The sequence below is a fragment of the Mycobacteriales bacterium genome (genome assembly GCA_035533475.1).
Taxonomy (GTDB): Bacteria; Actinomycetota; Actinomycetes; order DATLTS01; family DATLTS01; genus DATLTS01.
Map to the genome: position 1 here is coordinate 1 of DATLTS010000056.1, position 43031 is coordinate 43031.

At 71.3% G+C, this 43031-nt stretch carries 45 protein-coding genes and 1 tRNA gene; 19 read left to right on the forward strand and 27 right to left on the reverse strand.

Annotation, left to right across the window (positions count from 1 at the left end; translation table 11 throughout):
• The 5 genes from VNG13_13815 to VNG13_13835 form a co-directional block, all read left to right on the forward strand.
• Positions 1-410, forward strand: a 410-nt coding sequence (locus VNG13_13815) for a hypothetical protein (GenBank protein ID HVA61593.1), incomplete at its 5' end; no start/stop codon positions are given.
• Positions 407-661 (forward strand): type II toxin-antitoxin system Phd/YefM family antitoxin, encoded by a 255-nt coding sequence (locus VNG13_13820; GenBank protein HVA61594.1) that lies wholly within the window; start codon positions 407-409, stop codon positions 659-661. The genes VNG13_13815 and VNG13_13820, both read left to right, overlap by 4 nt.
• Positions 658-933: a type II toxin-antitoxin system RelE/ParE family toxin gene (locus VNG13_13825; protein ID HVA61595.1), complete on the forward strand. Its 276-nt coding sequence runs from the start codon at positions 658-660 to the stop codon at positions 931-933. Before VNG13_13820 ends, VNG13_13825 begins: the two co-directional genes overlap by 4 nt.
• 289 nt (positions 934-1222) lie before the next feature.
• Positions 1223-1666, forward strand: a complete 444-nt coding sequence (locus VNG13_13830) for a nitroreductase family deazaflavin-dependent oxidoreductase (GenBank protein ID HVA61596.1) — start codon at positions 1223-1225, stop codon at positions 1664-1666.
• Positions 1667-1869: 203 nt separating this feature from the next.
• The gene (locus VNG13_13835; protein HVA61597.1) at positions 1870-2616 is read left to right on the forward strand and encodes a hypothetical protein; all 747 of its coding nucleotides are present in this window, start codon (positions 1870-1872) and stop codon (positions 2614-2616) included.
• Positions 2617-2804: 188 nt separating this feature from the next.
• Here VNG13_13835 and VNG13_13840 read toward each other — a convergent pair whose 3' ends face one another.
• Positions 2805-3548: a 3'(2'),5'-bisphosphate nucleotidase CysQ gene (locus tag VNG13_13840; GenBank protein HVA61598.1), complete on the reverse strand. Its 744-nt coding sequence runs from the start codon at positions 3546-3548 to the stop codon at positions 2805-2807.
• 258 nt (positions 3549-3806) lie between these two features.
• Between VNG13_13840 and VNG13_13845 the strand changes: the two genes are divergently transcribed.
• Together VNG13_13845 and VNG13_13850 are read left to right on the forward strand one after the other, a co-directional pair.
• Positions 3807-5297, forward strand: coding sequence for a S8 family peptidase (locus tag VNG13_13845; GenBank protein HVA61599.1), 1491 nt, complete (start codon positions 3807-3809; stop codon positions 5295-5297).
• A 10-nt stretch (positions 5298-5307) separates the two neighbouring features.
• Entirely contained in the window at positions 5308-8040 is a 2733-nt protein-coding gene (locus VNG13_13850) for an EAL domain-containing protein (protein ID HVA61600.1), read from the forward strand.
• 576 nt (positions 8041-8616) lie between these two features.
• On the opposite strand, the gene prcA is transcribed toward VNG13_13850, so the two are convergent.
• From prcA to arc, 6 genes are all read right to left on the reverse strand, one after another.
• Complete coding sequence (gene prcA, locus VNG13_13855) at positions 8617-9390, reverse strand: proteasome subunit alpha (GenBank protein ID HVA61601.1); 774 nt, start codon at positions 9388-9390, stop codon at positions 8617-8619.
• 29 nt (positions 9391-9419) lie between these two features.
• Positions 9420-10238 carry a proteasome subunit beta gene (prcB, locus tag VNG13_13860; GenBank protein HVA61602.1) on the reverse strand — a complete coding sequence of 273 codons (819 nt, stop codon included), beginning with the start codon at positions 10236-10238 and terminating at the stop codon, positions 9420-9422.
• A 26-nt stretch (positions 10239-10264) separates the two neighbouring features.
• Positions 10265-10480: a ubiquitin-like protein Pup gene (locus tag VNG13_13865; GenBank protein ID HVA61603.1), complete on the reverse strand. Its 216-nt coding sequence runs from the start codon at positions 10478-10480 to the stop codon at positions 10265-10267.
• A gap of 91 nt (positions 10481-10571) precedes the next feature.
• Positions 10572-11615, reverse strand: coding sequence for a class I SAM-dependent methyltransferase (locus VNG13_13870; GenBank protein ID HVA61604.1), 1044 nt, complete (start codon positions 11613-11615; stop codon positions 10572-10574).
• Between the two features lie 310 nt (positions 11616-11925).
• Positions 11926-13446, reverse strand: a complete 1521-nt coding sequence (gene dop, locus VNG13_13875; protein HVA61605.1) for a depupylase/deamidase Dop — start codon at positions 13444-13446, stop codon at positions 11926-11928.
• Between the two features lie 24 nt (positions 13447-13470).
• Positions 13471-15198, reverse strand: a complete 1728-nt coding sequence (arc, locus tag VNG13_13880; GenBank protein HVA61606.1) for a proteasome ATPase — start codon at positions 15196-15198, stop codon at positions 13471-13473.
• Positions 15199-15292: 94 nt separating this feature from the next.
• Here arc and VNG13_13885 point away from each other — a divergent pair, with 94 nt between their 5' ends.
• A complete protein-coding gene (locus VNG13_13885) occupies positions 15293-15562 on the forward strand; it encodes a ferredoxin (GenBank protein ID HVA61607.1) in 270 nt (89 codons plus the stop codon).
• On the opposite strand, the gene VNG13_13890 is transcribed toward VNG13_13885, so the two are convergent.
• A complete protein-coding gene (locus VNG13_13890) occupies positions 15559-16422 on the reverse strand; it encodes a tRNA (adenine-N1)-methyltransferase (GenBank protein HVA61608.1) in 864 nt (287 codons plus the stop codon). The genes VNG13_13885 and VNG13_13890 overlap by 4 nt on opposite strands.
• Before the next feature lie 6 nt (positions 16423-16428).
• The gene (locus VNG13_13895; GenBank protein HVA61609.1) at positions 16429-17574 is read right to left on the reverse strand and encodes a site-2 protease family protein; all 1146 of its coding nucleotides are present in this window, start codon (positions 17572-17574) and stop codon (positions 16429-16431) included.
• 76 nt (positions 17575-17650) lie between these two features.
• Between VNG13_13895 and VNG13_13900 the strand changes: the two genes are divergently transcribed.
• Both VNG13_13900 and VNG13_13905 read left to right on the forward strand, forming a co-directional pair.
• Positions 17651-18523, forward strand: a complete 873-nt coding sequence (locus tag VNG13_13900; GenBank protein ID HVA61610.1) for a PD-(D/E)XK nuclease family protein — start codon at positions 17651-17653, stop codon at positions 18521-18523.
• 17 nt (positions 18524-18540) lie between these two features.
• On the forward strand, positions 18541-18885 hold the full coding sequence (locus VNG13_13905) for a metallopeptidase family protein (GenBank protein ID HVA61611.1): 345 nt from the start codon (positions 18541-18543) through the stop codon (positions 18883-18885).
• Here the strand turns inward: VNG13_13905 and VNG13_13910 are convergent.
• The 4 genes from VNG13_13910 to metH are packed head-to-tail and all read right to left on the reverse strand — an operon-like array spanning position 18882 to position 23679.
• On the reverse strand, positions 18882-19256 hold the full coding sequence (locus VNG13_13910; protein HVA61612.1) for a hypothetical protein: 375 nt from the start codon (positions 19254-19256) through the stop codon (positions 18882-18884). The two genes, VNG13_13905 and VNG13_13910, sit on opposite strands and share 4 nt — an antisense overlap.
• A gap of 39 nt (positions 19257-19295) precedes the next feature.
• Entirely contained in the window at positions 19296-19550 is a 255-nt protein-coding gene (locus tag VNG13_13915; protein HVA61613.1) for a Smr/MutS family protein, read from the reverse strand.
• Positions 19547-20215: an HAD family phosphatase gene (locus tag VNG13_13920; protein ID HVA61614.1), complete on the reverse strand. Its 669-nt coding sequence runs from the start codon at positions 20213-20215 to the stop codon at positions 19547-19549. The genes VNG13_13915 and VNG13_13920 overlap by 4 nt, the downstream gene beginning before the upstream one ends.
• Positions 20212-23679 (reverse strand): methionine synthase, encoded by a 3468-nt coding sequence (gene metH / locus VNG13_13925; protein HVA61615.1) that lies wholly within the window; start codon positions 23677-23679, stop codon positions 20212-20214. Before metH ends, VNG13_13920 begins: the two co-directional genes overlap by 4 nt.
• Positions 23680-23830: 151 nt before the next feature.
• Here metH and VNG13_13930 point away from each other — a divergent pair, with 151 nt between their 5' ends.
• The 3 genes from VNG13_13930 to VNG13_13940 are packed head-to-tail and all read left to right on the forward strand — an operon-like array spanning position 23831 to position 26089.
• Positions 23831-24292 carry a universal stress protein gene (locus tag VNG13_13930; GenBank protein HVA61616.1) on the forward strand — a complete coding sequence of 154 codons (462 nt, stop codon included), beginning with the start codon at positions 23831-23833 and terminating at the stop codon, positions 24290-24292.
• 5 nt (positions 24293-24297) lie between these two features.
• A complete protein-coding gene (locus VNG13_13935; protein HVA61617.1) occupies positions 24298-25242 on the forward strand; it encodes an alpha/beta hydrolase in 945 nt (314 codons plus the stop codon).
• Between the two features lie 4 nt (positions 25243-25246).
• Entirely contained in the window at positions 25247-26089 is an 843-nt protein-coding gene (locus VNG13_13940; GenBank protein ID HVA61618.1) for a PAC2 family protein, read from the forward strand.
• Here the strand turns inward: VNG13_13940 and mshC are convergent.
• Genes mshC through VNG13_13970 form a run of 6 tightly spaced genes read right to left on the reverse strand, consistent with a single transcriptional unit; the run spans position 26086 to position 30898 of the window.
• Positions 26086-27318 carry a cysteine--1-D-myo-inosityl 2-amino-2-deoxy-alpha-D-glucopyranoside ligase gene (mshC, locus tag VNG13_13945; GenBank protein HVA61619.1) on the reverse strand — a complete coding sequence of 411 codons (1233 nt, stop codon included), beginning with the start codon at positions 27316-27318 and terminating at the stop codon, positions 26086-26088. The genes VNG13_13940 and mshC overlap by 4 nt on opposite strands.
• Positions 27319-27327: 9 nt before the next feature.
• Positions 27328-27873 carry a GNAT family N-acetyltransferase gene (locus VNG13_13950; protein ID HVA61620.1) on the reverse strand — a complete coding sequence of 182 codons (546 nt, stop codon included), beginning with the start codon at positions 27871-27873 and terminating at the stop codon, positions 27328-27330.
• A gap of 13 nt (positions 27874-27886) precedes the next feature.
• Complete coding sequence (locus VNG13_13955; protein ID HVA61621.1) at positions 27887-28633, reverse strand: SCO1664 family protein; 747 nt, start codon at positions 28631-28633, stop codon at positions 27887-27889.
• A complete protein-coding gene (locus VNG13_13960) occupies positions 28603-29139 on the reverse strand; it encodes a DUF3090 domain-containing protein (protein HVA61622.1) in 537 nt (178 codons plus the stop codon). Before VNG13_13960 ends, VNG13_13955 begins: the two co-directional genes overlap by 31 nt.
• Before the next feature lie 9 nt (positions 29140-29148).
• On the reverse strand, positions 29149-29844 hold the full coding sequence (locus VNG13_13965; protein ID HVA61623.1) for an MSMEG_4193 family putative phosphomutase: 696 nt from the start codon (positions 29842-29844) through the stop codon (positions 29149-29151).
• Positions 29845-29848: 4 nt separating this feature from the next.
• On the reverse strand, positions 29849-30898 hold the full coding sequence (locus VNG13_13970; protein HVA61624.1) for an LLM class F420-dependent oxidoreductase: 1050 nt from the start codon (positions 30896-30898) through the stop codon (positions 29849-29851).
• A 43-nt stretch (positions 30899-30941) separates the two neighbouring features.
• On the opposite strand from VNG13_13970, the gene VNG13_13975 reads away from it, so the two are divergent.
• Both VNG13_13975 and VNG13_13980 read left to right on the forward strand, forming a co-directional pair.
• A complete protein-coding gene (locus tag VNG13_13975) occupies positions 30942-31910 on the forward strand; it encodes an aldo/keto reductase (protein HVA61625.1) in 969 nt (322 codons plus the stop codon).
• Positions 31907-33637 (forward strand): AAA family ATPase, encoded by a 1731-nt coding sequence (locus VNG13_13980; GenBank protein HVA61626.1) that lies wholly within the window; start codon positions 31907-31909, stop codon positions 33635-33637. Before VNG13_13975 ends, VNG13_13980 begins: the two co-directional genes overlap by 4 nt.
• On the opposite strand, the gene VNG13_13985 is transcribed toward VNG13_13980, so the two are convergent.
• The 3 genes from VNG13_13985 to VNG13_13995 all read right to left on the reverse strand — a co-directional run bounded on the left by VNG13_13985 (position 33638) and on the right by VNG13_13995 (position 36617).
• Positions 33638-34930 carry a M20/M25/M40 family metallo-hydrolase gene (locus VNG13_13985; GenBank protein HVA61627.1) on the reverse strand — a complete coding sequence of 431 codons (1293 nt, stop codon included), beginning with the start codon at positions 34928-34930 and terminating at the stop codon, positions 33638-33640.
• Entirely contained in the window at positions 34927-36006 is a 1080-nt protein-coding gene (locus VNG13_13990; protein ID HVA61628.1) for a hypothetical protein, read from the reverse strand. Before VNG13_13990 ends, VNG13_13985 begins: the two co-directional genes overlap by 4 nt.
• 449 nt (positions 36007-36455) lie before the next feature.
• Positions 36456-36617 carry a hypothetical protein gene (locus VNG13_13995; GenBank protein HVA61629.1) on the reverse strand — a complete coding sequence of 54 codons (162 nt, stop codon included), beginning with the start codon at positions 36615-36617 and terminating at the stop codon, positions 36456-36458.
• 10 nt (positions 36618-36627) lie between these two features.
• Between VNG13_13995 and VNG13_14000 the strand changes: the two genes are divergently transcribed.
• The 4 genes from VNG13_14000 (at position 36628) to VNG13_14015 (ending at position 38141) form a co-directional block, all read left to right on the forward strand.
• The gene (locus tag VNG13_14000; protein ID HVA61630.1) at positions 36628-37002 is read left to right on the forward strand and encodes a GAF domain-containing protein; all 375 of its coding nucleotides are present in this window, start codon (positions 36628-36630) and stop codon (positions 37000-37002) included.
• Positions 37003-37062: 60 nt separating this feature from the next.
• On the forward strand, positions 37063-37578 hold the full coding sequence (locus tag VNG13_14005; GenBank protein HVA61631.1) for a PP2C family protein-serine/threonine phosphatase: 516 nt from the start codon (positions 37063-37065) through the stop codon (positions 37576-37578).
• Positions 37502-38008, forward strand: coding sequence for an ATP-binding protein (locus tag VNG13_14010; GenBank protein ID HVA61632.1), 507 nt, complete (start codon positions 37502-37504; stop codon positions 38006-38008). The genes VNG13_14005 and VNG13_14010 overlap by 77 nt, the downstream gene beginning before the upstream one ends.
• Positions 38009-38057: 49 nt before the next feature.
• Positions 38058-38141: transfer RNA gene (locus VNG13_14015), tRNA-Leu, on the forward strand.
• A 181-nt stretch (positions 38142-38322) separates the two neighbouring features.
• On the opposite strand, the gene VNG13_14020 is transcribed toward VNG13_14015, so the two are convergent.
• From VNG13_14020 to VNG13_14040, 5 genes are all read right to left on the reverse strand, one after another.
• Positions 38323-40176 carry a hypothetical protein gene (locus VNG13_14020; GenBank protein HVA61633.1) on the reverse strand — a complete coding sequence of 618 codons (1854 nt, stop codon included), beginning with the start codon at positions 40174-40176 and terminating at the stop codon, positions 38323-38325.
• A 687-nt stretch (positions 40177-40863) separates the two neighbouring features.
• Positions 40864-42255, reverse strand: coding sequence for a tyrosine-type recombinase/integrase (locus VNG13_14025; protein HVA61634.1), 1392 nt, complete (start codon positions 42253-42255; stop codon positions 40864-40866).
• Positions 42256-42322: 67 nt separating this feature from the next.
• A complete protein-coding gene (locus VNG13_14030) occupies positions 42323-42514 on the reverse strand; it encodes a helix-turn-helix domain-containing protein (protein ID HVA61635.1) in 192 nt (63 codons plus the stop codon).
• Between the two features lie 10 nt (positions 42515-42524).
• Complete coding sequence (locus tag VNG13_14035; GenBank protein ID HVA61636.1) at positions 42525-42791, reverse strand: hypothetical protein; 267 nt, start codon at positions 42789-42791, stop codon at positions 42525-42527.
• Positions 42788-43031 (reverse strand): antitoxin Xre/MbcA/ParS toxin-binding domain-containing protein (locus VNG13_14040; protein HVA61637.1); only part of this gene is annotated, 244 nt, incomplete at its 5' end. The genes VNG13_14040 and VNG13_14035, both read right to left, overlap by 4 nt.

Here is a 43031-nt window from a genome sequence, read left to right on the forward strand (position 1 = left end):
CTGGTCCGGCCGCGCTCGTCGACGACGATCTCCTTGGGCGTCACGCTCTGAAGATACCTAGAGCGACCGCTTACGACGCGCTTGCCCGGCTGGAGGCGACCCCGGAGGCAGCCCCGGTTCTGCAAGCCATCAATCGCAGCCGCGGCCGTCTGACCGAGGACCCGTTCAACCCGCGCCTCGGGACAACCGCCTTCCGCACCGACGAACTGGGCGGGGTCAGTGCCACCCCAGCCCGCATCGAGGACTGGTACATCTTCTGGCAGCGTGGCGTGGACAAGAACACGATCGAGATCGTTCTGATCCACCAGCTGCCGACAGCCTCGGGCCGAGATGCGAGCGCGATCAGCAACTATCTGATCCGTCCATGGCTTGCCCACTGGTTAGGATCAGGTCAGAATTGTGACCTATGAGTGAGACCCTGCCTTTCTCCGAGGCCAAGGCGCACCTGTCCGATCTGGCCGACAGAGTCGAGCGGCAACACGAACGCGTTCTGGTTACTCGGAACGGGCGGCCCTCGTTCGTGCTCATCAGTCCGGCCGACCTGGAATCGTTGGAGGAGACGCTCGAGATCGTTCGGGACCGAAAGCTGATGGCTTCGCTACGTCGCTCACGTGAGGAGGCGGCCCGCGGTGAGGTTGCGCCGCTTCCCGAGCAGGGGTGAGCGACGCGGCGTATGAGATCGCGATCACCCACGAGGGGCTGCCGCACCTGAACCGGTTGCCGGAGGCGGTGCGGGCGGCCGCCGTCGAGCTGATCACCGGTCCGTTGGCGGAGAATCCGGCCCGGCTGGGCAAGCCGCTGGTAGGGGAGCTGGCTGGGCTGTATTCGGCGCGCCGGGGAGACTATCGGGTGATCTACGAATTCGACGATCGGCGCCGCGCCGTCACCGTGCACCGCGTCGTGCATCGTCGGGCGGCCTACCGACGCCGATGATGCTGACCTCGTGGCGGCGAGGGTGGCCAATGGCGGCGCCGTGGCGCGTCGATCTTGGTGGCAGCGGTCGACCTGGAACGGCCGCTCTGAGCGATCTTGGAATCCGTCCTCCGGTGCCGCCCGGCGAGCGAACCTGCCGTCGATGGTGCCGTTGAGCGGACGCGGTGACTGGGCGGCATCGCAGATTGCTGACGCGAGGCGGGTCGATGTCCGACGCTTAGCCCCGGTGGCCTGACCGTATCGTTTCGACCACGGGCTGAATTGATCCCCCTCTCACCAGAGGTTCGCCATGCCACTTGAAGACGAGTACGAACCAAGCCCCCGGGAATGGGTGCGGGACCAGGTCGCCGAGTACGAAGCCTCGGGCGGCCTGCGTGCCAACACCTTGCGCGACACGGGGCTGCCCATCGTCATTTTCACCACCAGGGGGGCGAAGAGCGGCAAGATCCGCAAGGTCCCGGTCATGAGGGTTGAGCACGATGGCGAGTACGCCCTTGTGGCCTCCATGGGCGGGGCGCCGCAGAACCCGGTCTGGTACCACAACCTGCTCGCCCACCCCGACGACGTCATGCTCCAGGACGGCCCCGAGCCCTTCGACGTCGCAGTCCGACAGGTGAGCGGGGAAGAGCGGGCGCTGTGGTGGGAACGCGCCGTGCAGGCCTACCCTCCCTACGCCGAGTACCAGGAGAAGACGACACGCGCGATCCCCGTCTTCGTGGCCCGGGCCCGATGAACGCCGTGCCGGCGCCAGCCGAGCCATCGCCGCACTGACCTTGCTGGCGTAGCCCGAAGGCACCGCCATCCGTCCACCCGCGAACGCCACGCACCCGAACGCCCGCCGCACGGTGGGGAGGGCGCTGTAGCCGATCTTCTCGGCTGCGCCACCACGCCAGCAGGAGGGGTGCGGTCGACGGGAGCCGCTGGCACCATGTGGGGATGACCGAGTCGGGGCTGTCTGAAAGCGTCGCACGGATCATGCGCGAGCAGCACGGGCTGCGGGCTGACTTGGACCGTCTGACCGGCTGGGGTGAGGCTCACCCGGACGTGTTCGCAGGGGTCTGGTTCGACAACGCCGCCGCCGAGGCCGGTACCGGCCCGGTCCGGATCGGAGTCGGGGTCGTGGGCGACCCGGCCGCGTTCCGTGCAGCGCTCGAGCCGACCTTGGAGCACCCGAACCTGTTGATGCTCGTGGCCAAGCGCTACCCGCTCGAGGAGCTGAACGCGCTCTCCGGCCGTATCGTGGAAACGTTCATGGGGGGCTCCCGGTTAGCCGGCGAGCCGTACGTCAGCCAGGTCGGCGCGAAGGTACACCTCAACCGGGTCACGGTCTCGATCAGTCAGGACGATCCGGCCGCGCTCGCCCTCGCGTCGCAGATCGAGGCGCGGTTCGGCCCGGACATGATCCAGATCAGCCTCGGCCACGTCGAGCCTCCCGAACCACCGGTCCCTCCGCGGCCCCCCGGTGTCGACAACGACTGGTTCAGCGGCGAGACACTCATCGGGCTCCCCGTCGAAGCCGCTCGGGAGCGGGCCGCCGAAGCCGGCTGCTCACTGCGGGTGAGGACCGCCGGCCCGGTCCACGCGGACTTGGTCCGAAACCGCATCGATGCCTGGCTCGTCGACAAGAAGATCGCTGCCGTACGACGGCCGGGCCCCCGACCCAGCGGGCCCGCCCGAGCCTGACGCTCGAGGGCGCCGGCTATGCGCGCGTGCTCGCCGACGGCGAAACGAAAAGGGCCGTCACTACCGCCCGGGAGGGAGCGAGCGAGCTTGCCAACCGGCGGACTCGATAGCCGCCTGACCGGCGCGTTTCTCCCCGTACTCGTTCTCCGGTCCGAAGATCCGCTCGTCCACGTTCGGGCGCTACAGGACTAGGCCCGGGCCGCGACTGCGTCGAGCAACCGGCCGGCCAGCGCCGGTAGGCAGACGAGCAGGTCCGGCAGCCAGGGGTCCGGCTGGTTGTAACGGAGCGGCGAGCCGTCCAGGCGGCTCGCGTGCAGCCCGGCCGCGCGGGCGACGGCGACCGGCGCGGCCGAGTCCCACTCGTACTGACCGCCGCCGTGCAGGTAGGCCTCGGCCCGACCCTCGATCACGGCGGCAATCTTCGCGCCGGCCGAGCCCAGCTCGCACAGCTCCGCGCCGAGATCCGCCGCGACGCCGGCCACGAAGTCCGGCGGGCGGGTGCGGCTGACGACGATCCGGATCGGTGTAGCGGGTGGCGGCGGCGGCGGTGCGGGCGTGCCGGTGGTCAGGGTGCGGGCGACAGCGGGCAGCGCGAGCGCGCCCGCCACCAGGTCCCCGGCCTGCCAGAGGGCGACGTGCACCGCCCAGTCGGCGCGCCCGGGCTCGCCGAACTCCCGCGTGCCGTCCAGCGGATCGACGATCCAGACCCGGTCGGCGGCCAGCCGGGAGCGATCGTCACGACCCTCTTCGGACAGGATCGCGTCCCCGGGCCGGGCCCGGGCCAACGCCTCGGCAAGGAAGCGGTGCGACGCCTCGTCCCCGGCCCGGCGCAGCTCGGCCGCGGGCAGCGAACCGCCGCGCAGCCGGATCAGCAGCTCGCCGGCTTCGGTCGCCAGCCGGCCGGCGAGCCGGTGATCGGACTCTTCACGCACTGCGCTCACCCGCGTTCGCGCCCTCGGGCGGGGCGCCCCGGAAAGCCCACCACACCGGCGCGTCGAACCGTCGACCCCCCCGCAGGGCCCGATAGATCGCACAAGTCGGTCATCGTTAGGCCATTCGGGTCCGTCCGGCTAGCCCGTGGCGGCGGGCCGGGTAGCCACTCCTGACCAAATGTGACCGAAAGTATTCACACGGTCGCCTGACGTCACCATTATTGGCCTCGATCACCATCACCTGCCTGGGGGTACGACGTGTCGAGGATCCTCACCACACTGCGCGGTCGGCTGCTCGTTGCGATCGCGGTGACCGGAAGCCTGCTGGCCAGCACCTCGTGGGCGACCGCGGACACCAGCAGCTCCGCGAGCGAGCAGGTCATCGTCACCTCCGACTCCGCGACGGACGCCGCCTGGCTGGCGAACCTGGCCGGCGGTCAGGCCGGGAACTCGCTCCCGCTGGTCAACGCCGTCGCCGCGCAGCTCACCGCGAGCCAGGTCGGCTACCTGACCAGCCTCGGCGTCACCGTGACACCGGACGTTTCGGTGCCGGTGACCATGGCTGAGGACAACCCGCCGCACGCGCCGTCGGACGTCTTCCCGCAGGTCACCGGGGCCAGCCAGCTGACCGCGAACGGCACCACCGGTGCCGGGGTCGGCGTCGCCGTTCTCGACACCGGGATCGATGCGCTTCCCGACTTCAGCGGTCGCCTGGTCGACGGGGTCGACTTCACCGGAGAAGGCAACCCGTTCCAGGACGACTACGGGCACGGCACGTTCGTCGCCGGCCTGATCGCCGGCAACGGGGCGTCCTCCGGCGGCGCCTACGTCGGGGAGGCGCCTGGCGCCAACCTGATCTCGATCAAGGTTGCCGGCGCCTCTGGGGTCGCCCACGCGTCGACGATCATCCGCGGGATCGACTGGGCCATCAAGCATGCTGACTCGGACAACATCCGGGTCCTCAACCTCTCGCTGGGCGCGATCCCCACCGGCCCGACCGCCACCGAGCCGATGGACCAGGCCGTCGAGCGGGCCTGGCAGGCCGGGATCGTCGTCGTCGCGTCCGCCGGCAACTCCGGACCGAACCTCGGCACCATCCTCTCCCCGGGCGACGACCCCATGGTCATGACGGTCGGGGCGAACGACGACAACGCGACGGTCACCCCCACCGACGACGCGATCCCGTCGTTCAGCAGCGAGGGCCCAACGCAGTTCGACGGCTGGCTCAAGCCGGATCTCGTCGCCCCGGGCCGCTCGGTCATCAGCCTGGCCGCCCCCGGGTCGACCATCTACAACACCTACCCGTCGGCGATGGTCGGCAGCGCCAACTTCGTCGGCTCCGGGACGTCGTTCTCTACGGCGATCACCAGCGGCGCGACCGCACTGCTGCTCCAGGCCCACCCCTACGCCACGCCGAACCGGGTGAAGGCGAGGCTGCTCACGGCGGCCGATCCGGCGGCGTCGGCCAACCCCGTCGTGGCCGGGCACGGCGAGTTGGATGTCGCGGCCGCCACCGCCATGCCGGCGATCACGCTCAGTCAAAGCAGCGGGCAGTCCGTGGCAAAGACGTCCAGCGGGGTAATCCCGATGTCGGCGTCGTGGACGCTGTCGACCTGGAACCCGGCTAACTACAGCGGTCCGGAGACGACGGTCACCGGGACCACCTGGAACGGCTCCACCTGGAACGGGACGACGTGGAACGGGACCACCTGGAACGGGACCACCTGGAACGGGTCAACGTGGAACTAGGGCCCACCCGATGAACCTGCCATGGCGGGCGCGGTTGGTCATCGGGGCCCAGGTGCTGGCTGCGGTCGTCGCGGCGGCCACGGTGCTCGCCCTGCCGCATGCGCCGGGCTTCGGACCGGCCTGGGCGACCACCGTCATCGGCGCCCTGTTCGTCGTCGCCTGGGCCCGCCCGCTGCTGGTGTTCCGGGGCTCTTCGTCCGAGGCGGTCCAGTTCGACGAGGGCCTGCTGATCGTGGCGCTCATCGTGCTCCCTCCCGGTGGCGTGCTGTTCGTGGTCGGCGTCGGCACGATCGTCGGGATGACGGTCCGCCGCCGCCCGATGATCAAGCGCTTGTTCAACCTGGCACACACGGTGTTCTCGGCCGCGCTGGCCATCCTGGTCAGTTCGACCTTGGCCCAGTTGCCCACCCACACGCTCGGCCCCCGGCGGCTGACCGCGGCGGTGGTCGGCGCCGCGGTGTTCTTCCTCGCCACGAACCTGACGACCACGTTGATCCTGGTCGCGACCGGCGGCGGCCGCGCCCGGGACTTGAGTCGCAAGCACATCGACCTCCGGCTGGCGATGCTCGGCGCCGGAGTGGTGCTCGGCTCGACCTGCGCGGCGGCATTGTCCGTGCATCCGTGGACGGTCGTCCTGCTTCCCCTTCCCTTCCTCACTCTGCGTTTCGCCATGGCCGGTCACTTCGCCGCCCGCCACGACCGGGACCGGCTGCTCGGCCTGTTCGACGCCACCTTGTCGGTCCACCGGCCGATCGACGCACATGAGGTCGGCCAGCAGCTCACAGCCACCGCGTCCGAACTGCTGCGCTGCTCGTCGGCCCGGCTGTCCAGCACGCCGCCGGTACCGGGTGAGATCGCCACGTCGATCGTCGCCGAGAACGGAACCAGCTGGCTCGCGCTATCCGGCCGGTCGCGGAGCGAACCGTTCGACGCCGCCGACGAGCAGCTTCTGGCCGCGCTGGCGGCCGTCGGGTCGAGCGCGCTGCGGCATGCCGCCATCCACGCGACCGTGAGCCGCCAGCAGGAGCGGCTCGCCGCGATCATGGGCAGCCTCGCCGAGGGGGTCATCGCCTTCGACCCGACCGGCTACCCGGTGTTCGTCAACCCGGCGGGCGAGGGGCTGCTCGGCATGGCGGCCGACGAGCTGACCGCACGGGTGCACAGCCTGGCCGCGGCCGAGGTCGTGGCGCCACTGAGCGCGATCGCCCGGCGCTGCCTGCACGAGGCGCACTCGGTCACCGACGATTCGACCATGTTCACCAGCGCCGCGCGCCTGCCGATCGCGGTGAGCTACACCTGCTCCCCCATCTACGAAGGTGACGAGCTGGCTGGTGCGGTTCTCGCATTCCGCGACATCACCGAGCGGGTCGCCGCGGAGCGGGAACTCGCCTACCACGCCTTCCACGATCAGCTGACGGGGCTGCCCAACCGGCGCCTTTTCCTCGACCGGCTGGAGCAGGCGCTGCGGCGCAGCGACCGGACCGGCGCTTCGCATGCGGTGCTGTTCGCCGACGTCGACCGCTTCAAGCTGATCAACGACAACCTCGGCCACACCGCCGGGGACGAGTTGCTGTGCGAGATCGCGCAACGGTTGGCGGTCGTGTTGCGGCCGACCGACACCATCGCCCGCTTCGGCGGTGACGAGTTCACCGTCCTGCTCGAGGACGTCGACCACGGTCCCGGGGCCGAACTGCTGGCCGCTCGGGTCCGCTCCGCGTTGCGCGAGCCGATCCGTCTGGCCAGCGGGCGAGAGGTCATCGCCAGCGTGAGCATCGGGATCGCTTCGACGCGCGGAATCTCGACGCCGGACGACGTACTGCACAACGCCGACGTCGCCATGTACCAGGCGAAGACCGAGGGCACCGGTGGCGTGCACCACTACGACGCCGCGGCCATGCGGGCCCGGTCCGCCCAGCGGCTGGACGTCGAGGCGGACCTGCGCCGAGCTGTCGACGAGGGCCAGCTCGACGTGCATTACCAGCCGCTCGTCGACGTCCGCACCGAGGCGATCGTCGAACTCGAGGCCCTGGTCCGCTGGCGCCACCCGCAGCACGGCCTGCGGATGCCGGCGGAGTTCATCCCGATCGCCGAGGAGTCGGGCCTGATCTTCCCGCTCGGCCGCGCCGTGCTCGCCGCGAGCTGCCGGCAGGCCCGCGAATGGCTCGGCGCGGGCGCCGACATCGGCGTTGCCGTCAACCTCTCGGCCCGCCAGTTCCAGGACCCGAACCTGGTGTCCCTCATTGGGCACTGCCTGGAGGGCAGCGACCTCCCCGCGCACCGGCTGTGCCTGGAAATCACCGAGAGCCTGGCCATGCACGACGTCGACGACACGATCCGTACCCTCGGCCGGCTCAAGGAACTCGGGGTCCGGCTGGCTATCGACGACTTCGGCACGGGGTACTCCTCGTTGAGCTACCTCAAGCGTTTCCCGGTCGATGTGGTGAAGATCGATCGCAGCTTCGTCCGTGATCTCGACCGTTCGGACGTGGACCGGGCCATCGTCGCCGCGATCGTGGGGCTCACCGACGCACTGGGGATCGTGACCGTGGCCGAGGGCGTCGAGGACAAGAACCAGCTGGCCCGGCTCCGGACGATCGGTTGCGGCCTCGCCCAGGGATACCACCTTGCCCGGCCCGCGTCGGCAGCCGAGATCAGCCGGCTGCTCGGGACCCCCTGGCCGGCGCTGCCCGCACAGCGCCCCTCGACCGAGGTCGCGCACCTGCGGCTTGCGCCGAGCGCCTGATCCGCGGGGCGACACCCAACCAGATAACCCCCGCGTCGAACCGGACGCCGCGCGCGACCGTGCAAGTCCGCATGAGGTCCCCACGCCCGTCCATAGGAACGCTCGCCGCGACGGCCGGCCTGCTCGGCGCCCTGTCGGGTTGCGGCGGAGCCGGCGCACCCGGGCTGCACGTTGGTAACCCGACGGCTCGACCCTCCGGAACGGCACCCGCCCCGCGACTTGCAACGCCGGCCCCGACGGCCCGCCCCAGCGTGGCGGCGAGCCCGGGCGCGCTGACCCGGGCGCCCACCGCCAGCCCGCCGCCGCTGGGTTCGCCGAGCCCCGCGGCGCGCACCACCGCGCCCACCGCGGCGCGCACCACCGCGCCCACCGCGGAACCGACGCGTTCCGCGTCGCCGTCACCGCGCGCGTCGACCGCCAGCCCAACCCGGTCCCCGACCCCAAGCACGTCCCCGCGGCCGACCGCGACCGCTTCCGGATCGTGCATACCGCAGGGTGGCGGCGACGGCGACGGTGACAACGGCGGGGGTCCGAGCGACGGGGACGGCTGCACGTGAGTCGACCCGAGCGCCATCGCTAGCCGGCCGCCGGCTTCCCGGGTTTGCGGGGTGCCGCCGCCTTCGGCGCCTCGTCCGGGGGGACCGGCGGAACGCCGAGCAGCCGGCCCAACTGGGGGCCGAGGATTCGCTTGAACTTGCGCCGCGGCCGGTTGCGGTCGAGCACCGCGACCTCCAGCTGCTCCGGGGTGAGGGTGCGGGGTTCGCCGTTGTCCGCCGCCGGGTCGGCCCGCAGCGCGGCCACCGCGATCGCGAGCGCGGCCGCGAGGTCGAGGTCGGGCCGGTGGCTTTCCCGGAGCCGGCTGCTGATCGCCTCGGCGGACCCGCCCATAACGACGAAGTTCTGTTCGTCACCTACCGAACCGTCGTAGGTGAGTCGGTACATCTGGTCCTCGTCGGCCCGGTCCCCGATCTCGGCGACGACGAGCTCCACCTCGAACGGCTTGTCCCCGGGCCCGGAAAAGATCGTGCCGAGGGTCTGCGCATACGCGTTGGCGAGTCCGCGCCCGGTGACGTCGCGCCGGTCGTAGGAGTAGCCGCGCAGGTCGGCGAGCCGGACCCCGGCCTGCCGGAGGTTCTCGAACTCGTTGTACTTACCAACCGCGGCGAAGGCGATCCGGTCGTAGATCTCGCTGATCTTGTGCAGCGCGTTCGACGGGTTCTCCGCGACCAGGACGATGCCGTCGACGTACTGCATGACGAGCACGCTTCGGCCGCGCGCGATGCCCTTGCGGGCGTAGTCGGCCCGGTCCTTCATCAGCTGCTCGGGCGAGACGTAGAACGGGGTCGCCAACGGTGCGTCCTCCTGTGGTCGGGTGGTGCCTAGGCCGGCCGGAGCGGGGCGGGCAGGCCGCCCGGGTTGGCCATCCGCTCCTCGACGACAGCTTGCGTGATGCCCGCCACGTCGCCCTCCGCGAGCTTGCGGACACCCTCGGCGGTGACCGCAAGCACCACCGGGAAGATCCCCCGGGTGAGGTCGGGTCCGCCGGTGGCCGAGTCGTCGTCGGCGGCGTCGTAGAGGGCGTTGATGCTGGCGAGCACCGCGTCGGCTTCGGTGAAGCTTTCGCGATAGGTCTTCTTCAGCGCGCCCCGGGCGAAAACCGAGCCCGACCCGACCGAGTGAAACGAGTGCTCCTCGTACCGGCCGCCGGTGACGTCGTAGGAGAAGATCCGGCCGGCCCGTGCCGGGTCGTCGGCGTCGAGGTCGTAGCCCGCGAACAGGGGAACGACGGCGAGGCCCTGCATGGCCATTGCCAGGTTGTTGCGGATGAGCATGGAGAGCCGGTTTGCTTTCCCGTCGAGGGAAAGCACGGTGCCCTCGATCTTCTCGTAGTGCTCGAGCTCCACCTGGAACAGTCGGACCAGTTCGATGGCGATCCCCGCCGAGCCGGCGATGCCGACGGTGGAGTAGTCGTCGGCCTGGAAGACCTTCTCGATGTCGCGCTGGGCGATGTAGCTGCCCATCGTGGCCCGCCGGTCCCCCGCCATGACCACACCGCCGGCGTGCGCGACCGCAACGATTGTGGTGCCGTGCGGTGCCTCCGGGACCGGCAGGGCGGCGTTGGTCGGACGGCGGCTCGGCAACAGGTCGGGAGCCTGCTCGGCGAGGAAATCCGCGAACGACGACGTGCCGGGTCTCATGAACCCGGCGGGAAACCGGAGGTCGGTCACTCTCCGCCCTTCTGGATGTAGCCGCGCACGAAGTCCTCCGCGTTCTCCTCCAACACCGAATCGATCTCGTCGAGCATCGCGTCGACGTCTTCGGTCAGCTTCTCGTGCCGCTCGGCGAGGCTTTCGGTGTCTGCCGCTTCCGGCGCGACGTCCTCGACGTCCTCGCTCTTTCTCGAGGCCCGTTGCTGCCCGCCGGGCTCTTTCGTGGCCATGGCGCCCTCTCCTCGGGTTATCCCGCGGGCTCCGAGCCTATCTGCGGCTCCGCTCGGCCCGGCACGAACGCGGCCCCCAACACCGCCGAAATCAGCGTGGCCGTCCCGCCCGGTAGATCGTGTAGCCGGAGGAGGCCCGGTACGGCGGTTCGACGGTCAGGCCGGCTCCGGCGAGCAGCCGGTCGACCTCGGGGGCCGGAATGGCCACCCCGTAGCCTGGCCCCCCGGCGGCGAGCGAGTCCTGCATGCAGTAGACCAGCGCGCCGGCATACCCGACGACCGATGCCGGATCGGCGGTATCCACGTCGAGGTCACCGCTCTGCGTGGGCTCGACGACGACCAGCCGGCCGCCGGGACGCATGACCCGCGCGGCTTCGTCCAGGACGGCGGCCGGATCTCCGAAATGGTGCAGCGAGTCGAGCACCAGGACCAGGTCGTAGCGTCGGGGCCCGGGAAGGGCGCGGACGTCGGCTTCGATCAGGTCGACGTTCGTCACCAGTGCGGCGTCGATCTCCTTGCGACCTCGGTCGAACGACTCCCCGTCGATGTCGAACCCGGTGATCCGCGAGCGCGGGAAGGTGCGCCCCACGAGCAGGCAGGCATGCCCGCGGCCGCACCCGAACTCGGCCACCTCGATGCCGTCCTCGAGTGCCTCGAGCAGGCCCGGGACGCTGGCCAGCCATTCGGGCACGAGCAGCGCGTCGTAGACGGGGGCGTTGAACCGCTCGAGCAGGTCCCCGGCCACCTCGTGGAAACGTTCCGGACGGATCCCCGCGCCGGTGCGGATCGCCGTGGCGACGTCCGGCAGCAACTCGGGCAACCGCCGAGCGAACTCGAAAACCACCCCGGGGTCCAGGCCGAGCGCCCCGCTGAAGGTCGCCCGGGTTTCCTCGGTCGGCCGGAACCGGCCGCCGCGGTGCGTGAGGTATCCGGCGGCGGTCATCCCGGACAGCCAGCCCAGGGCACACCGTGCGTCGAGGCCCGCGTGCCGCGCGACCGCCTCCGGGGTGTCCGCGCCGTCCAGGACGGCGGCCAGGGCGCCGGTCCGCCGACCCAGGTCGACCAGGACTACGGAGTAGTAACCGGCGAGATGGCGCGCGGCGAGCGGCTCGCTGCGGCCCTCGGGCGGCTCCATGCCTCGACGCTAACCCGGCCCGCCGCGCGGGTCCACCGGAATCCCCCGTTCCACGCCGGGGGCGGGCTTCGGTGCGGCCCCGGGCATCGCCCAGTGGGCGGTTGTGCACTACCGCCACGCTCCGACTGGGCGGTTCGCCCCGGGCAGGACGCCCACTCGCGGAAGGGGTTCGCGCCGGACAGGACGCCCACTCGCGGAAGGGGTTGCGGCCCCGGGCATCGCCCAGTGGGCGGTTGAGCACTACCGCCACGCTCCGACTGGGCGGTTCGCCCCGGGCAGGACGCCCACTCGCGGAAGGGGCTCGCCCCGGTCAGGCCGGGTGGCCGCCGGAGAGCTGGTCGACGAGGTCCACCGCGGTCGGGCACCGGGCGAGCAGGTCCCCGACGTGGGCCTTGGTGCCGCGCAGCGGCTCGAGCATCGGCACCCGTTGCAGGGAGTCCCGGCCGACGTCGAAGATGACCGAATCCCAGGATGCCGCCGCGACCGCCTCCGGGTAGAGCTCCAGGCACCGGCCGCGGAAGTACGCCCGGGTGTCCTCGGGTGGCGAGGTCATGGCCCGGAGCACCTCCGGCTCGGCGACCAGGGTCCGCATCCGCCCGCGGGCCACCAGGCGGTTGTACAGCCCCCGGTCGGGCCGGACGTCGGAGTACTGAAGGTCGACCAGCTGAAGCCTCGACGCCCCCCAGTCCAGACCGTCCCGGGCCCGGAACCCTTCCAGCAGCTCGAGCTTAGCCACCCAGTCGAGCTCCTGGGAGAGCGACATCGGCTCCTCGGCCAGCCGGGCGAGCACCGACTCCCAGCGGTCGAGGACATCGGTGGTCTGCTCGTCCACGTCGGCACCGAACCGGTCCTCGACGTACTTGCGAGCCTGTTCCAGGTATTCGAGCTGGAGTTGGATCGCGGTCATCTTCCGGCCGTCGCGCATGGTCAGCTGGTAGCGCAACGTCGGGTCGTGGGAGACCGCACGAAGGGTCGGCACCGGGCTCTCGACCCCGAGGTCTACGCCGTTGTCGCCCAACCAGCGGTCCTCGATCATCGCCAGCACCAGGCAGGTGGTGCCGAGCTTGAGATAGGTCGACACCTCGCTCATGTTGGCATCGCCGATGATCACGTGCAGCCGGCGGTACCGCTCCGGGTCGGCATGCGGCTCGTCCCGGGTATTGATGATCGGCCGCTTGAGCGTCGTCTCCAGCCCGACCTCGACCTCGAAGAAGTCGGCCCGCTGGGAGATCTGGAAGCCGTCCCCGCGCCCGTCGGCGCCGATCCCGACCCGCCCCGCCCCGCAGACCACCTGCCGGGAGACGAAGAACGGGGTCAGGTGGCGGACGATCTCGGCGAAGGCGGTGGCCCGCGCCATCAGGTAATTCTCGTGGCAGCCGTAGGAGGCGCCCTTGTTGTCGGTGTTGTTCTTGTAGAGCTGGATCTTCCCAGCACCGGGAATCTCGGCGGCGCGCAGCGCGGCGGCCGCCATCACCCGCTCCCCCGCCTTGTCCCAGAGCACCCCGTCCAGCGGGTTGGTCACCTCGGGCGTCGAGTACTCCGGATGGGCGTGGTCGACGTAGAGCCGCGCCCCGTTGGTGAGGATGACGTTGGCCAGTCCGAGCTCGTCCTCGGACAGGTTCTCGTCGCCCCTGCTCAAACCGGTGGTCAGGTCGAACCCGCGCGCGTCCCGCAGCGGGGACTCCTCCTCGAAGTCCCAGCGGGGCCGGCGGTCCCGCGCCGCCGCCGACGTGGCGGCCAGGTACCCGTTGACCACCTGCGACGAGGCGAGCATGTGGTTCGCGCCCGACTGGCCGGGAACGGCGATGCCGTACTCGGTTTCGGTGCCCATGACCCGGCGAACCGTCACGGTGGCCTACAGGTACTGCCCGGTGTTCGCCACCGTGTCGATGGCCCGCCCGGTCTCGTTGCCCTTGCCGGAGATCAAGGTGCGGATGTAGACGATCCGCTCGCCCTTCTTGCCGGAGATCCGCGCCCAGTCGTCCGGGTTGGTCGTGTTCGGCAGGTCCTCGTTCTCCTTGAACTCGTCGATGCACGCGGCGAGCAGGTGGGCCATGCGCAGGCCCTTCTGGCCCAGCTCGAGGAAGTCTTTGATCGCCATCTTCTTCGCCCGCGCGACGATGTTCTCGATCATGGCACCGGAGTTGAAGTCCTTGAAGTAGAGGACTTCCTTGTCCCCGTTCGCGTAGGTGACCTCGAGGAACCGGTTCTCCTCGGTCTCGGTGTACATCCGCTCGACGACCCGCTGGATCATCGCCGCCACGGTGCCCTCGCGGGATCCGCCGTTCTCGGCCAGGTCCTCCGCGTGCAGCGGCAGCTCCGGAACGATGTACTTCGAGAAGATGTCCCGGGCGGCCTCGGCGTCCGGTCGCTGGATCTTGATCTTCACGTCCAGCCGGCCCGGGCGGAGGATGGCCGGGTCGATCATGTCCTCGCGGTTCGATGCGCCGATGACGATGACGTTCTCCAGGCCCTCGACCCCGTCGATCTCGCTGAGCAACTGCGGGACGATGGTGTTCTCGACATCGCTCGAAACGCCGGACCCTCGGGTGCGGAAGATCGAGTCCATCTCGTCGAAGAACACGATCACCGGAGTGCCTTCGCTGGCCTTCTCCCGGGCCCGCTGGAAGACCAACCGGATGTGCCGTTCGGTCTCGCCGACGTACTTGTTGAGCAGCTCCGGGCCCTTGATGTTGAGGAAGTAGGACCGGCCCTCGCCACCGCCGACCGACGCCACCTGCTTGGCGAGGGAGTTGGCGACCGCCTTCGCGATCAGCGTCTTCCCACATCCCGGTGGCCCGTACAACAGGATCCCCTTCGGCGGCCGGAGCTGGTGCTCGCGGAACAGGTCGCCGTGCAGGAACGGCAGTTCCACCGCGTCGCGGATCTGCTCGATCTGGTCGCGCAGGCCGCCGATCGACTCGTAGTCGATGTCCGGTACCTCTTCGAGGACCAGCTCCTCGACCTCCGACTTCGGGATCCGCTCGTAGACGTATCCGGACCGGGTCTCGAGAAGCAGGGAGTCGCCCGGGCGCAGCGGACCGTCGAGCAGCGTGTCGGCGAGCATGACGATGCGCTCTTCATCGGTGTGTCCGACGACGAGCGCCCGGTCGCCGCCCTCGAGCACTTCCTTGAGCTGGACGACCTCGCCGAGCCGCTCGAACTCCAACGCGCGAACGACGTTCAACGCCTCGTTGAGCATGACCTCCTGACCCTTGCGCAGCTGCGAGACGTCGATCGCCGGGCTCACCGTGACCCGCAACTTCCGGCCGCCGGTGAACACGTCGACGGTCCCCTCGTCCTGCGCGGTGAGGAAGATGCCGTAGCCGCTCGGCGGCTGGGCCAGCCGGTCGACCTCTTCCTTGAGCGCGACGATCTGGTCCCTGGCCTCTTTGAGCGCACCGGCCAGCCGATCGTTCTGCCCGACCACCGCCGCGAGGTTCGCCTGTGCGTCGGTGACCCGGTCCTCGAGCGCCTTCGCCGTGCGCGGCGACTCGGCAAGCTTGCGGCGGAGCAGGGCCACTTCCTCCTCGAGGAAGGTCACCTGGGTCGAGAGGTCGTCGGCGTCGCCCGCAGTCGCCATGCTGGATCTCCTCCCGCTTGCCCGCAGCCTACCTTCGGCCCAGGGGGACCGGTTCCGAATCGCCGACCGATGCCCGGCTTGTTATGGTCAAGCCATGTCGGAGTTGCGGGTCTGGATCGACCAGAGTCTGTGCACCGGCGACGGGCTGTGCGTCCAGATGGCCCCCGAGATCTTCGAGTTCGACGTCGACGGCCTCGCCTACGTGAAGGACACCGACGGCGAGCTGCAAAGCGCCGCAGGTGCGACGGTTGCTGTTCCCATTCTCTTCAACGACGGTGTCATCGGGGCGGCCGATGACTGCCCGGGAACGTGCATCCATGTCGCCGACAGCACCGGACGCAAGGTCGCGGGTCCCGGCAGCTAGTCACGGGGCGGCCCCGTCGCAGTGGGTCGGCGACGGCGCGGCGGTGGCGCGACGCCCGGTGCAAGCCGCCGGGACATGACCAGGAAACCCGTGTGCGCGATCATCCGGTGGTCCGGCCGGACCGCGAGCCCGTCGACGTGCCAGGGTCGTTCGAGGGACTCCCAGGCGCTCGGCTCGGTGAACGAACCATGGTCGCGTAGCGACTCGACGATGCTGGAGAGCTGGGTGGTCGTCGCCACGTACACGACGAGCACGCCCCCCGGGGCGAGCGCGCTCGCCACCGGGCCGAGCACCTCCCACGGGGCGAGCATGTCGAGCGCCGCGCGGTCGAAATCGGCGGTGCCCAGATCCTCGGCGCCGGCCAGGTCCGCGACCTCGAGGCGCCAGGCCGGGTGCGCACCGCCGAAGAACCGCTCGACGTTGTCGCGGGCGACGGCGGCGAACTCCGGGCGCCGTTCGTAGGAGACGACGAGACCGGAGTCCCCGACCGCGCGCAGCAACGCGCAGCTCAGGGCGCCGGATCCCGCGCCCGCCTCCAGCACCCGGGCGCCGGGGAAGATGTCGCCGCGGTGCACGATCTGGGCGGCGTCCTTCGGGTAGACGACGGTCGCGCCACGCGGCATGGCGAGGGTGAAGTCCGCGAGCAGCGGCCGGAGGGCCAGGTAGGTCATGCCCTTCGTCGACGTGACGACGCTGCCCTCCGGTACGCCGATCAGGCTGTCGTGCGCGATCGCGCCGGAGTGGGTGTGGAACTCCTTGCCCGGGCTGAGGATCACCGTGTGCCGGCGGCCCTTGGCGTCGGTCAGCTGCACCCGGTCCCCGGTTTGGAGCAGCCCGCGCCGGGCGTGGATGGGGAGCACGACTCGCTACGCCGGGCCGCGGAGCGCGGCGAGCACGTCGGCCTGCGCGAGCACGCCGTAGACCTGACCGCTCGCCTCGACGACCAGGTACTCGCTGGCCGGCGCCGCCTGGAGCGCGGCCATCAGGTCCTGACCCGAGAGATCCGCCGCGATCCGCAGCTCGGGGGCGATGTGCCGGGACAGGCTTCCGACGTTGATCCACGGCCGCCGCTCGACCGGGACCGCGGTGACCGACGCCTCCGGGACGATCCCGTCCGGGACCCCGCGGCCGTCGACCACGACCAGGGCCCGCGACTGGGTCTCATGCGCCCGCCGGATCGCCTCGGCGAGCGGCAGGTCGGCGGCGACCGGGAGCGCCCGGCGGGTAAGCGTGCGGGCGACGAGGGACGGCACCACGCTGGAGAGCCGGAGCTGGGCCAGGGACTGGCCGGCGCTCTGCCAGAGGAACATCGCGAGCAGCAGCAGATAGAGGAAGTTCAACGTGCCGTGCCCCTGCGGGCCGAAGGTGCTGACGACCGCGAAGAAGGCGACCGCGGCGGCGATCCCGCGGCCGGTGTAGGCCGAGACCCGGGTGGCCGAAAGCTTGCTCTTGAGCCCCCACCACAGGCCGGCGCGGAGCACCCGGCCGCCGTCGAGCGGGAGGCCGGGCAGCAGGTTGAAGACGGCGACCAGCGCGTTGAGTCGGGCGAGCGCCCAGGCGAGGACCCAGGCGACACTGTGCGCCGGAAGGTTCCGCTCCGTGGCGAAGCCGACCCCGGCGAGCAGCAGCGAGGTCATCGGCCCGGACACCGCGACCAGGTACTCGATGCCCGGGGTGGGCGCCTCGCCGGTGATCTCGGACAGACCCCCGAGCAGCTGTAGGACGATCCGCCGGACCGGCAGGCCGAGGGCCCGCGCGACGACCGAGTGGGTCAGCTCGTGCAGCAGGACCGAGCCGTAGAGGGTGAGCACGCAGGCCGTGGTCACCAGGTAGGCCGTGCCGAGGGTCTGCTGGGGCAGTTGGGCGTGCACGGCCGGCCCGAACAGGTAGACGCCGAGCAACGCCACGACGAACCAGGAGGGGGCGACCACGATCGGGATCCCGAGGATCCGGCCCAGGTGCAGGACGTTCGTCGCCCGCCTCGGCGGAGGTGCGGGCGCCGGGGCGGTCATTCCCCGATGGTACGGGCGGACCGCCCGTCGGCGTGGACCACGGAAATTGTCGGTGCCCGGCCCTAACCTGACCCACATGACAGCGATCGACGAGGTGCTCCGCCCGGGCGGACCCGGGCGGGTCCTGTCGCTCTCCCCGTCCCGGGCCAGCGACTTCATGAGCTGCCCCCTGCTCTACCGGTTCCGGGCGATCGACCGTCTGCCGGAGAAGCCGAGCTCGGCGGCCACCAGGGGCACTCTCGTCCACACCGTGCTCGAGCGGCTGTTCGAGCTGCCGGCGAGCCAGCGCTCGCCGGAGCAGGCGGCCGCGCTGGTCGAGCCGGCCTGGGCCGAGCTCCTCGACTCCGAGCCAGAGGTGGCCGACCTGTTCGCCGACAGCCGCGAGCTGCTCGACTGGCTCGGCTCGGCCCGGGAGCTGGTGGCGGCCTACTTCTCCCTCGAAGACCCGACCCGGCTCGAACCGGCCGCCCGGGAGCAGCTGATCGAGACGACCCTGCCGTCCGGGCTGCGGCTGCGCGGTTTCGTCGACCGGCTGGACGAGGCGTCCACCGGGGCGCTGCGGATCGTCGACTACAAGACCGGCCGCGCGCCGGATCCGATGTTCGAAGCGCGGGCGCTGTTCCAGATGAAGTTCTACGCCCTGGTCATCTGGCGGACCCGGGGGGTGGTGCCCGCGGTGCTCCAGCTCATGTATCTCGGGGACCGGGAGGTGCTGCGGTACAGCCCCGACGAGGTGGAGCTGCTGGCGACCGAGCGGAAGCTCGAGGCGTTGTGGGCGGCGATCGGCAGATCGATCGAGAAGGGCGAGTTCCGGGCCAGCCCGAGCCGGCTCTGCGACTGGTGCGACCACCAGGCGCTCTGCCCGGCTTGGGGCGGGACCGCGCCGCCGATGCCGGCGCTGGCCGAACAGCGAGTGGAGGAGGAGCCGGCCGTCGCCGTGGACGTCTGAGCGGCATGATCGACGGCATGATCGAGGTGAGCCGGCAGCGGTTCGAGGAGCTGGTAGGCGACGCCCTCGACGGCCTGCCCCCGGAACTGGGGCGGCAGATGCGCAACGTCGGGGTTTTCGTCGAGGACGTCGCGCCGGCACCGAACCTGCTCGGGCTCTACCGCGGCGTCCCGCTGACCAGCCGGGACACCCACTACGCCGGCGTCCTCCCCGATCAGATCACGATCTTCCGGGACACCATCAGCGCCCGCTGCGCGACCGAGCAGCAGCTGGTCGAGGCGGTGCGGGTCACCGTGGTACACGAGGTCGCCCATCATTTCGGCATCGACGACGAGCGGCTCCGGGAGCTGGGCTGGGCCTAACCGAGCGCGCCTGCCAACCCTTCGAGGTCCTCGACCGTCACGGTCATCCCGGGGTGGCGGAGCCGGCCGGACGGTTCGAGCGCGGGAACCGGGCGGTGGAACTTCACGCACAACCCGGCCCGGGTGTTCGTTCCGAAGGTGACCCCATGGTCGGTGAAGGACAGCCGCGGGCCGATCGCCCGGTAGGCGCGGTACGGACCGGACCGTTCCACCCCCGCCACGTTGTCCAACCCGGTGCGCAATCGCCACAGCCCGAACCGCACGACGAGCACCGTCTCGCTCACGGTGACCGACGTGGTTCTCGGTAGCACACCGAGCGCGGCGAGCGGCAGGGCAAAGCGCGGATCGAAGCGGAACTCGAAGGTGGCCATCCCGCTATCCTGCCGCCCGGGCGGGCGATCCGGAGCCGGCTACTTCCAGCGGAAATGGACGAAGACCCGGCCGAAGTTGTCCGAGTCCTTCTCCACCCGGTGGTACAGGGCCTTGATCTCCTTCTGCTCGAGGAAACGCAACACCCGCTTCTTCAGGGCGCCGGAGCCCTTTCCCGGGATGATCTCGACCAGCGGCGCCTTCCTGGCCACCGCCTCGTCGATGATCGCGCGCAGCGCCCGGTCGATGTCGTCGCCCCGGTTGTAGATGTCGTGCAGGTCGAGTTTGAGCTTCACCGCAGCGTCCAGGGAAGGCCGAGCAGCCAGTCGAGGTCGATGCCGGCGAGCGTGGCCACGACCGGGCGCAGTGGGGTGGGCGCGATCGGGACGACGTCGGGGACCGCCACGACGATCGCACCGGCCGCCTCCCCCGAGGCGACCCCGGCGGGTGCGTCCTCGAGCACCACGCAGTCCCCGGCCCGGACCCCGAGCCCGGCGGCCGCCCGCAGGTAAGGCTCGGGGTCGGGCTTGCCGTGGGTCACCTCGTCACCGGCCACGGTGACGTCGAAGCGATGCTCGCCGAGACCGGCGAGCGCGGCGTCGACGAGGCGCCGGTAGGAGGAGGACACCAGCGCGATCGGGACGCCGGCGGCGCGGATCGCGTCCGCGAGCTGAACCGCCCCCGGCCGGGTCGGCAGGTCGGTCGCGAACAGCTCGGCCATCCGGGCGAGCAGGAACTCGCTGGCCGCGGAGACGGTGTCGGCGTCCGGCTCGATGCCGTAGTGGGTGAGGATCGTCGGTACCGCGAGCTCCAGCCGGGTGCCGGCGATGGCCGCCTTGAGCGCCGGATCCCAGACATGGCCGAGGCTCGCGGCGAGCTCCACCTCGGCCCGGGTCCACAGCGGCTCGGAGTCGACCAGCAGCCCGTCCAGGTCGAACAGGACGGCCGCGGCCGACCTCATCGGGCGTTGAAGTACTTCGCCTCGGGATGGTGCACGACGATCGCGTCGGTGGACTGCTCGGGATGCAGCTGGAACTCCTCGGACAGGGTCACCCCGATCCGGTCCGGCCGGAGCATCTCGACGATGATCGCCCGGTCCTCCAGATTCGGGCAGGCCGGGTAGCCGAACGAGTAGCGCGATCCGCGATACCCCTGGTGCGCCAGCACCTGGTCGAGCGAATCGGCGTCCCCGGCCCGGATCCCGAGCTCCTCGCGGACCCGCGAATGCCAGTATTCGGCGAGCGCCTCGGTGAGCTGCACCGACAGGCCGTGCAGCTCGAGGTAGTCCCGGTAGGCATTGCGCTCGAACAACTCCTTGGTCGCCTCGGCGATCCGCCCTCCGACGGTGACCAGCTGGAAAGCGACCACATCGATCTGCCCCGACTCCTCCGGCCGGAAGAAGTCGGCGAGACACAGCCGCCGGTCCCGGCGCTGGCGGGGGAAGGTGAACCGGGCGCGCTCGGACCCGTCCTCGTGCAGCACGATCAGGTCCTCGCCCTTGCTGACGCACGGGTAGTACCCGTAGACGACGCCGGCCTCGAGCCACTGCTCGGCCTGCATCCGCTCGAGCCACATCCGCAGGCGCGGGCGACCCTCGGTCTCGACCAGCTCCTCGTAAGAGGGACCCTCCCCGCGGGCGCCGCGCAGCCCCCACTGGCCCATGAACGTCGCCCGCTCGTCGAGCATCGACGCGTACTCCGCCAGCCCGATTCCCTTGACCACGCGGTCGCCCCAGAACGGCGGGGTCGGGACGGCCACGTCGGTGGCCACGTCGGAGCGCCCGGGCGGTTCGACCGGCTCGTCGATCTCGGTCCGCACGGTGCGGGCGACCCGGGGCGCCCTGGGCGCGGGCAATCCGGCCCCCGGCTCTCCGCGCTTGATCGCGGCCACCGCGTCCATCAACCGCAGCCCCTCGAACGCGTCCCTCGCGTAGCGGACCTCGCCCCGGTACACCGCCGCCAGGTCCCGCTCGACGTAGGCGCGGGTCAGGGCGGCGCCCCCGAGCAACACCGGCCAGCGGGCGGCGACCCCCCGGGAGTTCATCTCCTCGAGGTTCTCCTTCATCACCACGGTGGACTTGACGAGCAGACCGGACATCCCGATCGCGTCCGCCGAGGCCTCCGTCGCGGCGTCGAGGATCGCCGAGATCGGCTGCTTGATGCCGAGGTTGACGACCGTGTACCCGTTGTTCGACAAGATGATGTCGACGAGGTTCTTGCCGATGTCGTGCACGTCCCCGCGCACCGTCGCCAGCACGATCGTGCCTTTGCCCGCGGTGTCCGCCTTCTCCATGTGCGGCTCGAGATGGGCCACCGCGGCCTTCATGACCTCGGCCGACTGGAGGACGAACGGCAGCTGCATCTGCCCGGACCCGAACAGCTCACCGACGACCTTCATGCCCTCGAGCAGCGTGTCGTTGATGATCTCCAGTGCGGGCCGGACGGTCAGCGCCTCGTCCAGGTCGGCCTCCAGCCCGATCCGCTCGCCGTCGACGATCCGCCGGGCGAGCCGCTCGGACAGCGGCAGCCCGGCCAGCTCCTCGGCCCGGGTCGCGCGGTTGTCCGCCGCGCTCACGCCCTCGAACAGGTCGAGGAAGGCCGTCAGCGGGTCGTAGCCATCGCGGCGGCGGTCGTAGACCAGGTCGAGCGCGACCTCGCGCTGCTCGTCCGAGATCCGGGCGATCGGCAGGATCTTCGAGGCGTGCACGATCGCCGAATCCAGCCCGGCGTTGACGCACTCGTGCAGGAACACGGAGTTGAGCACCATCCGGGCGGCCGGGTTGAGGCCGAACGACACGTTGGACAGGCCCAGCGTGGTCTGCACATCGGGATACGCGCGCTTGAGCCCACGGATCGCCTCGATGGTCTCCAGGCCGTCCCGACGGGACTCCTCCAACCCGGCCGCCAGGGTGAAGGTCAGGCAGTCCACCAGGATGTCCGAAACGTGCATCCCCCAGTTCGCGGTCAGGTCCTCGATGGTGCGCCGGGCGATCGCAACCTTGCGCTCGGCGGTCCGGGCCTGGCCCTGCTCGTCGATGCACATGACGACGACCGCCGCCCCGTGCTCGGCGACCATCGCCATCTTGCGCGCGAAATTGCTCTCCGGGCCGTCCCCGTCCTCGTAGTTCACCGAGTTGACGACGCTGCGCCCACCGAGGCACTCGAGCCCGGCCTCGATCACGTCGGGTTCGGTCGAGTCGATCATCAGCGGCAGGGTCGAGGCGGTGGCGTACCGGGAAGCCACCTCGTGCATGTCGAGGGCGCCATTGCGGCCGACGTAGTCGACACACACGTCGAGCAGGTGCGCGCCGTCGCGGGTCTGCTCGCGGGCGATGCCGACACAGTCGTCCCATCGGCCCTCGATCATCGCCTCGCGGAACGCCTTGGACCCGTTGGTGTTCGTCCGCTCGCCGATGGTCAGGTAGGTCGTGTCCTGGCGGAACCCGATGCTCTGGTAAAGCGAGGCGCACGCCGCCTCCGGATGGACCCGGCGTGCGCTCACGGGGCGGCCGCCCACCCGCTCGACCACGGCGGCCAGATGCTCGGGGGTGGTGCCGCAACAACCACCGACGAGGGCCAGCCCATAGTCCCGGGTGAACGTCTCGTGCGCGTCGGCCAGCTCGGTCGGGGTCAGTGGGTAGGACGCCCCGTCCGTGCCGAGCACCGGCAGGCCGGCGTTGGGCATGCAGGACAACCCCACCCGCGCCTGCCGGGACAGGTACCGAAGGTGCTCGCTCATCTCGGCCGGGCCGGTCGCGCAGTTCAGGCCGATCAGGTCGATCTCCAACGGCTCGAGCGCGGTGAGCGCCGCCCCGATCTCCGAGCCGAGCAGCATGGTCCCGGTGGTCTCCATGGTGATCTGCACGAATAGGGGCAGCCGTGTTCCCGCCGCGCGGAAGGCGCGGCGGGCGCCGTTAAGGGCGGATTTGGCTTGGAGGAGATCCTGCGCCGTTTCTACGAGAATCGCGTGCGCGCCGCCGGCGATCAGCCCGGCGACCTCGGCCTGGTAGGCGTCGCGCAGGTCGGCGTACCGGGCATGGCCCAGGGTCGGCAGCTTGGTTCCGGGACCGACCGAGCCGATCACCCAACGCGGCCGGTCCGGGGTGCTGTAACCGTCGGCGACCTCTCGGGCGAGCCGCGCTCCGGCCTCGGACAGCTCGTAGATCCGATCGGCTATCCCGTACTCGGCGAGATTGGCGAGGTTGGCGCCGAAGGTGTTGGTCTCGACCGCGTCGCAGCCGACGACGAAGTAGGCGTCGTGCACCCCGCGGACGACATCGGGCCGGGTGACGTTGAGGATCTCGTTACAGCCTTCGTGCCCCTCGAAGTCGTCGAGGTCGAGACCGGCGGCTTGCAGCATCGTGCCCATCGCGCCATCCGCGACAACGACCCGCTCGGCGAGCGCGCGGATGAGGTCGGCGGGCATGACCGGCGGCTCCAGAGCAGGTGGATAGCGAAAACCGAGTCTACCGGGGGCGGGCCACCGGTTTGTCCGACGGCGCGGCCGGGATACGGTGCGACGGAGCAGCGTCGGACCAGCGGCGGACCGGCGGCGGACCGCAGCCGAGGAGGTTCCCGTGGGCAGTTATCGCACGATCGTCGTCGGCACGGACGGGTCGGAGTCGTCGTTCGTCGCGGTCGACCGAGCCGCCGCCGTGGCCCAGGCCACCGGCGCGAAACTGCTGATCGCCTGCGCCTACACCCCCATCGACGAGCGCACCCGCAACCGGGCGTCCCGGGAACTCGGCGAGGAAACCTACAAGGTCACCGGGTCGCACCCGGCCGAGGACCTGCTCCGCGACGCCGACGCGCGGGCCCGCAAGGCGGGTGCGACCGACGTCACCACCCGCAGCGAGCAGGGCGACCCGGTGGAGACCCTGGTCCGGGTCATCAAGGACGCGGGGGCCGATCTGGTGGTGGTCGGAAACCGCGGACTGAACAGCCTGGCCGGCCGGCTGCTCGGCTCGGTGCCGGCGAACATCTCCCATCGCGCGTCCTGCGACGTGCTGATCGTCCACACGACCGACGGCGGGCGCTAGCGCGGATGGGTGAGCCCGACCTGGAGCCGCTCGGGTCGCGCACGCCGGTCGCCGGTGGCATCGATCTCGACCTGCCCGGGGACGGGGTCCGGCTGGCCGCCACCCGCTGGCCGGTGCGCCACGCGGGCAGCGGCCCGCCCGTGGTGCTGCTGCACGGCCTGGCGAGTCAGCGCCGGTTCTGGAACCTTGTCGTCCCGGAGCTGTCCGGGTTCCCGCTGCTCGCCCTGGACGCCCGCGGCCACGGCGACTCCGAGCGGCCGGCCTCGGGGTACGACACCGAGCAGGTGGTCGCCGATGTCGCCACCGCCCTCGACGCGCTGGGCATCGACCGGGCGGTCGTCGTCGGGCACTCGTGGGGGGCCGCGATCGCCCTGACCTTCGCCGCGAAGCACCCGGAACGGACCCTGGCCGCGGTCGCCCTCGACGGGGGCCTGTCCGCTCCGGGCGGTGTGTCCCCGGCCGACCGGGGCGCGATCCGGGAGCGGATGGCCCCGCCGCGGGTGGCGTTGCCGCCGACGGAGCTGGCCGGGCTGCTCGCCCACGGGCCGCTCGCACCGTGGTGGTCACCGGAGCTGGAAGCCGCGATCCTGCCGGTGTTCGGGGTCGGCCCGGACGGCCTGGCCAGAGCCCGCTTCCCGTGGGACGCGCACATGCAGGTCGTCGACGCGCTGCTCGACTACGACGCCGCAGCCGTCTTCGCGGGGATCCGCTGCCCGGCCTGGTTGGTGTCGTGTGAGGCCGTCGCCGGCGACGAGGAGATCCGGGGCGGAACCGCCACGGACTGGGCGGTCCAGAAGAACGCCGGCCTCGAGATCGCGGCGACCGCCCTGGCGCAACCTCGGCTGTTCCGCTGGGGCGGGGCGCTGCACGACGTACCCTTGCAGTGGCCGGCGCTGGTCGCCGGGCTCGTCCGGGCGGCCGCCGCGGACACGGCCGTCGGACGGGGGTGACGCGATGGGCCTCCCCGCGCTCCGCTCGCCGATACTCCTCGCCGCCTTCGAGGGCTGGAACGACGCGGCCGACGCGGCCACCGGGGCGATCGAGCATCTGGAGAGCGCCTGGTCCGGACTGCCGCTCGCCGCGATCGACCCGGACGACTACTACGACTTCCAGGTCAACCGCCCGATGGTGTCCCTCATCGACGGGGTGACCCGTCGCATCGATTGGCCCACCACCCGGCTGGCCCATGCGTCCACCGCCCCCGGTGAGCGGGACATCGTGTTGCTCCGCGGGCTGGAGCCGAACATGCGCTGGCGCGCCTTCTGCAACGAGATCATCGAACTGGCCCGCCAACTCGGCGTCACCAGCGTCGTCACCCTGGGCGCGCTGCTCTCCGACTCGCCGCACACCCGCCCGGTGCCGGTCAGCGGCACCGCCTCGGATCCGCGGACCGCGACCCGGCTCGGGCTCGAAGGCTCGCGGTACGAGGGCCCGACCGGGATCGCCGGGGTCTTCGCGGACGCCTGCGCCCGGGCCGGCCTCGCCTCGGCGTCGTTCTGGGCCGCGGTTCCGCACTACGCCGCGCAACCGCCCTGCCCGAAGGCGACCCTCGCCCTGCTGCGCCGGGTCGAGGACATGCTCGATGCGGTCGTGCCGCTCGGCGACCTCGCCGACTCGGCCCGGGTCTGGGAGCTCGGGGTCGACGAGCTGGCCCGGGAGGACGCGGAGATCGGCGAGTACGTCCGCTCGCTCGAGGCCCGCGAGCCGGAGGCGGAGCTCCCCGAGGCCAGTGGCGATGCGATCGCGCGCGAATTCGAGCGTTACCTGCGCCGCCGCGGGGACGGTCCGGAGCGCTAGACGCCGAGCAGCGCGTCGACCAGGTCGGCGACCGCCTGCGGCTCCCCGGGTTCGGCGCTGCCGGTCCCCGCCAGGCAGGCGGCGACCCAGGCGTCGACGGCGGCGATCGCAGCCGGGCTGTCCAGGTCCTCGGCGAGCGCCACCCGGACTTCGTGCCGGACCGCGGCGGCGGGTGGGCCGTCCGGGCGCCCGAGCGCCGACCGCCACCGCTCGAGCCGGCCGGCCGCGGCGTCCAGCTGCGCGTGGGTCCAGTCCCAGTCCTCCCGGTAGTGGTGGGCCAGCAGCGCCAGCCGAATCGCGGTGGGGTCGGCCCCTTCGGCGCGCAGCCGGGAGACGAACACCAGGTTGCCGCGGGATTTCGACATCTTCTCCCCGGCGAGGCCGACCATCCCGGCGTGCACGAACGCCCGGGCGAACGGGAAGACGCCCGAGGCGACCGTCCCTTCGGCCGCGGACAACTCGTGGTGCGGGAAGCGCAGATCGCTGCCGCCGCCCTGCACGTCGATCGTCGGGCCGAGGTGGGCGAGGGCCATCGCCGCGCATTCGATGTGCCAGCCGGGTCGTCCCGGGCCGAACGGGGATTCCCACGCCGGTTCACCGGGCCGGGCGGCCTGCCAGAGCAGCGCGTCGAGTGGGTCCTTCTTCCCCGGCCGGTCCGGGTCGCCGCCCCGCTCGGCGCTGAGCCCGAGCATCGTCGTCCGGTCGAGATGGGCGACCCCACCGAAACGGGTGGCGGCGGCCACCGGGAAGTAGATGTCGCCGTCGAGTTCGTAGCCGGCCCCACGCTCGAGCAGGGTGGCGATGAAACCGACCACCAGGTCGATCGACTCGACGACGCCGGGATAGACGTCCGGTGGCAGCAGCCGGAGGGCCGACATGTCCGAACGGAACCGGTCGATCTCGCGCCCGGCCAGGGCGGTCCAGTCCTCGCCGGTCCGCGCCGCCCGCACGAGCAGGGGGTCGTCGACGTCGGTGACGTTCTGGACGTAGCGCACGTCCAGCCCGGCGTCCCGCCAGACCCGCTGGAGGGTGTCGAAGGCGACGTAGGTGGCGGCGTGGCCGAGATGGGCCGCGTCGTACGGGGTGATCCCGCAGACGTAGAGCAGTGCCGGGCGGCCCCGGGCAACTGGGACGAGGGTGGCGCTGGCGCTGTCGTAGACGCGCGGCCACGGCCGGTCCGGCCCGGCAGGCGCCAGCCGCGGCAGGACCGGCGCCGCCCAGGACTGCATGCCCGGAGCTTACGGGGACTCGACTAGCTCCCCGGGGAGCAGCGAGGCGACCCAGCCGTCGACCCGGTCGCCCCGGTGGAGCAGGAACTTGCGGAGCAGGCCCTCCACCGAGAACCCGAGCTTCTCGGCGACCCGCCGGGACGAGGTGTTGCCGACCTCGGCGTACCACTCGAGGCGTTGCACCCCCAGGTCCTCGAACGCCCAGCGGGCGATCTCCCGGACCGCTTCGGTGACATAGCCCTGTCCCCGGCTCTCGGCGGCGCACCAGAACCCGACCTCGGCGATCCCGGGGTCGCGGCCACGGCGGTGCAGCCCGGCCGCGCCGAGCAGGGCGCCGTCCCTCGTAACCGCGAAGGGCATGTCCTCCCCGGTCGACCAGCCGCGCGGGGCGATGTCGGTGACGAACGACTCGGCGTCCGCCAGCCGGTAGGGCGACGGCACGGTGGTCCAGCGCTGGATCGCCGGGTCCTGGCAGGCGGCGTGCACCGCGGCGATGTCGGCGCGGGTGAAACCGCGGAGCACCAGCCGTTCGGTGTGCAGCACGATCGGGTGCACGTCCGGCCTCCGCTCAGAACGGGGGCCACGGTACCGCCGGCCACTCCTCGCTGGGCATCGGATATCGGCGGCCGGCGATGAGCCGGTCCAGCCGGGCGACCGTCCGGGTCACCTCCCGGCGGGTGAGCAGCTCGAGCAGGTCCGCGCGCAGCCCCCCGTCGAGCGCGGACCGGACCGCGGACAGCACGTCGATCGCGTCCGCGGTCAGCGGCTGCCCACGCCAGCGCCAGAGCAGCGTCCGCAGCTTGTCCTCCGGGGAGAAGCACACGCCGTGGTCGACGCCGAAGACGTGCCCGTCGACGGTCGGCAGCAGATGGCCCCCCTTGCGGTCGGCGTTGTTGACGACCGCGTCGAAGACGGCCATCCGACGCAGCTGCGGGTGGTCGGAGCGGGCCAGCGCCACCAGGTCCACGGTCTGGTCGGTCTCGATCCAGAGCTGGCACATGCCGGGGCCGAACGGTCCGTCCCGCATGACCGTCGGGGGGACGATCTCCCAACCGGTGGCCACGCTGACCCGGTACGCGGCGACCTCGCGGGCGGCCAACGTCCCGTCCGGGAAGTCCCAGAGCGGCCGCTCACCGGCCACCGGCTTGTACACGCAGGCCGCCTCCACCCCGGCGGCCGTGACGGTGGCGTACAGCGTGGCGTTCGACGCGTCGACCAGCCGGCCCACCAGCTCGAGCCGGCCGCGGGCCAGCAGTTCCAGCGCCTCGTCGACGTCGAGCCGACTCAGCCCCGGTGCCCGTTCTGGCGGGGGCACACGTGCCCGGTGGCGTCGAGCGGGAGGCCGCACAGCGGGCAGGGCGGCCGGCCGGCCGAGACGACCCGGAGGGCGCGCTGCACGAAGGCCCTCGCCGGGCCCGGGCCGATCCGCACCCGGAGCACGTCGGGGTCCGCCGGCACCTCCCCCGAGGCGTCGAGCGAGGACGCCTCGATGACCACCCGCCGATCCTCGGGATCCCAGGTCAACCCCAGCGTGCCGACCCGGAACTCCTCGGCGATCGGGACCTCCAGCGGCGCGACATCGGTGAGTTCGCGGGCGGCGACCGCCGGGATGTCCGAGCCGGCGCCCTCCCGGCGGAGCAGCTCGTCGAGCAGCTGGTCGAGCCGTTCGGCGAGCGCCGCGACCTGGACCTTCTCGAGCGACACCGAGATGGTCCGCCCCGCGCCGCTGGCCTGAAGGTAGAAGGTGCGCTCCCCCGGCTCGCCGACCGTGCCGGCGACGAACCGGTCCGGCGGGTCGAAGGAATGTTCCTGTCCGGCCACGAGTCGACCCTACGTGGCGGCCGCGCCGCCGGCCCCACCACCGACGGGAGCGTCACTCGACGCGCGCCGGCGGCCGCGCTTGGCCGGTCGCAGGTCGTCGACGGCGCCGCCGGTGTCGTTGAGCCGGAGCACGAACGGCCGGAGCTCGGTGTAGCGGATCGCGGTGAGCGACCCCGGATCGACGCTGATCCGCTGGAACAGATCCAGGTGCAGCCCGAGCGCGTCCGCGACGACGGCCTTGATCACGTCCCCGTGGGACACCGCGATCCAGGTGGCGTTCGGGCCGAGCCGTTCGTTCCAGTCCCGCACCGCGGCGACCGCCCGGCGCTGGGTGTCGGCCAGCGCCTCGCCCGCCGGGCCGGGGAAGGTGACCGCGGAGGGATGCGCCTGGACGACCCGCCAGAGCGGGTTCTTGGCGAGCTTCGCGAGCTCCTGCCCGGTCCAGTCGCCGTAGCGGGCCTCACCGAGCCGGTCGTCGACCGCAACGTCGAGCCCGCGCCCGGCGACCAGGGCCTGCGCGGTTTCCCGGCAGCGATCGAGCGGGCTGGAGACGACGGCGAGCACCGGGACGGGCCGCAGCCGCCCGGCGAGCGCGGCGGCCTGGGCGGCGCCCCGCTCGTCCAGCGAGATCCCCGGCGTCCAGCCGCTGAGGACGGGGCCGGTCTGGGCGGTGAGGCCGTGCCGGACGAGCAGAACCGTGGCCAACTGATCAGTCGCCGACGCCGGCGCGGTCCAACGCCTCGGCGACCGTGCGCAGCGTATCGACCCGCTCGGCGAGGGTCGCCCCGTGCGGGCTCACGGTCAACGTGGTCACCCCGGACTTGGCGTACTCGCCGAGCCGGTCCGCGATCCGGGGCGGCGGACCGAGCAGGCTGGTCCGGTCGATGAACTCGACCGGGACCGCGGCGCCGGCCCCGGCGTAGTCGCGTTCGAGGTAGCGGTCCTGGATCACCGTGGCCGCCTCGTCGAAGCCCATCCGGCGGGCCAGCGCGTTGTAGAAGTTGCGATCGCGGCTGCCCATGCCCCCGACGTAGAGCGCCGCGTACCCGCGAACCGGCTCGGCGCACTCCGCGACGTCGGCCCCGACGACGACCGGGACGGTCGGGACCACATCGAACGCCTGACCCGAACGGCCGGCCCGGTCCTGCCCGGCCCGGACCAGCGCGAGCTGCTCGGCCGCGTACTCCGGGGAGAAGAAGACGGCCAGCCAGCCGTCGGCGATCTCCCCGGCCAGCTCGAGGTTCCTCGGCCCGATCGCCGCCAGGTAGATCGGGATGTTGTCCCGGACCGGGTGCACCGTGAGCTTGAGCGCCTTGCCGGGGCCATCCGGCAACGGCAGCGTGTAGTGCCGGCCCTGATAGGCCACCCGTTCCCGGGACAGGGCGAGCCGGATGATGTCCACGTACTCCCGGGTCCGCCCGAGGGGCGAGTCGAAGCGCACCCCGTGCCAGCCCTCGGATACCTGCGGACCGGATACCCCGAGTCCGAGCCGGAACCGGCCGCCGGAGAGGGTATCGAGGGTCGCCGCGGTCATCGCGGTCATCGCCGGGGTCCGGGCCGGGATCTGGAACACGGCGCTGCCGATGTCGATCCGCTCGGTGTGCGCGGCGACCCAGGCGAGGATCGTGGCGGTGTCCGAGCCGTAGGCCTCGGCGGCCCAGGCCACCGCGTATCCGAGCCGCTCCGCGGCCCGGGCGAGCTCGAGGTTCTCCGCGTCGTTGCCGGCGCCCCAGTAGCCGAGGTTGATCCCGAGTCGCATGGATCGGGAGCGTATCGGACCTCGCGGGATAGCCTCGTCGCTCATGGAACAGCGACCCCTCGGCCACACCGGCCTCACCGTTTCCCGGCTGGGACTGGGCACCATGACCTGGGGCCGCGACACCGACGCCGACGACGCCGCCGCCCAGCTCACCGCATTCGTCGATGCGGGTGGCACCCTGGTCGACACGGCGGACGTCTACGTCGAGGGCGAGAGCGAGCGGGTGCTCGGCCGGCTGCTGGCCCGCGGTGACGTCGACCGCCGGGACATCGTGGTCGCCACGAAGGCGGCGTCCCGTCGCGGTGAACCCAGGGCCCGGGACGCGTCCCGACGGCACCTGCTCGATGCCCTCGACGCGTCGTTGGAGCGGCTGGGGCTCGACCATGTCGACCTTTGGCAGATGCACGCCTTCGACCCGGCGACACCGATCGAAGAGACCCTGGCCGCGCTGGATACGGCGGTGAGCTCGGGCCGCACCCGCTACGTCGGGGTCTCGAACTACAGCGGCTGGCAGACCGCGAAGGCGGCTACCTGGCAGCGGGCCTGGCCCGGCCGTAGTCCGCTGGTCTCGACACAGGTGGAGTACTCGCTGCTCCAGCGCGCGATCGAGCACGAGGTCATGCCGGCGGCGATCGACCTCGGCCTCGCCATCCTGCCCTGGTCACCGCTCGGCCGCGGCGTGCTCACCGGGAAGTACCGGGGCGGCACGCCGGCCGACTCGCGCGGGGCGTCCCCCGCGTTCGCCGACTTCGTCCAGCCCTACCTCGACGAACGGTCCGCCCGGATCGTCGGCGCCGTACTCACCGCGGCCGACGGGCTCGGGGTCTCCCCGGTCGCCGTCGCACTCGCCTGGGTGCGTGATCGGCCCGGCGTGACCGCGCCGATCGTCGGGGCCCGGACCGTCGCCCAGCTCAAGGGCTCACTCGACGCCGAGCACGTCGTACTGCCCGATGAGATTCGCGAGGCCCTCGACGACGTTTCGGCGCCGACGTCGGGACACCCCACCGCGTGAGCGCCCCGGGCAGCCGGGCCACCGCCCGCGACGAGGCTCGGGCCGAGGTCGCCGCGCTGCTCAGCCGTGGTGGCCTGCCGGAGCGGCTGGCCACGGCGGCGGTGACCTTGCTCGGCGAGCGGGCGGCCGGACGGATCGTCGAGGACCCGTGGCTGGTTCTGGACCTACCCGGGGTCCGGCCGGATGCCGCGGATCGCTTCGCCCTGGAGGTCGCCGACCCCCGCCCGGAGCGCGACGACGGGAGGCGCGGCCGGGCCTTCGTGGTCCACGCCCTGAGCCGGGCGGCTCGGGACGGGCACACCGTCGTCGCCGAGTCCGTGGTCGACCGTGCGGTCGCCGGCCTCGGATTCCCGCAGCCACGAGCCGCGATCGAGGCGGCGATCGAGGACGACCGGGTACTCGGTTTCGAGCCGGAGCTGCTGGCCCTCGCCCGCTACGCCATGGCGGAGGACTCGGTCGCCGACGGGCTGCCGCGGCTGGCCGCCACCGCGGAGCCGCTGTCCGACCCTGACGAGGCGGAGGCCGCCGCCGCTGGACTCGACGACGCGCAACGCGCGGCGGTCGCCGCCGCCGCGGCGCACGGCGTCAGCCTGCTCACCGGCGGCCCGGGCACCGGGAAGAGCCGGACGGTGGCCGCCCTGGTCAAGCTCGCCCACGAGCACGACCATCGGCTGGCCCTGGCCGCGCCCACCGGGCGGGCGGCCAAACGACTCGAGGAGCTCACCGGTGAGCCGGCCGGCACCCTGCACCGGCTGCTCGGCGCCCAGGGGCGCACCGGCAACTTCGTTCGTGGCGAGAGCTGGCCGTTGGACGCGGACGTCGTCGTGGTCGACGAGACGTCGATGCTCGACGTCGAGCTCGCCGCCGCGCTGCTGGACGCGTGCGCGGACGGCACCCACCTGGTGCTGGTCGGGGACCCGGCACAGCTGCCCTCGATCGGTCCCGGCCGCGTGCTCGGCGACATCGTCGATTCGGCCGTCACGCCGGTCACCGAGCTGACGACCCTGCACCGCCAGGCCATCGGCGGCGCGATCGCCAGGCTGGCCAGCTCGGTGCGAACCGGCGAGCTGCCGGCGATCGACCCGCCAGGCCCGCAACCGGAGGTGGTCGTCGTCCCCGCAGGAGGCGCCGAGGCGGCTGCCCGTCGCACGGTGCAACTGGTCACCGACTCGATACCGCGGGCCCTCGGCATCCCCACCGAGGACATCCAGGTGTGCACGCCAGTCCACCGCGGGCCGGCGGGCACGGTCGCGCTGAACCAAGCGTTGAAGAGCATTCTCAACGAGGGCCCCGGTGCCCGGGGCGGGTTCGACCCAGGGGACCGCGTCGTCGCCACCGCGAACCATCTCGACCTCGGTTTCGCCAACGGCGAGGTCGGCGTGGTGGTCGCGCTCTCCGACGGCGGCGGCCTGGAGGTGGTTTTCGGGACCGGCCTCGTCGAGGTGCCCGCCGCCGTGCTCGGGGACCTGGCGCACGGGTGGGCGATCACGGTGCACCGGGCACAGGGCTCGGAGTGGCCGGCCGTCGTCGCGGTGCTGCCGGCGGAAGCCGGTGGCCTGCTGTCCCGGCCGCTGGTCTACACGGCATTCACCCGTGCCGAGCGCCACCTGTCGATCGTGCACGCCTGCGGACCGGCCCTGGCGCACGCGGTCCGCGCGGTGGGCGCCCGCCCGCGTCGGACGCGTCTTGCCGCACTGCTCCGGGAATCGAGCCCCCGCCCGGTTTGACTAGCAGGCGGTGAGGAAGCGGTCGAGAACCCGGGTGCCGAATGCCAGGGCATCGAGCGGCACCCGCTCGTCGACGCCGTGGAACATCCCGGAGAAGTCGAGGTCGGCGGGTAGCTGGAGCGGAGAGAACCCGAAGCAGCGGATCCCCAGCCGGCTGAACGACTTCGCGTCGGTTCCACCGGACAGGCAGTACGGAACCGGCTTCGCTTCCGGGTCCTCCGCGACCAGCGCGGCCATCATCGCCTCCAGCAGGTCACCGTCGAACGTCGTCTCGTAGGCGATGTCACGGTGAATGGTCTCCCGGGTCACGCCCGGACCGAGGAGCCCGTCGATGGCCGCGAAGAAGTCGTCCTCGTGGCCGGGCAGGAACCGACCGTCGATGTTGGCGTGCGCCATCTGCGGTATGACGTTCACCTTGTAGCCGGCGTCGAGCATGGACGGGTTGGCGGTGTGCCGCAGGGTCGCGCCAACGATCTTGCCGGCGGCGCCGAGGCCGGGCAGCAGATCCTCCGGGGACGCCGGATCGAACGGTTGACCGAGCGCGGCCGCGACCTCGACGAGAAAGGACTCGACGGCGGGGGTGAGCACGGTCGGGAAGCGGTGCGCGCCGATCCGCGCGACCGTCTGCGCAAGTGCTGTGACGGGATTCGCCTCGTTGAGCATCGAACCGTGTCCGGCGCGACCGCGGGCCGTCAATCGCAACCAGGCGATCCCCTTTTCCGCGGTCTCGATCGGATAGAGCCGGGTTTGCCCGACCGTGAGGCTGAACCCGCCGACCTCGCTGATCGCCTCGGTGCATCCCTCGAAGAGCTCGGCATGCTGGTCGACGAGATAGCGGGAGCCGAACGTACCGCCGGCTTCCTCGTCGGCGACGAACGCGAGCACGATGTCGCGCGGGGGTAGCCGCCCCTCCCGCGCACGGGCCCGCACGACCGCGAGGGTCATCGCGTCCATGTCCTTCATGTCGACGGCGCCACGACCCCAGAGGCAGCCGTCGCGGATCTCTCCGGCGAACGGGTCAACCGACCAGTCCGCGGCGTCGGCGGGGACCACGTCGAGATGCCCGTGGATGAGCAACGCGGGCCGGCTCGGGTCGGTCCCTTCGAACCGGGCGACGACGTTCGCCCGGCCCGGCGCGGATTCGATCACCTTCGGGTCGAGGCCGACCTCGGAGAGCCGGGCAGCCACGTACTCGGCGGCGACCCGCTCGTTGCTCGTCGGATTCGAGCTGTCGATTCGAATCAGGTCCCGGCAGAGCTCGACGACATCGTCGGCGGCCGGCGCTCCGGTCATCCGGAAGAGGATGAAGGCTGGCTCGAGCTGCTCCGGCCCAGGTTACCGAGCAGGCTGAAGATCTGCGACAGGTCGATCGGTGTGGCGGACGGAGCCTGGACGGCGGCCGCGCTCTGGCTGAAGTCCACCTCGATCGGGATGCCCTGTCCGTGCAGCTTCGCCTGATCCGTGGCCGAGAGCGTCTGCGCGGCATTGAACACCATCTTCGAAACGATGCCGTTGGAGACGTAGGCGTCGATGTTCAGCACCTTGTCCGGGAGCCGCTGCGGATTGGCCTTGGACAGCGCGCTGGACGCCGACGGGACGAGCGAGCCGATCGCGGCTTCGAGGTCGGTGGCGAGGGTCCGCACGTTGCCGCTCAGCACCAGGTGGTCGCTGCCGTCGGACGCGGTGCCGCTGTCGGCGACGGTGACGTCGCGGGCGAGGATCGCGCGCAGACCGGCGAGGAACGACTGCTGCTGGGCGGCGTTGGGCGTCGCCTTGGCGCCGGGCAACTGCGCTTCGAGGCTCTTGATCTGGGCGAGCGTGATGGACACCCACTGGCCCTGTAGGGCGGCGTGCGCCCAGGTCAGCGTGGGCGGGATCTGGGCAGACAGGCCGGACAGGGTCTGGGCGCCCTTCGGCCCGGCGATCTGTGCGATCTCGGTTGTGCCCAGCCGGGCGTAGAGGGTTCCACCCAGGTAACGGATCTCGACAACTGGACCACCGCCGACGTTGATTGCGACGTCCACCTGCAACGCGGAGGCGTCCACCGGCTGGGCGTCGAGCGACTTGCCGTTCGTGAGCTTCTCCGAGACCGTGAGGCTCGCGGTCGAGATGAGCTGATCGGTGGTCGGGCTGCTCTTGCTGCCGGTCGCCTGGTCGATCGCCGCCGCCTGGGCCGCGGTCACGTCGATCTTGAATGTCATGGTCAAGGCGCTGCCGTGCCCGAGCGCGGTCATGGCGTTCTGGAAGCGAGCCTGCGGGGTGCTCCCGGCGACGCCCCCCTTGGCGCTGTTGCCACCGCACCCGGCTGCCGAGGCGGCAGTCACGAGCGCGAGGGCGCCGGCGGTCATCAGTCGACTCGTGGCGCGCATGGCGATGTCCTCTCGTTGAATCCTCGCGGGTGACGGTATCAGCGGGAGGCTGCGTCCGGGGGGTTGTGGCGCAGCGGGACCAAGGTGTGGCTAAACCGTAGTTTTCCCGTTGTTTCGCCTCCCATGCCGGTGTGGCGCGAAAGTGGTCTGGGCCGCGGGGCGGCAGCTCGGAAACGTCGAGGTGATCAGCGTGGCCGAGGGCCTCGATGTCCTGGGCGGCTTCGGTCGGCAGGCCGTGGGACCGCTGGTCGACGTTGCGCTCAGCGCGCGTGGACACTTGCCGCAGGCGCTCTTCGACGGGTCCCTGGTGTCGGAGTGCTCGACCGGGATCTCGGCTATGTCCAGATCAATCCGGCTTTGGCCGCCATCATCGGGCGCGGCCCGAGGAGGTCGAGGGACGTCACGTCGAGGAGGTACCCGGCGAGCTCGGCGGCCGGATAGGTGTGTCGCTACGCGGGGTGTTCCAGACCGGGGAGGCGAGCAGCCTGCTCGCCGAATCGCTCGACCTGGACCGCACGCTCGCCGCCCTGGTCGTCCCCGGCTTCGCCGACCACTGCATCGTGGACCTGATCGACCAGGACGGTCGGATCCGGCGAAAGGCGCTGAGCCACGCCCCAGCTGCTGCCGGCCCACGAAGCCTGGACATTGCCCGGGCGCGAGGTGGCTTACCAGCCGGGACAGCCGACGCTCGAGGCGCTCACGACTGGTCGCACTGTAGTCACGCCCGGCGAAACGTCGGAGTTCGACTTCGCGGCTGTCGCCCCCACCCCCGAGTCCGCGGCGTTCGCCAGGCAGGTGGGGTTGCACTCGGCGATCACGGTGCCGCTGGTCGCCCGCGGCCAGAACCTCGGTGTGCTGTCCTTCGCCCTGTCCGCGAGCCCGCGGCGGTTCGGGCCCGACGAGATCGCGCTGGCGGCGCGACTGGCCAGCCGGGCCGCGGTGGCGATCGACAGCGCGCTGCTGTTTCGCAAGGAACAGCGGTCGGGTCGGCGGTGACTGGTACGACCCGATCGAACTCACCGCCGGCCGGGTAGCCATCGTCATCTGGGCCGTGGGATCCGCGCAGCCGCGCTGACGGGACAACTGCGGGCCGGCGTCCGCGGTTACGCGGTGCAGGACCTGCCGCCGGCGGACGCCCTCACCTACCTCGACGAGGTGGGCGACGGGCTCGACGAGGTGGGTGACGGCATAGTGACCTGCGTCTACGCGGTCTACGACCCCGCGGAACAGGCGCTGTGCCTGGCCAACGCCGGCCACCTGCCCCCACTGCTGCTGGGGGCGCAGCGGGTCGAGCTGCTAACCCAGGGCGGTCCCCCGCCCGGCGCGGGCGGAAGCCCATACGACCAGAGCGAGGTGGAATTCCCCGTGGGATCCACACTTGTCCGCTACGCCGAGGGTCCGGTCGAGAGCCGCACCGCGGACCTCGACGTTGGCATCACCCGGCTGATCGAAGCGCTCACCCCGGTACCCGGGCGCGTGACCGATATCCCCCGTCTTGGCCACCCGACTGCTCGACCCGGACGAGGGACACGACGACGACGTGGCCCTCGTCGCGGTGCGACCGGACCCTGATCTCGCGCCCTACCTGGCCACGCTCCCGCTGCTTCCGGAAGCCACCGCGGTCCGCCGTGCCCGGGCGTTTCTGCGCGCCAGCCTGGCGCCCTGGGATGTTCCCGCCGACCTGCTGCCGACCGCGGAACTGCTGGTCGGCGAGCTGGTCACCAACGGGATCCGACACGCCCACGGGGACCTCGAGCTTCGGCTGCACCGCACCGAGCGGGAGCTCTACATCGAGGTGGTCGACGGACACGGCCGGATACCGCACCGCCGGCAGTTCACCCTCGATCGCGAGGACAGGCGGGGCCTGAACCTGGTCGATGCGCTCGCCAGCCGTTGGGGCGCCCGAATCCTCGTCGACGGGCGCAAGGTCGTCTGGTGCGCGTTGCGCCTGCCGGCGCGGGACACCGTCGGCTCATCCCGGCGCCGGGACGAGCCCGGCTGATATCGTCGGCGCCGCGCCGGACGGTGCCCCAGCGGGGTCCCGGTGCCACGTCGGAGTGGCGGAATAGGCAGACGCGCATGGTTGAGGGCCATGTGCCCGCAAGGGCATGGGGGTTCAAGTCCCCCCTCCGACACGATCTTGACCCTCAAGAGTCCTTATTCTTCAGGGGATTTTCGTCAGAGTCGCCTCACATGATCTCGCCAGGGGGGTTTATCGGGGGGTCTATGTGTTCGATCTTGATTCAGTGACGCGGCCAGGGGGGTCTATTTCGCGCGGTTCTCGACCCGCGGGATGAGCGGCGAACGGCCCCGCGACTAAGGGTTTCCGGCTGTGTGCACGGGGTCGCCCGGTGCGGCAGCAGTGACCGCCTCGGCCGGGTACGGCGGACTGCTCGGTAGCTCGCCGAGAAGACGCCGACGCCAGGGACTGGCACCAGCGTTGCGGCGCGGCTTGAGACCTGCGGCACGCAGGGCATCGAGGATCTGCTCGTGGGGTTGGCCGGTCAGCAACTCGATGTGGCGGGCGGACAGGCCGAGCTCGTCGTAGAGCTCGCCCAGCAGCCGTTCCCCCAGCGGCACTGGAACGGGGAACCGCTCGGCGATGGTACCGGGTTGTGGCCGCTGCGGAACGCCAGACCGGGCGAGCGCGTCGGTGATCTGCCGGTCGTCATACAGCTCGTCGAGCAGCTGAATCGTCGCGTGGTGGCGCCGGCGCGTGCGCACCGGGATACCGTGGTCGTGCATCGCTCGCAGCACCTTCGGCAAGGCCGCGCCGAGGTACTCGGCGACTTCTCGGCCGCTGAGCCCGTGCGCCCAGTACAGGTCCTGCAGGGTCTCGGCCGGCAGGTCCGCTCGGCTGGCCCGGCTGGTGCGCGGCGTGATCGGGACCTTAGCGGCCAACAGCCAACCTCGGACGATCGGGACGCTGGTGTGGAACCGCTGGGCGAGCTGGGCGAGGGTGCGGCCGTGCTTGAGGTACAGCGTGTGAAGGGTTGCATCGGGTGGTGCCGCTGGAGGCGGAGGATGCGGCGGAGGCACGGCCGGCCGGTGAATGGCGTGGCGACGCAACGCGATCGTGACTGCGTGTTCGGGTACCTGGTGAGCGCTGGCAATCTTGCTCCGCGCCCAGCGTTGCTCGACGTAGAGCTGGCGCAGTGTGGCCGGGTCGAGCGGCGAGGGCGACCGCGGGCTCGGCTGGTGCAGCGGATCGCCGTGGTCCACGAGGGCCTGGCGGACCAGCCCGGTCGCGTGGCGGGTGTGCCGGGCGATGTCCGCGACGCTGCGACGCTCGCTCACATAGAGCTGCTCGAGCAGCTCGCGGGTCAGCGGCAGCGGCTCGGGGCGGTCCGGGCGAGTGCCGCGGGGTCGAGGCTGGATGCCGTGACGGTGTAGGCCGGCGGCGATGCGGCTTACGCTGCAGCCCAGTTGGGCCGCGACCTGCGCCCGAGTGAGCCGTTGCCGGCAGTAGAGCTCCTCCAACAGCTCCCGCGTCAGCGACGCCAGCCGCGGGTCCGGCTGGCGCGGCGCGCGTCGGTGTGGAACACCGAACCGGTGCAGCAGCTCTCGAACCGTGGCCTGATTGCAGCCCGCCCGCGCCGCGATTTCTGGCACCGTCAGCCCCTGCTCGACGTGCCACTCGGTCAGCACCTCCGCCGTCAAGCCCAGTCTCGATCGTTGCGGCGGCAGGATCGATAACCCGCCACGGACCATGCGCAGCTTGACCTGGTCGACCGAGAGCCCCATCCGTCGGGCTACCTCGACCAGGGGCAGCCGCTGCTGGTGGTGCAGCTCACGCAGCGTGTCGACCAGCCCCGGATCGGGTACGACAGGACGACTACCGGCGAACCGGCGCGCTGGTATGCCGTGGCGCGCCAGCAGCCCCGCCACCCCCGAGGCGCTGAAGCGGATTCGTGCGGCGATCTGGGCGCAACTCAACCCCTCGTCCACGTACCAGCGGCGCAGCGTCGCCGCATCAACCGGCACCTCCTTGTTCGCACCCGCCGGACGCAGCGGGATGCTCGCCGCCCTCAGCGCATCGCGGACATACTGGGACGACCGGCCGACCTCGGCCGCGATCCAGCCGGCGCTGCGCCGCTCCTCGACGTACCAGCGGGCGAGCAGCGCCGGATCCAGCGCCGCCAACCGGGGGTAGATGAGCCGGCTCGCCATGGGCCCGGTCCGCTACCGCCCCGCCATCGCCGACACCGGTTCGTCAGGCCGGGTCGAATCGGCGAAGCCACTGTCAACGTCCGGGACCGCGCGTAGTGTGCTCACCGTCGCGGCCCGGCAGCGGGGCCCGGCAGCCCCGCCGGCCGTGGTTTTGCGCGGGGTGGGCCGAGTGGACACGTCGTCGTTTCCTGTCGGTAGGTGTGCACGCCCTCACCTTCGAGCGTCGGTCACCGACGATCCTCGCGACCCGGACACGATGAGGCAAGGGCTGTGGCCGCATGTCACGAAAGCGCGGGGCTCTCCGTCTGTGCACTGCTGAGCCATACGCCCCCGAGGCCATACCCCCCGAGCTATAGGCCGCCGACGCCGAGGGAGATGATTCCCACCCGTTGATCGTCTCCGGATGCGACGAGCGCGATCTCTTGCCCTGCCCAACGACCGCGGTTCAGAGCCAGCGACAGACAATCGCTTTGCAGACCGCCGAACTGATCCGCGACTGACGCCCGGGTCAGACGAGACCCGGGGGTCCCACGCTCGCTTTGCAAGTCGGCATGCTGAGCGCCACATGACAGTACTGATCATCCGGGCACGGACACGCGTGCAGCATCGGCAAAACGCGGACAGAGCATTGCCGGGCCGCAAGGCGCCGCTCTGCACAGCGAGCGGCCGGCGCTGACCACGGGGACGTCAGTCGCGACCGGCGGCTGGGCGTCGCCGTGACCGGGCAGGGCGAGGTGAGCCGCGCTCACGCCGCTCGGCTGCGTCGCCGCCCTCACCGACGACTCGTCGCTGAGGCTTCGTCGACGCTGCTGCGGTGTCGGGTGCCGCATTCTCGGGCGGCCCGAGGACGAGTTCGGTCATCATCGCGGCTGCCCGGGCAGCCCGTTCCTTGTGGACGTGCGAGTAGATGGTCCGAGTTATGACGACGCTGTCGTGGCCGAGGATCTCGGCGACGACCTGCTCATCGATGCCGGCGAAGATCATGCTCGTCGCAGTCGAGTGCCGGGCATCATGTAGCCGGATCTCCGGTAGGACGGAGTCGGGATGCGCCTTGTTGTAGGCGACAATCATCCTGCGGAAGCTCCTGGACAGGCGCTCCGGATGCAACGGTCCACCCGCCTTGTGTTCGGGGTGACGCACACCATCGTGAACGAATACGTACCCGGTGTCTTGCCACCCATCGGCCGCGATCGCGGCTTCACGTTCGGCTTCCCAGCGGCGACGATGATCCTTCATGATCTCGACGAGGAACGAGTCGAGCGGGATGAGGCGGCCTTGGCCTTGGCCCTTGGTGGTCTCCCGCTCGATGACCCGGCCGGCGTGGGCAGTGCGATTGCGAATCAGGTGGATTGTGCCGTGCTCGAGATCGACCTCGGGCCAGCGAACGCCGAGCAGCTCGCCGCGTCGAGAGCCGCGGGTGAAGTACAGCCAGTACAGGGCGATGAGCCGATGGGCCTTGTAGTGCTGCAGGAAGGCGAGGATCTGCTCCGGCTCCCAGACGTTGTAGCGGCCCCGGTCGGCGCGGGCAGGTGTGCGTGGAAGGTCATCCTTGTTGATCTGCGAGCACGGGTTCGCCTGCCGTAGCGGCGGGTTGCGGGTGATCGCATCACGGAAGCAAGCTCGCAGGATGGCGTGTATGTAGGCGACGGTGCGCTGCGACAGCTTGCCATTGCCGCCAGGGCTGCCGTGCCCGAGGAGCTCATCGTAGAGCTCGCTGAGGTGCCGGGCGTTGACCTGCTGTATCCGCAGCTGACCTAGCTGCGGCCGGATGTGCAGCCGGATGTTCTTCCGGTAGGACTCGAAGGTGGTTTCGCTCATCGTGCCGAGACGTACTCGGCGCTGGATAACGTTCTCCCACTCGTTGAGCCATTCGCCGACGGTGACTCGGCTCGGGGCGAGGATTTTCCCCTCGTTGTTGTCCGCGGTCTTCAGCAGGTCACGCAGCCAGCGGGTGGCCGCCGCCTGGCTGGAGAAGCCCTTCCTGCGATGTCGCCGCCCGTCGACGGTGATCTCGGCCGTGTAGGTGCCGGAGGCCGGGTCCTGGTAGGTGGTGCCCTCGCCCTTGCTGCGTCGAGCCATGTGAACCGTCCCCGGGGAGATCGTGCGGCGACAGCGGCGTGCCGCCGGCCGCCTCTTTATGATCCGCTCAGCGTCCGCCAGCGTTTCGGGTTATCCACAGCCTCAGATCGGCGGAAGTGAACCTGAGTTCGCGCCCGAGCTTGATCGCGCGGAGCTCGTGGCGGTGTCGGTACACCCAGTCCTTACTCATCCGCAGCACTTGGGCGACCTCGTCGACGGTCAGCAGCGGCTCCACGCCGGCCGACTGGGCCGTGGTCATGGCGTGTCTCTCATGAAGATCCGACCCGGTGCGACGGGCGCAGGCCTGGCGACGCGCATCCGTCGGGTTCGGTGGCGCCGATCTCGGCTGCGATCGCGGTGAAAGCCGCGGCAAGGTCGGCCGCTGACGTGTGGTTGAGACGCTCAAGGAGGTCGGCAATCCCGGCCGGTGTCAGCTCGGCCCCGTTCACAAGGGCTTGCGCGAGGGCTTCGAGGGCCCGCTCCCCTCGCGCTGTGAACGTGATCGCCACGTCATCCGAGAGGCGGGTCGTGGTCATGACGCTTCACTGACGTCGTGGCCAGCGATGCGTGCAGCGGCATCACGGACACGGTTGGCGTCGAAACGGACAACGTCCAAGGGACGATGGCCGTCAAGCGCCGGGTTGGTGGCGCGCAGCCACAGCAGCGTGTCGTTACCGGAGAGGTGCCGGTCGGCTTCGGCGACGGTGTCGCGCAGCGTGGTGAGCATGGTGTAGGCGCGGGGGCTGACGTGGCGGGTGCCGCTTCGCCATTCGCAG

What these genes read in the sequence shown, in the direction of transcription:
- VNG13_13820 (HVA61594.1), top strand. Translation starts at nt 407, where the DNA reads ATGAGTGAGACCCTGCCTTTCTCCGAGGCCAAGGCGCACCTGTCCGAT.
- VNG13_13830 (HVA61596.1), top strand. Translation starts at nt 1,223, where the DNA reads ATGCCACTTGAAGACGAGTACGAACCAAGCCCCCGGGAATGGGTGCGG.
- VNG13_13835 (HVA61597.1), top strand. Translation starts at nt 1,870, where the DNA reads ATGACCGAGTCGGGGCTGTCTGAAAGCGTCGCACGGATCATGCGCGAG.
- VNG13_13850 (HVA61600.1), top strand. Translation starts at nt 5,308, where the DNA reads ATGAACCTGCCATGGCGGGCGCGGTTGGTCATCGGGGCCCAGGTGCTG.
- prcB (HVA61602.1), bottom strand. Translation starts at nt 10,238, where the DNA reads ATGAGACCCGGCACGTCGTCGTTCGCGGATTTCCTCGCCGAGCAGGCT.
- VNG13_13865 (HVA61603.1), bottom strand. Translation starts at nt 10,480, where the DNA reads ATGGCCACGAAAGAGCCCGGCGGGCAGCAACGGGCCTCGAGAAAGAGC.
- VNG13_13870 (HVA61604.1), bottom strand. Translation starts at nt 11,615, where the DNA reads ATGGAGCCGCCCGAGGGCCGCAGCGAGCCGCTCGCCGCGCGCCATCTC.
- dop (HVA61605.1), bottom strand. Translation starts at nt 13,446, where the DNA reads ATGGGCACCGAAACCGAGTACGGCATCGCCGTTCCCGGCCAGTCGGGC.
- arc (HVA61606.1), bottom strand. Translation starts at nt 15,198, where the DNA reads ATGGCGACTGCGGGCGACGCCGACGACCTCTCGACCCAGGTGACCTTC.
- VNG13_13885 (HVA61607.1), top strand. Translation starts at nt 15,293, where the DNA reads ATGTCGGAGTTGCGGGTCTGGATCGACCAGAGTCTGTGCACCGGCGAC.
- VNG13_13895 (HVA61609.1), bottom strand. Translation starts at nt 17,574, where the DNA reads ATGACCGCCCCGGCGCCCGCACCTCCGCCGAGGCGGGCGACGAACGTC.
- VNG13_13900 (HVA61610.1), top strand. Translation starts at nt 17,651, where the DNA reads ATGACAGCGATCGACGAGGTGCTCCGCCCGGGCGGACCCGGGCGGGTC.
- VNG13_13905 (HVA61611.1), top strand. Translation starts at nt 18,541, where the DNA reads ATGATCGAGGTGAGCCGGCAGCGGTTCGAGGAGCTGGTAGGCGACGCC.
- VNG13_13910 (HVA61612.1), bottom strand. Translation starts at nt 19,256, where the DNA reads ATGGCCACCTTCGAGTTCCGCTTCGATCCGCGCTTTGCCCTGCCGCTC.
- VNG13_13920 (HVA61614.1), bottom strand. Translation starts at nt 20,215, where the DNA reads ATGAGGTCGGCCGCGGCCGTCCTGTTCGACCTGGACGGGCTGCTGGTC.
- metH (HVA61615.1), bottom strand. Translation starts at nt 23,679, where the DNA reads ATGCCCGCCGACCTCATCCGCGCGCTCGCCGAGCGGGTCGTTGTCGCG.
- VNG13_13935 (HVA61617.1), top strand. Translation starts at nt 24,298, where the DNA reads ATGGGTGAGCCCGACCTGGAGCCGCTCGGGTCGCGCACGCCGGTCGCC.
- VNG13_13940 (HVA61618.1), top strand. Translation starts at nt 25,247, where the DNA reads ATGGGCCTCCCCGCGCTCCGCTCGCCGATACTCCTCGCCGCCTTCGAG.
- mshC (HVA61619.1), bottom strand. Translation starts at nt 27,318, where the DNA reads ATGCAGTCCTGGGCGGCGCCGGTCCTGCCGCGGCTGGCGCCTGCCGGG.
- VNG13_13970 (HVA61624.1), bottom strand. Translation starts at nt 30,898, where the DNA reads ATGCGACTCGGGATCAACCTCGGCTACTGGGGCGCCGGCAACGACGCG.
- VNG13_13975 (HVA61625.1), top strand. Translation starts at nt 30,942, where the DNA reads ATGGAACAGCGACCCCTCGGCCACACCGGCCTCACCGTTTCCCGGCTG.
- VNG13_13985 (HVA61627.1), bottom strand. Translation starts at nt 34,930, where the DNA reads ATGACCGGAGCGCCGGCCGCCGACGATGTCGTCGAGCTCTGCCGGGAC.
- VNG13_13990 (HVA61628.1), bottom strand. Translation starts at nt 36,006, where the DNA reads ATGCGCGCCACGAGTCGACTGATGACCGCCGGCGCCCTCGCGCTCGTG.
- VNG13_14020 (HVA61633.1), bottom strand. Translation starts at nt 40,176, where the DNA reads ATGGCGAGCCGGCTCATCTACCCCCGGTTGGCGGCGCTGGATCCGGCG.
- VNG13_14025 (HVA61634.1), bottom strand. Translation starts at nt 42,255, where the DNA reads ATGGCTCGACGCAGCAAGGGCGAGGGCACCACCTACCAGGACCCGGCC.
- VNG13_14030 (HVA61635.1), bottom strand. Translation starts at nt 42,514, where the DNA reads ATGACCACGGCCCAGTCGGCCGGCGTGGAGCCGCTGCTGACCGTCGAC.
- VNG13_14035 (HVA61636.1), bottom strand. Translation starts at nt 42,791, where the DNA reads ATGACCACGACCCGCCTCTCGGATGACGTGGCGATCACGTTCACAGCG.